Source organism: Enterobacter cloacae complex sp. IR53030 (genome assembly GCF_049238365.1).
Lineage (GTDB): Bacteria > Pseudomonadota > Gammaproteobacteria > Enterobacterales > Enterobacteriaceae > Enterobacter > Enterobacter kobei.
In genome coordinates this window covers 1-51402 of record NZ_JBMKHA010000025.1, presented here as the reverse complement: position 1 = coordinate 51402, position 51402 = coordinate 1, and the positions used below count along the sequence as shown (strand labels likewise).

Here is a 51402-nt window from a genome sequence, read left to right as displayed (position 1 = left end):
CCAGAACAGCTACAGAACCCGCAATAGCAAGGTTAAAGGTATTTAGCAGACCACCCGCCCGCCCCAGTTTTTCCGCAGCCTCACTCGTGTTATTAAGACCTTCAGCAGCATCACTGATATTTGTTGCCGATTCAGCGGTCTCTCTGCTTTCTTCGTTAAAGCCAAATAATGCATCCCTCAGAGCCTGGAGCATTGGACCGAGGCCCCCGAAGGAATCCTTAATCTGCCCACCCTGTTGTAGCAGGATCAGGAATGGGGATTGTCCACCTGCCAGTTGAGTAGCAATATCGGTAAGCTGCGCGGGCAACATACCAATTGCAGCACTGTACTGACCAACTGAAATACCAGCGCGACGCGCAGCCGTCTCCTGTCTGGACAATGCATCAGGAAGAGCATCAGCCACACCGGAAAGGCGCTGCCGTGTCTGGTTAAGGATATTATTGAAGTGCTCGAACTGAGTGCCGGTGATACGGCCTGCTTCAAAATGGGCCACCAGCTGTGCGTGCTGTTCATCCAGTGAGTTGAACGCACGGATTGTCGGGTCGATGGAACCTAGGAGATTCTTTAACGCTGCGGACTGCTTCTCTGCCGCCTGGGTAGCGGCTAATTCGGCCTGAGCACGCGCCGCGGCTTCTCCGGTGTCGGTCAGTTTGAGGCGGGTGTCATCCAGGATTTTGTTGTAAGCCTGAAAGGTATCGGTATCCAGGAAACCTTTAGTCTGGAAGTTACGCAGCGCTGCCTGCTGCTCGTCAAGCCGGTTCAGCGCCTTGTTTACCGGGTCGATATTCTCAAGCAGGCCTTTCAGGGCAGCCTGCTGCTCCTTAATGCCTTCGCTGCCTTGCTTCGCAGATTCAGCGCCAGCGCGAAACACGCTATTCAGATCATCTGCTTTATCTACAGCACCGGCCGCCGCCTGGCCGAGTTTATCCAGTTCGTTGCTGGCTGTTTTCAGGTCAGAAACATCGGCCCGCAAAGTAATCGAGGCGATCTGGTCTGTCATTATTTCGTCTCCTTATGCATTACCTTGAGAGCCTCGCTTTCCATAATTTGAAGGTCAGCCATGCAGGCCGCCGCATCCTCAACCCCGTGTAACTCGAACATCCAGGGGAGAACGTTGTAATCAAGGCCGGTCGCCCCGCTCGCGCCGACTCGCCACTGGGTCGCCAGGGAAGAGAAGATGGTGAAGGACCTCCACACCGAGGGCAGGATCCCCACCTCTTCCTCCACGTCCTCAGGCGTCAAACCAAAAGCGCTCAGCTCCGCGAACGTCGGTCCCGGCGTATACAATGCTGCGGCGACCTGCCTCAGTTTTTTTCGCGGATACCCATCAGCTCTTTGGTGTATGCCAGACCGATGCTGTCGAACGCGCGTGGATAGTTCCGCAGAAGGACAATAACGTTTTCGCGGTTGAACTCATCGGGAAGCGCCCACCCCTCGACAATTTCCATGAGGTAGTCGGCCTGTGGCTCGATGGCATCCTTTTTACCTTCGGCGGCCTTTTGCAGCTTCTCGTCCATGGAGCGCAGCTCTTCCAGCGTCTTATGGCGGAAAGTGAACGTCAGCTTGCCGTCTTCGGCGCCAGCGCGCGGAATGCTCGCGGTCACAGAAAAAGTTGGGTTGGGGATCAGGGAAAATTTGGTCATTTCGATTCCTAAGAAAGACTTTGGTTTCAGTAGCGAAGAAAGCCCGGCGTACCGGGCTCGAGTGGTTAGCTGACCGTGACGGTGCAAGCAGCAGAGGTGATAGTTTTGCCCGCCGCGTCAGTGACTTCGCAGGTGTAAGAGCCAGCATCTCCGGATGCCACAGATGGAATGTTGAACGTCGAGGCGGTTTTGCCCGGAATGGCGGAGCTTTCTTTCTTCCACATGTAGGTGTAAGGAGCGGAGCCGCCTTGCATAACGACGGCTAAATCGAGCGCATTTCCAACACTAACTGATTTGGTTGATGGCAGATCAGTCAGGAACGCCAGCGGCGTAACGGATGAATCGGCGATCGGGTAAATCTGCATATCCGATTCGAAGTTCATACGCGCTTCGTTGCTTTCCACGGCGTTGATTTCGGTCTTAGGGACCTTCTGGAAAGACACTTTGGCAGAGTAATAACGGTCCGCTTTGCCGCGCGGGTTATGGAACCACACAGCAGTGGTGTCGCTGGATTCGTCAAGTTCACTCAGACGCTTGTAAATTGCCAGCAGCGGATCGTGCGCGAAGGTGTAGACCTGCACCACGGCGTTTTTGAAGGTCGGGATGGTACGGGCCTTATCGTCTTCCAGGAACTGCACGCTGATGGTCTGCTGGTCACCACCCTCTGTGGAGAGGGTCATCACCTGCGGCATCGTGATCCACGTGTCGATTTTACGCAGCGTGCCCGCGCCAGTGCCTGCCGGGAATTTGGTGGTGTCAGAGGTATCGAACGAATCCAGCACGATTTTGGTACCGGCTACGGATTTAACGCGCAGCACCATATTATCGAGTTTTAGCCAGCCGGAGCTCACCTGCACTACATCGCCCGCCAGGATGCCAGCGGCAGATGCAACAGTCAGTTCGCATTCAGTAGCGTTAGAGGCAGCGGTAAAGGTGATGGGAGCCTGATAGGCCTTGGCCACGTTCACACGCGAGCCGTTAGGGATTGCGAATGCCATAGCACTCTCCTGAATTTAGGTAATAAAAAACCCGCCGGGCGGCGGGTCAGTAATCAGCGCGGTACTGCATGCTGACAGGGGTGGTGTAGGTGATAGAGCCGGTAGTGCCGTTTGGTGATGATGTGGGGCGATCCTGTATAGGTTGGCGCACCTGCGGCGGGCCATTGATATAAACGGTCAGGTCACCATCCACCAGCGGCAGCCCTTCGGGAAAAGCATCTGCGACAGACTTTATCAGCCCTCTGGCCAGACTCACGCCGCTACCTGCTGGTGCAATGATATTGAGCTGGAGAATGCCCTGGTATGTACGCAGCTGACCTTCCAGGTCCTGCCCCACGGTTTGCGCCGGTAAGACATAAACTCGCCCATAAGGGGCATCATCAGGCGGGGTAAAAGCGATGTTAGGCCAGGCGATCGGCAATCCGAGCGACTCAGCGATAATCGCCACCCGGCTCTCCAGCAATTCAGCAATTCGCATGGACTGGTCACCGGCCATTGCGCACCTCGTTCATTGCCTCGCGGAAGTATTGGGCTGCATCCAATGCGGTCAACCCGACCATACCGCCGGGCGCCTGGTTTGAATGTCCGTTTTCCAGTGCCTGGGCATATGGAAGGTTGTTGGTGAAGTAAATCGTGCTCACTTGCCCTACTCTGAACACCTCAAGCATCGCCAGACCGCGGGAGTTTGAACCCTGTCCCGAAGCGTCCGGGGTATCGTTCGTCTCTGTTGGCTGGCTATCGAACCCGACATACCAGTTGTTCTTGAACCGACCACCGACATAACCCTCAGGCTTTTTGATGTCCATCGAGTCGTTTACACGCAAACCGCGCTTTAGTCGTCCCGATTTGGTCAGGTTGGCAGGATCATCGCGAAGGGCAGCATTATGTTCACGCACTGCAGTATTATAAGCAGAGGCCGTTTGGTTCACTTGCCAGGTCTCCGGCTGCCCGACTGGTGACATCTCCACCAACCTACCCAGGATTTTGATACCCGTCCGGCGCACCGCCTCGTCAATCTCCTGCTTTGAGCCATCAACGAACAGCTGAATAGCAGCCAGGAACGGCTGATTTACGGAACTCGACATATCAGGTCCTTAGCTGGATGTTATAGGAGATCAACACGTCTGCCGGCTTAACCGGATTCGGCTGTACCACGCGCCACTTTTGGCCGTCGATATCAATGATGTCACCGATGCGCACTTCAGTTTCAAACGTGGCCGCCAGCTTCTTATCGCCTGTAGCAATCAGAGAGCCGTCGATTTCACGAGTGGAGTATTCAGTGATAACGCCGGTAACGGTCGCGATAACAGGCTCGGTGGTAATCTCTTTCCCGTACTGATCGCGGGTGGTGGTACCGCCTCGGGTCAGTTGGTAGGATTTGCCGTTATCCTTCAGGAGCCGCGTTGCCGTAGCGCGCATGCGGCGATAGTCGATTGCCATGCTACCCCCTTTCGACCCGGACCTGGTTGCCGCCCACTACAAGCCCGCGCAGTGCGGAATAGAACCATGGGAATGACGGAGAAGCTTTATTCGTTCCCGGCTCATACTGGACTGTTACCGCACCCTCGACGCGCTCCATCGTCACCGCCCCACCGCCAGCGACCGACGGGGTGAGGTCAATCTCCTGCGATTCGATGGCCAGGCGACATTGAGCATCAATCAGGCGCTGTGGAATCGCATCATTCGGCAGGTCAACACCATCGAAGCGCACGCCGGAACGCGGCCAGGATAGAGGCTGTGATGCGCTGGAACGCTGACCGCGCCAGGCCTTCCCTTCCAGAAAGTCCATTGCCTGCATCAGCATCTGGCCGCACTCACCATCATCAGCAGGAATGCTATATCCACGCCCGGCGGCAAATGCCCGCAGGTCTGACACGCTGGCGTAGCTGTTGAAGCCTGGAGAGTTGGGATCGGCAACCAGCATGGTTATTCCTCCAGACGCCAGTCCAGCGCCAGCCAGTTATCCACTTCATCAGGATGAACATCTGCGCGCAGCGGGCCGCCAGGGAATTCTGGGGTGTCACGTACCATGACCACCAGCTCAATACCCTGCTGTTCCTGCTGCTGTTCCTGCTGCTGTTCCTGCTGCTGTTCCTGCTGGGCAGGGTTATTATCAGCGGTCTGCTGAGCTGCAAGCTTTTCCGCTTCACGCTGCGCGCGCTGCTCTTTTGTTAATCCGGCCATCGGGCCTCCTGAATAACAAAGGGGCCGAAGCCCCCTGGGTTAACCCATGATGATGGTGGAATGTTCAGGCTGAACGGAGGCCACACCCCACGCCACACCAACCTCGTAACGCACCTGACGGTACTGGCGGTACAGCGCGATCTGGAAGGTAATACCAGAGACCGGATCGGTTACGTTCATCACGTCATCAGCGGTATCGCCGCCTTTTGGCATGGCCGGGGTACGGCAAGCCAGCAGGAATGCGTTACGGTCAAAGGCAACGTTTGGCACGAACTCGCTCAGCACAGTGACAGTCGCCTGATCTGCCAGATCCTGACGCAGGCCAGGTGCGCCGATGGTGATAGTCGAAGAGGTTGCCGCTACGACCATGTACTGGTTGTCATCGCCATCGAACTTCACTGCGGTCCCGGCAGCAATACCGCCAGTACCAGCAGAGATAGCAATAATGATGTCGCCCTCTTTCTTCTCGCCATTGACCTTATAGCCCGCCGCCGTGCTTTTCGCGGTGCGCTTGATGTTGGCGGATTCGTGCAGGTTAAAGCCCATCACACGACCAATGATGCCTTCACGCAGCAGCTGATCGGTACCGGCTTCGTTCGCTTTGAACAGTACGGACTGTTTACCACGGATTGACGCCATCGCTTCGCCGCCCAGTACCATGCGCAGGTCAGTGGTTGGTGCGCCGTTATCAGTCAGCACCTGACGAGCGTTCGCCGCATCAGACAGGTCGTCTTTGACACTGAACGGTGTATCTTTTGGAGCACCAACAGCGCGGGAAGACTTATAAGCCAGCGATGCCAGGTCAGCATCCATTTCGTTGCTCAGTGCGCGGAACGCCTGAGAAAACTGGTCAGCCAGAACAACGTCATAAGTGCCTGATGGTCCGATGGCAAGCTGCTCTTCACCATTCCATTTGACCGGGGCCATTTTGGATTTGGTGATTTTCACGTCCACGGTACCAATGTTCTGATCACCGTCGTTTGGCGCGGTTGCCGCCGGAGTGATATCAACGGTGGTGGTTTTTGGTGCTACCGGTGCGGTCACGGTTTGGTCTTTGGCCGCGGCATCGGCTTTAGCGTTACGGGCCACCGCCGGGATAAAGCCCACCTGCTCACGGGATACGCGGTTCAGTGCCGTGTAGATGGTCGGGATCAGGCCAGTCAAAGTGTTGGACATTTATTTTTCCTTTCGATTAATCAACGATGCTCGTGCCGCCGCCAATCGCAGCCTGTTGTTCAGCTGGTGGCAGGGCGTCAAAAGCAGCGCGTTTCATGGTTTTCTGCCCAGCCTGATGCTGCGACTGGTGAGAACCACTGCCGCTGTTGCCGGACGCTTTGAGGATGTAATCTTTCTGCGGATGCGACTCGACCAGAGACTCCAGGGCCTCATCAAAGCTGGCTAACTCGCCGGGCTTGGTGCGAGAGAACACCTTATTGCCCTGGCCGTCGTAGGCCACAACCTTCCCTTCTTCGATTTTGAAGTTCTGACCGAAGTAGGAACGCACGAACTCAGTCGGGATCGCCATCTTCTCGGAAATGAATTTGGAGCCACCGAAGCGGCCGCCGATCATCTCGTCGTAGAGTTGAGTTTCCAGCTGCTTGGTCTTGCCGTTCGCCTCGTCCAGCTGCTGTTGGAAAACTTTGGTGATCTCCGCCTTTACCTGGTCAACGGCACCAGCATCGATCAGTTTTTTCTGGTCGATTTTGGTCATCATCTCCAGGGCTTCGAGCGCCTTGGCCGGGTCGGTGATGCCAGAGAATTTCGCGAGACTGGCTTCCGCCGCCTCCTTCGCTTCACGGTGAGTTTTCGCCTCACCATTCAGGGAGGTGATTTTGGTCATCGCTGCGGCTGCGTCGAACGGGATTTCTTTGCCATCATCATGGATGTACACAGGCATACCGTTTTCAACGACCACATTTCCGTTAGCATCAAGTTTCAGTTTCATTGTTTTTGCTCCAGCCTTCCGGCCATTGGTAATAGGTCATCCGACCCGGTCACCGCGTCGCATCCGCTTAGCGGCAGGCGTAAAAAAGGCCACCCGAAGGCAGCCTGATATTGATTGGTTTTTTGTTACTGGAACGCCGACGCATCCACGCGGCGCAGTTCGTCCAGGGTCAGAAACTCCCCGGCATCATTGAACATCTCAGGCACGGTGATTTTGCCGTCACGCAGCATCCGCGCGCGAGTAACGCCCAGCACCTGCTCCTGCCGTGCGTACGGTTGCCTGACGAGCCATTCGGCATAGCTGGTATGCGATGGCACCTGTCCATCCATCGAAGCGCGTGTGGCGCTGCTCAGTTCGCCAGAGGCTATCTGCATCTCTTCCCACGATTTGGTAATCAGGATTTCACCGGAGCGGCAGCAAAAGTGGATTTTGCCGGGTCCGCGCAGATACGGAATTTCATGCCCCAGCGGCTTGCCGTCGAGCGTGTAAAGCTTTCGGTCGCGGATAATGCACCACTGGCTGGTATGAGTGTCCAGCGTTGAGGACCACTGTTTGGCCTTTACGATATCGCTGTTGCCCTGTGCGAACTCCTGACGCGCAGTAGCGGCCATGTGATTTACAGCCGTGCGGGCCACCACCGCCAGGTCGCGACGGGAGGCGTTAATCACCCCATCTTCACGATTGAGTTTCGGCGTTCCGGCAACGCGTTTAACGATCTGATCTACCGTTTCACCCTGAAGGAAACCGGTGCGCACAGCGTTGGTGATTTTATCCAGCCGATCCGTTTCAAGCTTCTGGCCCCACTCCTTCAGCAAGCGCCCCTGGAATGGCTGAGTCACTGCTGAGGCGTAAACCTGCTCAGGCGCGATGCTCTGGAGCGGTACATGCCTGAGGATCTGCTTCGGAATGATGCTGCTAAAAAGGTCAAACTGATAACCGACCTCATATTCAACGTAGCGCGTCAGTTCACGTGCCAGCGCAGCATTCACCGGTTCATAGGCCTGTTGATTCAGGTCGCGCACACCAGCCAGCAGCGAAGCCAGGCGGCGAGCGCTGTAGGTATCGGCACGCTTACCATCCAGCAGCACCAGCAGTTTGGCAGCCAGGTCAGCATCCATCTTGCTGAGCAGCGCCACCATCCGACGAGCGACGCCAGTACCGTAGCGGTTTACATACAGGCCGTGCGCTATCGTTTCGTCCTGCAGGCGGTCGTTAACGGAGCGGGCCATATCACACCTCGTCCGGCGGCGGGTCACTCAGCGATGCGGACTCAGCCAGCAGTTCGCTCAGAACCACATCAGGATCCGCATCGGCATCAATAATGTTCAACTTCTGTAGCGATTTAATCGCATCAGCTCGACGGATATCACCACCCTGGCGCAGTGCCTGGATGGCAAGCGCGGCGGACGGATTGAATACGGTCGATTCGACATCCAGCTCAGTGCGAACATCAACGTTGCCACCATCTTTCTCGCCGATGTACTCGGCCATGATTTGCAGAATGTTGTCGATCGCATCTTCAAGGCTGGTAGCCATGGTGTAGAGCGGTGACTGCTCCTGCATTTTCTCTTCAGAGGTCTGGTCTACCGATTTGGTAGAGGTGTTTTCCGTACGAAGCAGCTTCGCACCAGCCTGGCGCATCTGCTCCACAAGTTCTGCCAGCGACTCTTTACCAGCACCGATGGAGGAGCCTGTATGCTCGACGTACTCCAGACCCTGCTTTTGCCGATCAGTGAACGACGTAGCTGAAGACGAGCCAATTATCAGCTCTTGCCCCTCTTCCAAACCGAACACCGTGAGCAACGGCACCCTGGCGACATGCAGGATGTTGTCCTGCTCGCTTTGACTCTGCCAGTGCTTGATATTCAGCAGAGCCATGTTGAGAAGCGGTGGTGAACCACACATAAACCCGGTGCGTTTGGTGTAGAGCGTGACCAGAGTGATATCCTGGCGGGATGTCTGCCACTCCTCGAATAGCGCCCAGTTCGCGGCACCGTCAGCATCTTTGGCCTTGCGGTAAATTTCCACCTTTCCGGGTGTCAGGTACCGTATTTGCTCGACCTTGGTCTGCCCGAAGTCGTCGCCGTCTTCGACCACAACCTCTTTGATACGCAGCGCAGTCAGCACCACTTTGCCGTCCACCATTTTCGACTTCCAGCCAATTACCTGGCGTGGATTGAGCATGGTGACATAGGGGCGCGCGCCGGTAGCTTTCTCTTCAGCTTTGGTTTTCACCTTTTCGGTGTCCACCCTGGGATAATCCACCAGCGCGTGGGAGAGTCCATACTGCATCGCCAGACCGAAGAATGCCTGCGCCCATACGTCCAGGCGCGTCCCTTCAAGGTCGAAGTTTTTCGCATACTCTCGCAGCTGATCCGGCACATTCTCGGCAAGCTTAATAGGCTCTGCGAATACACGCCCGATGTTTTGCTTAATGGTCTCTTCGTAGGCTGGCAGAAGCGTGGCCACGGCGAGGCGTTTTTTGTAGTCCTCTTTGTCTTCTTTTGGCCAGCGCGGGAGATAAGACTCTCCAAGCTGTCGCATATAGAGCGTGCCGCCCATCAGGGCATCGTTGATATCCCACGCCTGCACCATGTTCCCATAGTCCAGATTGGGTGTAGAAATATCAGGCATGGAGTTACATCCGTAGTTGAGTGACTTTTCCTGTGGGCTTGATGATCGGGAATTGCTTCACGATGAAATAGCCACCAGCGTCGTTTGGGTGATCGTTGTCTGCTGATTTATCCGGCTCGCCGTTTGCCGCCCATACCTGCTGTTCAAGGCTGTCTGTATAGACCGGGCAGCGAGCAACGTTAACTTTGTAGCGCCGCTCACCGTTGCCGTTGCAGAACATGGCATTCATGGAGTTAATGCGATCCTTTACCGGCGGGTTGGCGGCGTTCACCACCACGCTGAATCCGGCCTGCTTGAGCTGCGCAATATCGGTGGCGCTGGCGTTATTGGACTTGCGTGAATCGCCGGAAGCATCCGGATAGATGTAAATCTGCCTGGAGGCAACATAGCGCCCACCCTCGTAGCGCCAGAACTCTTCCTGGATACGCTTTATCATGGCTGGCGTGTCATAAACTTTTATCAATTCGCGTACCGCGCGCGGCTCGCCATTGCGAAGCACGTGGACGATGGCCGCCATTTTGCCAACGTTAAAGTCCATGCCGATATAGAGCGGCTCGCCTGCCTGCTCTTCATCGGTACAGTTATTCAGACGTCTATCGAACTGGTGATAGATAGTGCCGCTGGTCAGGTTTGTAAAACGCCCCCTCAGGTACGCCTTAATTAGCTCCGGCGGGTAGGAGTTCATCAGCGACGGGATGTAATCCGGTGGCAGGTTCTTCGCGTTGTCGAACGTACTGGCCTGAATCAGCCCATACAGAGCAGAAAGCTCAGGCTTTTCACGCACCGCTTTCACGAATTGCTGGTAAACGAACTTGAAGCCCTCCGGCGTAGTCGTGACATCGATACCGTTACGCAGACCATCAACTTTGTAACGCATACGGGCGATGATTTTTCGCCAGGCCTGCTGCGCTTTAGCAGCCGCCATGACGTCCAGCTCATCCACCATCGCGTTACCGATTTTAAAGCCGACTATCGATCCGGGCTTCTCCATCGAGCGGCAAATTGTCGTGCCGCGATACCGACGCCCCTCATAGAAGTGAACCTCTTTGTTCCCCTCATTGATTTTGACACTCAGCCCCCAGTCAAAGGCCACCTCTTCGATCGTGGGGTAGAAGATGTCACGAATCTGCGGGTACGTCGGCGCGAAATAACCCTGGTTGATTTTCGGGTGCTCCCACATCCCCTTACAGATGCCGCCACAACCTACCCACGTCTTGCCGGAACCGAACCCGGCAACATAGGCTTTGAATTTGTGTTGCATCGCGAGGAAGCGCGCCTGTGGGATGTTAAGTGTCGGGCTGATCCCCATCTTCCGCCCTCGCGTCCACTACGTTGATATTGATTGCAACTGGCGTTGGTTCGTCATCATCACCATCACCGGCCAGCTCTTTGCGGAGTTTCTCAACCTCCAGCTGCCGGCGGTCGATTTCGATCTGCTGGAGGCGCTGCGCGAATTCGCTATCTGCCAGGCCAAGCCGCTTCATAACGGCTTCATACATGCGCTCGCGGCTGATTGCCGTTATCTCAACACCATTCTTCCCAAGCTTGACGCCGGAATAAGCCAAAGCAGCATCAGGGGAAAGTTTCCGGGTGTCTGCGAAGTAAGGCTGTCCTACTCCGTCGCCATTGCAGCGCGGGCATTCAGGGTTAGGCTCTCGGTTGTGGTCATAGCCATACCCGCCGGGGTCTTCCGGTTGCTTAGCACCTTCCTTGCCCTCGATTTTCGCGACTGCCTCGTCAAACTCCACAGCATCACGCCACTGATAATGGTGGCCAAAGCCCCAGCAATAGCGACAAGCTCCGCGACGGTACTGTGAAAGCTGATTTGCATCGAAGGTGGCGAGCTGCCACATCTGCGCGAGGACTTCATCGGCACTGCCGAGCGTGCGCGCAATGGAGGCCTTTTGCTGCTGCGCAATAGCCTGGGCAACGTTAGGATTCGTTATGAGCTGGCGACCGTAGTTTGGGTCACTATAACCAGCACGTGCAGCGGCAGCAGTAGCATTATTGTCCTTCAGATATTCTGCAATGAAGCGCTTTACCTTCGCACTTAGCTTTATGCCCACCAGCTCTTCTGCGCACTTTTCTTTCTGCGCAGTGCGCAATTTCTTCTGCGCAGGTTTTTGCGCAATTTGCGCAGCTGGCTTTTTGATATATCGACGGGCGGTAGCGTAGTTCAGTCCCTGCGCTTCACACCATTCCTTTGGTGATACGCCGGTTGCGGCATGTTCGGACAGGAACCGTTGCTGAAGCTCGCCCCAGTCCGGTTTTGCCATATTGTTTATTCCTGTTTGAGGTATGGCAGGAAGTGGCTGAACATGCGATCCAGCATGTAGCAGTACGTTTCGTTGGCGTCTTCCGGCTTGGTTGTCACGCCGACATCAGAGCAAACGTAAAAGCATACGTGAGCGCATTCATGAACGAGCGTGGATATCTGGTTATCGAATACTCCAATCAGGTAGCAACGCTCTCCCGTTTCGGTGTTTTCATAGTTGCTTGCCATTCCAGAGTTAAACGGCCTCTCATCCACGCTGCCGCCAAGGAATTTATCAGCGTGCTGAAACTGTTCTCTGGTTGTTGCGAGGTAGACATGCGCACTTTGAAACAGCGGAATGGTGAATGCCGGAAGTCTGTGCCATTTGGCTTTTGCCATCTGTTGCTCCGTCATTATCCGTTGCAGGGGTTATTTTTGATTTATCCGCTCAGGGGGGATATCCATTATCAAGCCCACCAGCAGGTGAGCTTTTTGTAATGGCTACGATTCCACCGCGTTATGCAGCACTTCCTGACGGGTAATATGCTCGTAACGAGATACCGTCTTCCCGTTCTGGTTCATCACGTAGGCGACCTCGCCGGGTTTAAGGAAAACATTTTTGTCCATTCCAGATACCGCGATGCTCTGCTGTTTGGGATTAAAGCCAACGCTCAGGCCGCAATGAATCTCTTCGCCGCCTCCCGGCGACATCACTTTTACTGTTAACATGCTTCTTCTCCTTCTTCTGGTAATAAAAAGCCCCGCTATTGCGAGGCTTGGTTATTCATGTGGTAACGGATGCATGACCCCGGCATTGCAGTGTGGAATGCGTAGGCGGTCTTTCGCCATACGAATACATGCTCACCTCCGTATTATTTCAGGCACTGAGTCCGAACGTATTCCTGCAGGCCGGTCAGTTGCTTTGTGACGGCGGCGATCCCGTCTCTGAGACGCCAATAATTGAGTTCAGCATCTGCTGTAAGTCGAGGGCTTGAGCCATCAACCAGGCCGGAGGCTCCGGTGGTTTCGTCTCTGGAGCAGGTGGCGGCGATTTGCAGCCGACGCTTACCAGCGACAACATCAGCACGAAGCCTGTCATTCTCAGTTTGCGCATCAGCTAACTCCTTCGTGTATTTGGCATCCAGTGCAGCGACATCACGCTGGCGGGTCTGCATGTCTTTAATGGTGGCGTTAGCCATGCTGAGTTTCTCAGTGGCTTTATCGCGCTGGTCTCTGTAAGTGATGGCGTTGTCGCGGTAGTGGTTCACGAAGAAAGCCAGTGCGCCGATTAACGCCAGCACCAGCAACTGCAGCCAGTAACGCTTAACCAGTGCGCTAATCACGACAGGAACAGAGCCCGCTCTGCCTCCCGCCGACGTGTCAGCCCATTCAGCACCTTCCCACCAGCTTTATTCCAGCGCAGGAACTCATCGGCAGCGCCAGCATAATCACCGGCGTTAAGTTTTCGCAGAAGAGTCGATGTCGACAGCGACCTGGCGCCGAGGTTGTACGTGAACGACACCAGGGCGTCGAATTGCCCCTGAGTCAGACCAACTTTAACCAGGCGGGACACGTCGCTCTCGTAGCTTACCAGTCCGGTCTTCAGCAGGCGCTCTGCCGTTTCCTGCTTAATCGTCATCCCGGCGCGGATTGGTTTGCCGTCGACAGGCTGAGTCCAGCCGTAACCGATCGTCCAGACTCCGACGCTGTCCTGGTAGGCGGTGAGTTTGCAGCCTTCGAACTGCTTGATCAGGGCAATGCCTTTATCACTGGTTTGCATTCTTCATCCCCGTCAGTCGTTCCCAGAAATAAGTCAGCGCCACGGAGCCCATCGCTCCGCTAATGCCAGACGTAACCAGAATCATGTAAAGACTCAGCCCACTTTCTACGCTGATTAGGCCACCAATGAGACCGGTAAAGCCGGACACTGCAATTTGTGCCAGCGCATTAATCCAGCTCCAGGTGGCTTTGTTCTGCTTAACGTCAATAAGGTATCGGACCAGGCCGCCCCAGCATGACAGAGCAAGGACAATCAGCCATGACACTCCGGCAATGCTTTCTTTATCTTGCATACGTTTAGCCATATCACCTCCGAAAGAACGGGGTGCTGTTTGTAGTAAGGGATCAGGCCCTCGGGACGATTTAACAAGTAGGCGTGTCGATGATGGTTCCCGGAGCCTGAAAATAAAAAAGCCAGCGACAGGCTGGCAATGTGAGGGTAAGGCAATGTCGGCTCTCTGGCCGAAGGGTCCCAGGTAGTGGGTTTGGTTTGTGGCGGCCGGGAACTCGCCGACGTCGTTTCGTTGTTACTCCACTTGTGTCCCGGCACATCGGCGCCTGCTTTCACCACAACGGGGATCGCTTTGCCGCGCCAGGGAAATGTGCCTGGTCTTACCGGGATGCCGTCACATACTCAAAGCGATTTCCGTTGTGCAGATACGAAAAAGCCCCGAGCTATTAACCCGGGGCGTTTTCTACTTCGTAATTTGTTTACTGCTGGCTCTTTCGCTGTTACGACCGAGCATACATCAAAATATACACTTCCATTTCGCCAAATCAAGTTATTTGAGAAATATTTTTCATTTAGGCAGCAATTAGAGAAATCTCATTCTCTATTTCTCGCTTCATTGCATAGAAAACTTCTGCCTCAAAGACTTTTTCACACCAGACAACCCGTCGGCGGCAAGCCTGGATATCTACGCCAGTTGCGAGTTGCATCTTCCTGGCGATATCTTGCGTGCAGTTGCGTTCGCAGTATCGTTTAATGGCGTAATCGCGGACTGGGCTTTCCCGATGGAATAATTTAATCATCACCTTTTCAACGAACGCTGCATCATCTGATTCTTTGGCGAGAGCGATGATGTTGCTGGCAGAGGATTGAGGGATTACCAGTTCGCGAGCTTTCTTATAGAGTTCCTCACCTCTCAGCGCCCCACCCTCGTCGCTATAAAGCCAGTTAACCATTCTCTCGATGTGTCCACCCATATCAGGATTCCATTGAGTCCGGATCATCAGACGGCCTATAACGTTAACAGCGCCAGCTGGTGAGTCATCGCCGCGATTAATTCTGCCCCACACTGACATCATGTACTGCACCCAGGCTCGTTGCTTGGTTGTGATGGTCTTCTTAGGATGCTTCCAGACACGCCGGAAATGGGCGTCATCGACAAAGTTAACCATGGTGTAAATTGGTGTGAGCTTTCTCATTACGCGGCTTCCTTATGTGGCTGATTGGTTTTGGTCTGGCTGTGCTTCGCTACTGGCGGCATGCTGGCGCGCTTCACGCTTTCGGCCTGATACCGCAGGAAGTCTGTGTGGTTCATTCGGCCTCCAGTTCGGTGATGGTCAGTTCAAGCCTGCCGCCTTTCACGATTGGCATCCTCTTCACGCTGTAGTAGTCGACCTGCTGGTCATCGAGCCAGAACCCGGATTTCGTCAGGGCATCGAACGCGGCCTTTTGCAGATTGTCCAGGTCGCGGCGGCGGCGATCCGGCATATGGCACTCAATGCGTATTTTCACGGGTGTAGCCAGGCCGATATCCAGCATTGAGTCTTTGATGATTCTGGCGACACTGTCGCGGTACGCCTGCCCTTCTGCGCTGATGTGCGTGCGCCCGCGGTTATGTCGGTAGTAGCGGTTGTTGCTCGGAGGCCATGGGAGGCTAATGCGGTATTCATTCATGCTTTTACGAGCCCCTCTTTAAGCCAGATGACCTGCGTGCGAGCCATGCCTTCCAGCGCGCACTCCTTTGCATATTCCGCATCGACCAGACGGGTTCGGCGATCAATCTCGTCGTGGCAACTGCTGCATGCGATGGTGGCGATCAAGTCAGGCGGCTTGATTCCGGTGCCGCAGAGACCAGCAATACGGATGTGGGCCAGTACCGAGGTTTCAGAGTTGCCGTTGCATATGCCGGGGATCCGAACCTGACATTCGCGGCCGCGTGCCGCTTTGCATAAATTAGCCATGCGCCTTCCTCGCCGCGAGACGCAGCCATTTCTGATCCACCAGGCGGGCGGTGTAGTCTTTCAGTGTCGGGATGTCTGACGGCTTAACCGCTGGCTTACGCTGGCGGCGTGCCGGAACGCGGAAGATGTGATTTGTGATGACGCGTGCGAGAGGATTACCCACGGGAAGTCCTCCATTCTTGCGCCCAGGCGATGCGCTTACTGGATGCTTCGGAGAACTTCACGCCGCGGTCTGTTCCGAACCAGTAAATCGCCTCGATGACGTCGACCATGTAGCGCTTGCTGGATTTGGATGTGCGGACGCCGAAATAAACGCGGCCGCCGTTGATGCCCGGCGCGGATTTCTGTTCCTGGTCCTGGGTCTGATTCACCAGAACGGTGATGAGGTCCTTCCACTCTTCGCGGGTCAACTTCTCGCCGTGCCAGACAACCTGGTCAGACAGGTCTTTCAGCAGCGGCCACATCAAACGATTTTGCTTGTCGGTGCGGGTCTCTTCCCGAGCCTCGACCACCATTGGCGCACGAGGGTTTACCGGTAGGGTGCGAATGTACGCGATGAGGTTGTCTTTAACGGTGTCGTTAACGATGCAGTAGTGCTGCTTCATACGCCACCTCCGAGAGGTAACGCAGAATGCAGAAATTCGCAGGTGCATTTCTGCATCTGTGAAAAGGTGAGGAGTTCAGATTGTGGTCGCATTTAAGTCCCCTTAAATGCGCAGAAGTCGCTAACGGTTGTTCAGGCCGTCAGCACAGATAGTATGGACGGTTGATTCAACAAAATCAACGCGAGAAAAAGGCCTCCGGAGAGGCCCTGGCTGTCGATATGGGGATTCCCATATCGCTTGTATGGCAGTTACACCAAATCGGGCAATTTGAAGCCTGCCATGTCTTCCGCCCGGATTGGAGGCGATAGGCAGTCAGCAAACACCAGGGTGCCATCGAGCAAAATCACGAAACCCCACCCCATAAACAGGTTGGCACTACACCAGTCAGCCTTTAGGGGCACATCTGGCATCTTGTCTGGAAAGACTGGGTAATGCTCAGCCAGCCACTCCATTGCGTCGCAGCGATTGAGAGTATATTTGTCGTACATCATGCCTCCTGCTGCGGTGCTGCTGGCAGCGGCATCCAGTGGGTTGGCTTGCAGTAGCAATCAAAGCCGTGTCCGTGTGCTGACCCGCCAACGTACGTTGCCATCTTGATTAATGGATCATTACTTTCCGGCGCGTCTGGACGGTACGCCAACACTTGTTCCCCTGCGGAAGGCATCCGCTCAACGCAAGCCACCCAACCATCCTGAATCACCGGAGAGTTGAGTTGTTCGGAATTACCGAACGACTGAAGCATGGCTGCGCGATAGGCGTTCCAGCCGACAGCTTTTCCGTGTTCAAACGAGCTGTCAAAGTCATCATCCATTTCCATCGCAGCGGGCACAGATACCGGCGCTGGCGTGGCAGAGCGATACAGAAGAACATCACCCATCTCTGCTCTGGACGCAGGCCATACGTCTGCATCAGAGCCAGATTTGAGATAATCAAGATTGGACTGGTCGATTACGCACACAGCCTCCGCTTCGAGCGATGCCAGCGCGATACGCGCCAGCTCCAGTTCTTCTTCAAGCTCTGCGCGTGAATCAGCGAAAGCAGTCTGTGTGAAGGCAAACTCCAGACTTTTAACCTTTTCGCGCGCACGTTCGTGTAACTGCTCTCTGGTAATAGTGCTCATGGGTTAGTCCTCAATATCCAGAGTACGCGCGGAGTGATGCTATTCTCGCGGTGATATCATTGATGATTTCCTGCACCACCACTGCGTGCTCATGCTCATCACGCAAGACGTCAAGGGCGCAGTCTATTTCACGGAGCATATCCTGCTGCCATTCAATATCTTCTGATTCCGGGATTTCGTATTTCATGCTCACTCCCCTTTACCGGCTGCGGCGGCGCGTTCCGCGTCCCACTTCTGCATGTATTCTTCGATATCACTCCATTCCTCACCAGAACCAGCCAGCGCATCAATTACTGACTGGCGTTCACTGTGCTGTTCTTTACGCTCCAGCTCAGCAATCCGCCTGTCTTTGGCATCCAGCTCATCCAGCAGCGCCAGCACGGTGGTTGGGGTTAGAGCCTCATTGAATTCATCGCGATCATAACCCCAACTATCGGATTCTGCTCTCTCCGCCGCTTCACGCAGCTCCTGTTTGTCGATGTTGCTCATTGGGCGGCTCCTTCAAATTGGTAAGAAATTTTAATTCCCAGCTTTTTAGCCATGGCATGCTCAGCGACGGCACCATCCGACTCTTGCCACCCATGCAGCATGTGAATGGCGTCGGCGCAGCGAAGCATCGCCAGGCAGATGTCCATATACTCACGCTGAGATAAACCATCCGGGAGCGTGGCCGGATTTAATGCCACATGACCACCTGATAACATCTGCTGTGCTACTGCGTTAAACATAGGACGGTTGTAGTTTTCGTAACCCGTCATTGGTCCTGCGATGTAAATTTTCATACCCCTACCCTCCCCCAAACCATCAATACCCTTCTCATCGCCGGACTGTTTCGGCATTCCTGGCAGATCACGTTTGTTTCCGTCCGCTGAATTAACTTCGACTTGCCCTGCTTCATGCCCGGTATCGTGTCAGGGGCGAAGCGCATGCCGTAACTGGTCAGACTGTACAGGCGCTGGCCGTATTTGCCTTCGCAGGAAATCAGGCCGTCGGCCAGCAGAGTGCTAACCGTGCCGGATATCTTTTTGGTATCCATGCCTATAAGCGCTGCCAGCTTGGCGTTGTTCAGCCCTGGGTTGTTGCGCAGGGCTGCCAGAACCTGCTCACGGATTGTTATGGTCATCAGAAGCCCCCTTTCTTTTTCGGCTGCTGCTCACGACCGCGGCGTTCTGCGGCGGCGGCATGCTGGTCTGTGTCGTAAATTGCACCGTTGAGCTGATTGCAATAAACCGTACCGGTACTGCCGTGGCGGTTGAGTCGCAGGATTAACTCGGTTTCTCCAGGTGGCACGCTGTCATCGAAAGCACCTTCCCGGTGGATACCAACCCAGTAGTCGCAGTCCTGCTCAATCTGTCCTGTGTCGCGGGAATCGCTCGGTAACGGGCGTTTATTCACTCGCTTCTCCAGTTCGCGGTTGAGCTGGGTCAGCAGCACGACGACGCAGCCAAGCTCTTTAGCGAGGTTCTTCAACCCTTTGGTGATCATCCCGTAGGCAAGGTCATTACGGTCGGCTTTTTCTGCGGTCATCAGAGTCAGGTAGTCAACCAGAATCATGCCTACGCAGCCCTTCTCGCGTTTGATTCGGCGGCTTTCGCTAACGATGTGCGCCAGTGACAGGCCCGGAGTGTCGTCGATGTACAGCTTGTCGATTTCACTCAGCCGGCCCGCTGTAGCGATCGCCTTCTTAAAGTCGCCGTCGTAGTCTCCCTGGTACTGGTCGTCGGCGTCATCCGTGGCGGGCATGTAAAAAATGCTCGGGTTTACGCCGGACTTCTGCCCAACAAGCTTTTCGAGGATCTGGTCGCTGGGCATTTCCAGGCTAAACATCAGCGCTGGCTTTTTCTCGCGAATCGCGCAGTTGATCGCCATCTGCCCGTACAGGGTGGTGTTGTGGGTCACGATATAGTCATCTGTGACATAGAGGTGCCGGGGGTGAGACACCATAATGCAAAGGCACTCTTCCGGCTCGATCTCGATAACTGATTTAATCCCAACACCACGGTTTCCAAGACGGTTCACACCAAGGTTTGCACGGATCCTCGGTGACTTAATGTGTTCAAGAATTTCATCAGGCAGCTTCATGCTGACCATTTGCGCATCTAAGCCCTGAAGAGTTTCTCCCTTGTAGGTGTATGAAATATCGGTGCGCGTTGTTTCCCTAGCTGTTCCACCGAGAGAATGAACAAGCTTTACCACCCCTTGCGAAAGCTTCTTGCTGGCCGAAGAGAATCTAATGCAGCCGAATTTTTCAACCCAGCCATCAGTCTCGAGCAGCCCAACTAATACGCCGATCCGCGTGGCTTTTCCTGCGCTGAAAATAGACTCTGGGATTTCTTTATCCTGCGCAGTTTTCCCCACCAAGCCGTACTCTCTCAATCTCTCAATGAGAGGGTTTTTACACCCACGATGATTCGTTACCGTGTAATCATTCCCGCCAATATGGCGGAGGTTCAGTGGAAATACGCTGGCCGCCATGCGAGACAGAACGTAGTCTTCTGAGTTAGTGAACTTGACGCTTTTGGTTAAAGAACCATCGCCAAGGAGAGCACCTAACACCCACCCGTCGACGTGATCGGTTGATGAGCCAAAATCACCTGACAGCGATGGAATGCGCAGCCTTCCTTGATACCTAACCCTCTGAAGCATCGCTTCTAACTTTTCAGTATCAACTACACGATCACCTTCAAATTTCGACGAGCTTATCTCCCAAAGGTGAGAGTCGGCCGCCTTAACGGTGCGCCCATCCTCAAAAGTGACTTGATACATTTTGCGGACTCCCTGAGGAAATACCCCAGTAACCATTGAGGCGTGGCCATCAACAGATGTAACTTGTTGACCCACTTTGATTTTCCCATGCGTTGTCCAAGACCCGTCCTGCAAAAGAATTTTTGCGTCCAAGGCCATTGCTTTCCCCATCTTTGGCCTTGCGCCAATCACGAACAAAGAGCCTTTAACCAGACCTTTCGGCGCCAGCAGTCGGTCGAGTGACGGGATGCCGGTGCTCATGCCGCGCTGTTCGCCTGAAGGGTCAAAGCGTTTCTCCAGATCCGCAACCCAGTCATCCATAACCTCGCCGAACGAACGCAAACCACGGCGACTGCCGGTTTTTGAATGGTCTGCGAGCTGGGTGAAAATACCCTGAATGGCCTCGTACTTCTGCGTGGCGCTCATGCCGTTACGGGAATACAGCAGCTCAGTAGCTTCGGTCAGACGGTTGATACCGTAGCGCTCCATTGCGGCTTCCCGGACTGATGCTGCGTAAGCCACGATGTTTGCAGCGCTGGGAGTGTTCTTGGCTATCTCCGCAAGGTAAGCAAAGCCACCTACCTGCTCCGCGAGCCCTTTGCCTTCGAGCGCGTCGAACAATGTCAGACCATCGACTGGCTTGTTGTCGCGGAACATCTGGCGCATCTCGGCAAATATCAGCTGGTGAGGTCGGCTGTAGAACGACTCAGGCTTGAGCATCGCCAGAACCTTCTGGACTCGCTCGCTGTTGTCATCATCCAGCAGCAGGCCACCGATAACGCTCTGCTCTGCTTCGAGGTTTTGCGGTACAGCCATGAATTCAGCGGTCATCACGATCCCCCTCGCGCACTTCGATGTACAGCTTTTCGGTCAGGAACTTATCGAATTTCATGCGGCGCCATGTCTTCCCGGATTTCTGGTCTGGTCGGTCTTCAAGCATCCATCGGCAGTTCTGAGCGATGTAGCGCAGATAACTTCTGAAACCGTCCATATCCATCGGCTTGCCGTCCAGGTTGCGGGCGATCTTGTTAGCCTTACCCCAGAAGGTGCGGATCAGATTGCGTCGCTCATCAGTGAGGCATCTCCATCCCCGTGCTTCAGGCAGTTCGTCTTTCAGGCATTGCCATACTTCATCGCATGACAAACGAGACTTTTTCTCTTCAGCGGGTTTCTGGTCATTTGCGACATACTTACTACCGTTAGGTAGTAAGTTATTTAATATATTGTTATCTGTGGACACTGGCTGGACATCGGCTGGACACTCCACCTCCACAGGCATTGGTACGACTGCGTTTGGGCTGGACACCGGCTGGACATCGGCTGGACAAAAATTTGACTGATATTCGTCATATTTGACCACTTTTAGAACAGTAAAACGGTTGTTTGATTTGGTGGTGATCATGCCCAGATTCTGGAATTTACGGAGCAGTGATTTAACGCGATCAGCGGTCAAACCCGTTTCCATTGCCAGCGTGTTTCGCCCGGTAATGAACTCTCCGCGTTCGCAGATCACATCGCCGACATCAGTCGATACCAGTGTCTGTTCGTGATTAGCGCGCAGGAGCAGGTGAACCCATAAATGAGCCGCCTCAGCGTCCTTATAGAACGGCACATCCATAATTTTACGGTGCAGCAAGGCAAACCCCTTACCGTCATTAGTGCGCGGTTTCTGGAGCCTTCTGGCCTCTCTGGCTTCGGCTAAATTAGATACGTTACCCACGGCCACTCTCCTTACGCTTCAGCTCTTCCAGGATGGCGCGCATCTTCTCTGCCACAATCGGATTAACCGAGCGGATGAAGCGGTCGCGGGTTATGTTTTTATGTACAGCGGTATGGTAATAGCGTGGATTTTTTGCCATTATTCCTCCTGCAACTACTCTCGTTTTTGCATCAGAAAGTCGGTTCTGTTCGCGCAGACCGGCTTTCGCCATTTCTGTAGTTCTCACATGACCCCCAGCATCGATGTAACCATCGTCATCAGTGGGCCCACCTGCTCCGGCATGAGGCGGAACAGCGACGCTATACCTTCGCTTACCTCTTTCAGCTTTTGATGCTCTGGAGCGTCCAGCAGCACGGCCTGTTTAGCCTCTGCGAGTTCTTTCTCGGCTTCAGCCAGACGAGACATTTTGCAATCGGCACCGATCAGGCGAGTGCGATACTCAACCGGCAGCACGGCCATGATTGCCGGTGCCAGCTGGAGAATGTTGTTGGCAGCATATTCGGTGTCGCCGTCGATCCAGCGGAACACCTTCTGCATCTGGCGGTGAGAGTCGGTCGGGATATCCAGACCGGTGCCGCCGGTTGCCCGCCACTCTTCAACAATCAGCGCCGCGACAAATTCACGGCTGCGGCAGTCAGCTGCCCAGGCGCGAACCGCTGCGCGGATCCCATCGATGTTTAACACCGCGGAATCAGGCTCCCGGCGATTCTGGTAAATCATCGCCGTTGGCGAAAATTTGTTACTTTGTTGATACGCAAGTGAATGCATTGCTTTCCCTTTCGTGGTTAGGGCCGCCGTTAAGCGGCATTGTTGTCGGCCGGTGACGGGAACAGCGTCGGCAAGTCAGGGCGAATCTGGTATGCCTGAATCTCACCACCAGTTGCTTTTACGATGCTGTTCACATGCTCCGGAGAAACCTTCGCTTTGTTGTGTAGCCACTTGTAAACCGCCTGCTGCGACACTGCGCACGCTTCACCAAGGGCTTTTTGAGAGCCGACGATGGTGATAGCGGTTTTAATGGTTGGGTTCATAACAACCTCCGTAGTGAATATGAAAGAAGAATAAAACTATGGTTGTATTTAGTCAACAACCATTTTCGTTTGATGAAATAAAACCACGGTTGTACATTTGACCTTATGAAAACGACACTTGCTGGAAGACTTAAAGAGGCGCGCGCGGCACGAGGCCTAACACAAAAGGCACTCGGGGATCTCGTCGGTGTTAGCCAGGCGGCCATTCAGAAAATTGAAACAGGAAAAGCCAGCCATACCACCAAGCTTGTGGAAATTGCTAACGCGCTCGGGGTAATGCCTGATTGGCTCAGCTCTGGAGAAGGGGTGATGCTTAATGACGGGAAGCCAGGGGCAGCTTTATTAACTAATGCAATTTCGGACGTATTCCGCGTAGACGTTCTCGACCTCACTGTCAGTGCGGGGCCAGGTTCATTCATGATTTCTGAGTTTGTAGAAGTTCTGCATGCTATTGAGTTCACAAACGAACACGCCCGCTCCCTCTTCGGCAATCGCGCACAGCACGATGTGAAGGTGATGACTGTAGACGGTGACAGCATGTGCCCTACGATTCAGTCTGGTGACCGCCTCTTCTTTGATGTTTCCGTGAGGAACTTCAAGGTTGACGGGGTATATGCATTTGTCTTTGGGCAACACTTCCATGTCAAGCGCCTGCAAATGCAGGGCCTACAATTAGCCGTACTTTCAGACAACCCAGCATACAAAGACTGGTATGTAACAGAAGAGAATCAGGACCAACTCTACATCATGGGAAAAGCGCTGATCCATGAGTCTATAGCGTACAACAAGCTGTAGAGACGAAACTGCGGCTGGTGCGATCTGATTCCTCCGTCGAGTGACTAAAAGCCGCCATCTATACTTTAGGAATTCATCATGGACAAGAAAGACCAATTTAAAATAATTACTCTCAAGGTTCTCTTGGACTTCATTGTAGAAAATAAGATTGATGTAACATGTCGTCTTTGTGGTCATTCGAATCTCTCGGTGCCACAAATACAGATTGCCAGCGATACGCCAGGTGAGTCAAATTTCTCTCAACGCGTAAATATATTTAAAAACAATAGCTTATACTCAGACTCTGCCGACATGTACTACATATCTCTAATTTGTAATAAATGCGGGAACACTCTACATATTGATGCTGATACAGTTTTTTTGTGGGTAAACAAAATTACGATTCCAAATACTGGTGATGAAAAAAATGGCAAGTAGTGATAATGTTGTACCATTTATAAGTGACATAACTTCCAGCATTCAGCGTCGGGATGGTGGAGGTGGGGGGGATGACATGCTAGAAGCAAGAGTGGCGAAACTTGAAGCTGATGTAGAAAACATCAAAACAAATCTGTCCGAAGCCAGAACAGATATTCGCGAACTGACAAAAAACTCCTCAGACACAAAAACAGATGTGTCTACGATACTTCAAAAACTTGTTGATATTGACGAGAAATTATCTAGCAAGGCTGGAAAAGATTTTGTGGATGTTAAAGTTAGCAGCCTAAAGATTTGGATGTTAGGGATTCTTTTATTGTCAATCGCAATGCCTGTAATTTCATTTTTATTAAATCTTTACCTAAAAAAACCATAAACCCGGACACCGCGCCGGGTTTTTATTTGCCCTTCCGCACCATCTCAGCCGCATCTCGTAGCATCCCCTTGTGGATCACGTTCCCGACGGCTTTACGCTTCCCTTCCAGAAATCCCACAATGTTGTCCTTGTTGATCTCAATCCCGTTGTAAACCAGCTCGAATACTACGCACCCAACCTCTCCAGCCATGAAAGCCATTCTGTCGTCTGCAAATCCATCACGTTCCATAGCCACCTCCTGATGTTTTTTTAAACATACCATCATCGGAGCTAAAAATAAATTACGTTAAAAAACAACCAAATAAAACCAATGCAATCATTAATACAACTATTATTGTTGACGATAAAACAACTATGGTTTTTAATAAGCCCATCGAAACGAAACATCGACAGCTGAGCGAAGTTAGCCAGCGGCGGACAGCAAGTCGCCTGCTTTTTAACAACATGCAGATTTACAGCGTCAATGACCTGTTAAGACCCCTACACGAAAACGTGCTGTATCACCGGGTGCGATCCGGTCGGTGAAAGAGTATCCCCGCGCGAGAGCGAGAACGGCGTGAGAACGGGCAACACTGGCAGGGAGTTGGCGCTGACCAATACAGGGAATGTTTTGGGGTGTGGTCAGTGAGAACGGCCTAATCGTGAAGAGGGCCCGGCTCATGCGGCTGGTTACCGCCCACACCGACCAAAGCATTTCTCCCGCATCAGCGGGTAACGACAGAGGGTAAGGCGATGAAAATCAGTTTATTAACAAGTGATATTGAAAAAGATAAGGCTAATGAGATTAGCGAAATCATCTTCCAGGCATTGCAGGAAATCGATCCAGCAGAGTTTAAAGATGAGGACTCAGGTGGCCCAGAGCGGGCATCAGGCCTTGCCGATCAAATTTCAGAACGCCTTGTACTCAAGGGCGCATCTATCAACTAACCCGCCACGGCGGGTTTTTTCATACCTCAGTCGCTTCACCGAGGCGGCTTAGTTATGACAACCGGCGGCCATCCACCGCCCATTAGCGCAGAAGTCTTGTTTAACGTTCAGCAGCCCAGCTTACGGGCGGAGTGATTATGCAAAAATTTATCGTTATCCAGCAACACGCTTGGTCAAACGACCACGGTTACGGCATTGGTTATTCCTCAGATTTGGAAAGATTTGATAAGCGGGAAGTGGCAATTTCTCACGGATTTGAAGTAGCAGGTTGTGATGATTTCAATATCGGTGTTATCGCCGACGGCCGACTAGTGTCGCTCGACTGGATGGAAAAGCCAGTAGGAAACGGAAAAGGCGTTTCAGTTGAGAAGCTCCAGATTATCTCTGATGCCATTGGCTTGGAGGCATCATGACAGTCACCCACAACGGCAAGCAGTACACCGCCAAAAAGCTTAACGATAACGAGTGGCAGCTCACGTCGGTATCTGCACCGCGCGACAAGCTGACGCTGAACCGCTGGCAGATGCATATCGCTGGCCTCCTGAAACAGGTTGAGGTGAAGGTATGAGCATACCCTCTCATTATCGACAAAAAGACGTGAATAAAAACCGCCGATCAAAGCTTAAAGAAAGATTGAAGAATCTGATAGATAAATCAGATGCAAGCAACGGCAATAAGGTTTTCCTGAAACAAAACATAGCTTCATTAATGCAAGAGTATGCAGAGCTATGGGAATGCAGAAACGGAAATGGAGAGAGCTCATGAACGGAATGCATTACGGCACCACCCCGCTCATTCGCCAGTGCGTCACTCCAGGTATGATGGCAATGCATGAAGGCCGCACCTATCGCGTCTCAGCAGTCATTCAGGAGCGCAAATGGGTGTATCTGCACACCGATGCAGAAATCATCCGCCTCAGTGACTGCGTGATTGACGTTCTTCTGGACGGTCACGGCAACCCTCTTACCCATTAAGGACTTTGTCATGGAAACTAAATTTCTTTCTGACGGCCGTAAGGTCGTTGTCGTTGGTGCGCTGAATAATCAGGAAACAATCGTCCAAGAAGTGTTTGTCACGCAGCAGGGTGATGAAATCCCTGGTGGCGAGCGTTTTGTGGTAAAGAGCCTACATGACCAGCCAGTTGAAACATGGTCTTCTCGTGAAAAAGCAAAACAAGAAAAAGCCCTTGCTGATGCGAAGTTGAAAATTGAGAAGATCAACTCGGAAATTAGCAACCTACAGAACACATTAAGCTTCTGGAGAGAAATGGTTAAGCAGGTCAAAGCGTTCTCAGATCATATCAATGATGCTGACCTGGACCATTTCGCAGATGTAATGACCGGGCAGGTTAAATTTGCCATCCGTCGTGATTACGGTGTGCCATCCATTGAAAAGTTTGAAGATTTTATGTCTTCAATTGACAACTACTATGGACGTAAAAACTTTGAAGGAATCAAGTGCTTATCTCTTTTGGGTAGCACTAATGGAGATATCGCATTACGAGTAAATCGCTACTCAGATGGCAGTGGGGGAAGCGATACGGTTGAGTTCTACAAGACCATCGAAGAAGCCAGGCAATGTGTTAAGCGCATAGCTATGGAAAAACTCAACGGTAACGGCCTGAGCATTGATGATGTCAAAAAGTGCTGCAAGATGGGTATTGTTTTCAGCAGGGATGAGTTACAAAAAATAAAAGAACGCCTCTTCTCTGCATCGGAAAAGAATCTCGCCCACTTCCAAGAGAACTTCGATAAGCAAGTTGCTCAGATAAATGATGGCAAGCTGGCTATAGAGAAAATGCTTAACGAAGCAATCAACTAGCCATATACGCATTTTCAGATCCCTAGGCAAATAACCCTTAACCAATTCAACTGCTGCCTGTCACCAGAGGGCGGCATCTGCACATCCAAATTTCAGGAGAAACCATGAGCGAAGTAACGGACTTAACTGTCATCGAAATCAAGCCGGAACAGGCGCCAGTGCTTTACGTATAGGGCGGCCTTGATGATTATCTCGAGCAAATCCGCCAGGCAGTAAACGAAGTGCCGGACCTGTCCACGAAGAAAGGCCGTGACCGTGTCGCCTCTCTGGCAGCACAGGTGTCCCGCAGCAAGACGGCAATCGAAAAGCCGGGCCGTGAGTACCTGAGGCGCCTTAAAGAGGCTGTGCGTCCGGCTGAGGCCGAAATTAAGCGATTCGTTGATGCCTGCGACGAGCTGCGCGATGCGACCCGCCGACCACTCACCGAATGGGAAGCCGAGCAGGAACGAATCCGGGTGGAAGAAGCCTGGAACGCCATGCACGAAGAAGCGCTGGTGATGAACGAAGAGTTCGACCGCCAGCGTGCCGCGCAGATCGAAGCAGACCATGAAATGGCTCTGCTGATGAATGACGCTTTCGACCGAGACGCAAAAGCAAAAGCAGAAGAAGCAGAACGCCAGCGCATTGCTCGTGAAGAAGAGTTGAAACGTCAGGCGGCAGAACAGGCTAAACGTGAATCAGAAGAGAAAGCCGAGCGCGAACGCGCTGAGGCTGCGCGCCGGGAAGCGGAGTTGAAGCTTAGGGCTGAGCAAGCGGAGCGTGACCGTATAGCTGCAGAGCAGAAGGCGGAACGCGAGAAGAAAGAAGCTGCTGAGCGTGCACGACGCGAAAAAGAAGAAGCCGTTGCCGCCGAGCGCCGCCGCCTGGAAGAGGCAGAAGCCGCCCGTCTGGCCGAAGAGCAGCGCAAAGCTGAAGAAGAAGCCCGCCGCGCCGCAGACAAAGAGCACCGCCGCACCGTCAATCGTCGTGTCTACGCAGATCTGATTGCTCAGGGCATCCCAGAAGAATACGCACAGAAAGCAGTGCTGGCGATCGCTGGCGGCAAAGTGCAGGACGCGCACATCAAATATTGAGGCAACCATGAACGCATACCTCACTTACGACCGAATCGAAGACCGGCGCTGGGCTGAACAGCAGCTCATCGACGAGAAAGAGAAGTGGATCGACGACCGGGCGAAAGAGCTGATCGCCATGTTCCCGAAATATGCTCTGCAAATGAGTAGCCTGTTTCTCCCAAAAGAAGCGCAAATGGCACTAGTCGGTCAAAAGGCAGAGGAAGCCTATAACGACTATGTCACACGCATCTGTTACGACCGCGCCGAAGAAGAGTGGGATCGCCTTCATCCAACCTGCCCGTTTTAATTTTTGAGGGGATTAACGATGGCAAACGAATTAACAATCACGGCGAGTGCGCTGGCGGAAAAAGGTATCGACGTCGCTACCTGGAGCGCGCTGAAGAACAGTATCTACCCTGGCGCCAAAGACGAATCGGTAATGATGGCGCTCGATTACTGCCGTGCCCGCCAGTTGGATCCGTTGCTGAAGCCTGTTCACCTCGTGCCGATGAGCATCAAAGACTCAAGAACGGGTAAAAGCGAATGGCGTGACGTGGTAATGCCGGGCATCGGGCTTTACCGCATTCAGGCGGACCGCTCAGGTGATTATGCCGGTGCCCGCGAACCAGAGTTCGGGCCAGACACGACTCAGATGCTCTCTGGTGTCGAGGTTACCTTCCCTCAGTGGTGCAAATACACCGTTTTCAAGCGCATGCCCAGCGGCGAGATCGTCGAGTTCAGCGCCAAAGAATACTGGATTGAAAACTATGCCACCGGCGGTCGCGACACCACGGCGCCGAATGCAATGTGGAAAAAGCGCCCATACGGCCAGCTGGCGAAATGCGCAGAAGCCCAGGCGTTGCGTAAAGCATGGCCTGAGATTGGACAGCAGCCTACCGCCGAAGAAATGGAAGGTAAATCACTGGACGTAGATATCCGTGACGTCACGCCGCGCAACACCACTGAAGCACTTCCACCAGCAGCAAGCGAAGAAACGCTGCAGGCGATAACCGATCTCTTAACGACCCTGGATAAAGACTGGGAGAAAGACTTCCTCCCTGTGTGCAGCGACATCTTCAAACGGCCAATTCTTGAGGCGTCAGACCTCACTGAAGAAGAGGCACAGAAAGGGTTCAACTTCCTTCAGAAAAAAGCTAAGGCGGCAGCATGACACCCGAAATTATCCTGTCCCGGACTGGCATTGACGTAACCACGATCCAACAGGGCGATGAGGCGTGGCACCGGCTGCGCCTCGGCGTTATAACCGCCTCAGAAGTGCACAACGTCATCGCCAAGCCAAGATCGGGAAAGAAGTGGACTGACATGAAAATGTCCTACTTCCACACGCTGCTCGCCGAGGTATGCACCGGCGTCGCGCCAGAGGTTAACGCCAAGGCGCTGGCCTGGGGCAAGCAGTACGAGGAAGACGCCCGCACCCTCTTCGAGTTCACCACGGACGTGAAAGTCACGGAGTCTCCGATCCTGTTCCGTGACGAGAGCATGCGCACCGCGTGCTCCCCTGACGGCCTGTGCAGTAACGGGTTCGGTCTTGAGCTTAAATGCCCTTTCACCTCTCGCGACTTCATGAAATTCCGCCTTGGCGGTTTCGAAGCAATCAAGTCTGCGTACATGGCCCAGGTGCAGTACAGCATGTGGGTGACTGGAAAAGACGCCTGGTTCTTTGCAAACTACGACCCACGCATGAAGCGCGAAGGCATTCACCACGTCGTCGTTGAACGGGATTCACAGTACATGACCGATTTCAACGAAATGGTGCCTGAGTTCATCGAGAAGATGGACGAGGCGCTGGCAGAGATCGGCTTCACGTTTGGCGAGCAATGGAGGTAACAATGGGAGCAAATCACTGGCAACCATGGGAAAACCTGTTCCTGCATGAAGTTGCCGGACAGATGCCCGTCTCATTGATTGCCGAAAAACTGGAGAGAAGTGAGCGCGCCGTTTACACACAGGCTGCTCGCCTCGATGTGAAATTCCCAGCCAACACCAACCTAAGGAAGTGGACCAAAGCAGAGTTGTTTCTGTTTGGCCGGTTCACTCCCGAGGAAATCGCCACGGCAACCGGCCGCTCTATCCACTCCGTGCGCAGCAAGCGCAACTCACTTGCCCGATCGTCAGGAGGAAAAGTCATGCCTGAATGGGCTACCGAAGAGCTTGCGCTGCTGTGGCGACACTCAAACGCTGAAGTCGCACAGATTACCGGCCGTAGCATTAAAGAGGTCGGAGATAAGCGGCTGCAAACCAATATTGAGCGTAATGGCTGGGATGTTAACGATCCGGAGCGGGAGGATGCATGACCGGAAAATACTCTCTTATCTACGCTGATCCACCCTGGTCTTACGGCAACACCATCAGTAACGGGGCCGCTGCCGATCACTACTCCACCATGAAGTTAATCGACATCAAGCGTCTGCCAGTGTGGGAACTTGCCGCCGAAAACTCGGTGCTGGCGATGTGGTACACCGGAACGCATAACCAGGAGGCTATCGAACTGGCCGAAGCTTGGGGATTTACCGTTCGCACGATGAAGGGCTTTACCTGGGTGAAGCTGAATCAGAACGCCGAATTGCGCATCAACAAGGCGCTGGCCGAGGGTGAAATCAACGACTTTTACGACCTCCTTGATCTGCTTAACGCAGAGACGCGCATGAATGGAGGCAACCACACCCGGGCCAACACTGAGGACCTGTTGATTGCCACCCGCGGCGCCGGGCTGGAACGAAAGCACGCCGGGATTAAGCAGGTGGTCTACAGCCCGCTCGGCGCGCACAGCGAAAAGCCGTGGGAAGTGCGCCACCGTCTGGAACTGCTTTACGGTGATGTGCCACGCATTGAGTTATTCAGCCGCAGCGCGGCGCCGGGCTGGGATCATTGGGGAAATCAGTGCGCCACCGCCGCGGTTGAATTGCTACCCGGCTGCGCCATCGACGTCGTGAAAACGGAGGCCGCATGACGCCAGAAACAGACAACGCCATCCGCGCCGCCTGCCGCCGCTGCACCGAGGAAATCCAGCAGGCCATGCGCAAGAAGCCAAAGCCTAACTGGAACGATACGGTGCCTCCCATCATCAACAAGCATCACAAGAAAATTGAAGCTCTGGGAGTTAGCCTCCTGGAGTTCGTCGTTAAAACTGGCCGCCTTAACGGGCGGTTTGGAGCCGAACAATGAATATGAAAACTGAAAAAATCGTGATGATGGACAGCGATGAAGCGGCCAGCATCCAGACCGTAACTGGTTGGGTAGACCGCCAAGGTCGTTTCTGGGGCGGTGACGAGCACCAGGCGCGTTGGTGCGGCGCTACTCATCGCAAGTGCAAAAACAAACCTGACGAACACCCTATTCATAGCACTCATGGCTATTGCGAAGAATGCCACCGCGAAAGCCGACAGGCGAAGTTCTCTACCTTTGAGCGCGCGGTATGGGCCGGAGAGCCGCTCGTTATCTTTGACAGTGACCAGTACTTTTTCGACGCTGAATCGCTGGCTGATTATTGCTATGAGCACTCCCTGCTGCCGAGCGAGCTGCAGTTAATGATCTGCGAGCCTAACCACCCGCCGGAGTTCGATCTGGAGCAGCACTGCGAAGAGATAATACCTGATGGTGATGACTATTACTGCTTGCCGCAAGCTGTGCGTGATGCTGCTGAGGCGCTGAATAAGGCGCTGAAAGAAAGTGCTCCAGTATCGTGGAGCGCAAGCAATCGCGTGGCGATCGTCTCTGACGACATGCTCAACGATGAGCAGAAGGCCGAAATAATGGCGGAGCGCGCCGCATGAACAGAGCCTCACCAGTTGATTTGAGGAAAAGCCTCGAAATCGCCAACCACCTGGCGCACATCGGGATTCGCTTCGTGCCGATCCCTGTGGCGAACGAGGAAGAATTCCAGACTCTGGCCGCCGAGCTATCTCGACGGCTTGAAAATATGGTGGTCGAAACCGAAAAGAATGAAGGCGGTGCAGCATGAAACTGATTAACCGCGGTAATCAGCAGTCTCCTATCGCGCGACAGGCATGCGACATCGCACTGACTGCCCACCAGCAAAGATACGGCGACTATGGGCGCAGCAAGATGAAAGAGACGTATACGGTGAAGGTTGAAGGCGTGAAGGTCTGGGTGGAGGTGGTGAACCGCAAGGCGAGCTATGTGGCCACGGCAATGACCGGCATGCGCCGCTTGCGTGCCCTTCCCGGCCAGGCGTCCTGATAAAGAATTATCAAACGGCCCCGGTTGGGGCCCTTGGAGAACGAAGATGAGCAAAGCAACCAATAAATTTGAGCTGATGAGCACTAAAGACATCTGCGGGCAGCTGTGTATTTCCTCACGTACGCTCGAACGCTACAGGAAAAGAGCCCCAAACGAGAACCCTTTTCCTGAGCCCGATTGCGCTTACATGGGTGGCCCCAATAAATGGCTAAGAACTAAAGTCACTGCCTGGCAGATTAAAGAGATGTCACGATCAACCCGTAAGCCGATGTCTCACCTGAATCTAACCCGTGATGATAAAGGCCGTCTCACCCGACCTGACGCGGCGTGAACTCCAGAATGTCGGGCTCGACGATGCTCATAAGTCGGGCCCACCACTTACCATATGCCACTCTCATTTCCTCCACATAGGTGTGCTTGTCGTACACCGACCACACACCAGGCAGTTTGTGCCCCAGCATTATCTCGGCGATATGCGGCTCAGTTAGCTCTGAGAAATTCGTTCGCGCAGTTCTGCGTAGGTCATGAATAGTAAAGTGTGGGACCTGCTCGTTATAAGCCTTCAGCATGAACTTAACCAGGTTGCTGCTGATGCTCATGTGAAAGCCTTCGCTCATCGGTTTGTCTTCGTATTTTGAAAAAACAAAGCGTCCTGGCGCCAGCTCAATGGCCCGTTTAATCAGCGGGAGCATTTCCGGGATGATAGGTCGAATTATTGGTTTCTTTGTCTTCCGTCCTGTCTTGTGGTTTTCCCATGGAACAGTCCAGATCCCTTCTTCAAAATCAAAATGTGCGACTTCTGCCTGCCGGAGTTCGCCGACCCTGCACGCCCATATCAGTGACAATTTATAGAGGATCTTGTTTCGCTCAATGAGGCGGGAATCCTCAATGGCTCGCCAGACAATCGCCAGTTCTTTACGGTCTAGGGTTCGCTCGCCCATTTGTTTCTGGATGCCGAAATCACGCCCAGACATTTCTGACAGCGGGTTAACTTCCAGCAGCTGCCGCTTCACAGCCCAGGAATAACACTGTCGGCCGTTGCTGATTACGCGCCGGGTGATCTCGCTGTAACCCTGGGCCAATCGGTCCAGCACAGTGAGCCAGTTATGCAGCGTGAGCTGATGCGCAGGGTATTTACCAAGCTTGGGGAAAACGTGCAATTCGAATGTACGTAAAATCTGCCCTGCGGTTTCTTTCTGAACGCACACCATTGAATGCCATTCACGAAACAGCTCTTCGAAGGTGTACTGGCTGTTAATCTTGGCTTTGTCGAGGCTTTGCCTGATCCGTGGATTTTCGCCACGGGCAAGAATAGCGGCCCACTTAGCGACTTCATCGCGCGCGGCTTTTAATCCGAACTCCGGATAGCTGCCGATCGTCATCTTGTCCTGTTTGCCCAGGAAGCGGAATCGGTAGAAAAAAGTAACGGCCCCCTTTTTGGAGATGCGTACCCACAGACCATCACGGTCTGCCTTTTCTTCAACTTTGTCTCGTTCGCGCCCAAGGCACGACTTTAGATAACTATCTGAAATAGCCATGATTTGTCCCTGCGTGTGTCCATCAGAACGGGAGGTTATGTGTCCATCATAGGATATGGACGCACTGGTGGACACAAAAACCATGACTTATGATGTCGTAGGTTGACTGTACATGCAAACAGTATAATTTTTGGAAAGGCTGATTTGATGGGGATCTTGAGGCGTTTTTGTCGGAGGTTTGCGGAGGCTGACGGAGTATCAATTATCGATGTGAGCAATGATCGAAAAGTTACGTATGTTCTTCATATAGTTAAATAATTATGCCTTACGAATTCCTGGAGGCCGCTGTTCTTAGCCTGACGTTTTTCAGTGCGAAAACGCAGCATTCTACACTACATCCTCGCCACCTGGAAATGCACTTAGAGACAGGTATAGCGTGAAGAAAGGGCGTTTTCTGTATTAGGGCGTAAAAATTGATAAAGCCCGATGGATCATCGGGCCTCAGAAGAGAGCGTCTCGACACGAAGCTGGTCTGGTGCCAACCCAACGCTGAGAATGACAGGCTGCCACTCTTCGCGCGCGGCAAGCTTCGGTGAGAGACCTTTAGCAAGCCAGAATCCCCCGATGCCCCCCAACGCGGCACCGCACATGGCGGCCACATCAGTACCAAACAGCGTCTGGAAAAGGCCGCCCATGATAAATAACCCGACCAACGGAGAGAGATAGACCAGCATAGCGGAACCGAGCAGACTGCCTTCCGCAATCCCCAGTTCAACCTTCTGCCCCGCCACCAGCGGCTGTTCACTTGGCACAGAGATAGTATGCGACGTTTGCGGCCCGAGCTTATTCAGCACGCGGCTGCCGCACCCGGCACGGGATGCGCAGCTATTGCATGAGGCTTTGACATCGCAACTGACGCGCGCAACGCCATTTTGCCACGAGACGACGGTTGCCCACTCTTTAATCATTGCGCGGCCCTGAATTTAATGCTGTCTGAAATGCGCTTCGCCGTCTGCGGAGGTAATTCACCCACAATCGTGATCTCTGCGTTATCACGTACCGTGGTGCTCACCGTGCGACGTCCGGTACGAAGCATTTGCTCAGAGCTGTTTGCCGTTGCGCGGTTGATATTCACCGAGAAACTGAACAAACCGTCGGAATAGAGGCGCGACTCAACGGGCGTGTCAATAGTTGGCAACTGACGACGGCTGCTGGACACTTCGCTAAAGCCTTGCGGGATCCAGGAAGGAACCCAGTTGAAGTTAACGGAATCCCCTGCCGGAACAGAAAGCAGCGGCGGCAGGCTGGCTTTGGCCAGATTCTGCATGCTGTTGCCAACCTGATTGTTCACGCTGAAGGAGATCACGCGGAACTGTTCAAGCGTTTCACCGTCGCGGTCAAGCAGGTCCACACGCATCGGCAGCTTGGTTTCCGCATCAATCCAGACGATATAGCTGTAGCGCGTGCCATCGCGAGCAACCACGCGGATCACTTCACACAGTCTGTCTGCGATGCGCGTACGCCCTACCGAAATAAAATCGTAGTAAGGGGCCAGCCGCTTGAAGTCGGTATAGATGAGTGACGGCAGAGAATCAACGATATAGTCGCCATTGAGCGTGAAAGGCTCCAGGCCGGGCTCGAAATAGCTGATTTCGTTGCCTCGCTGGACAACTTCCCGACGCGGACCATCCATCTGTAAAAGCTGGGCGAGTGGCTGATTATCAAGACGGGCATGACGATAGCGTAACGACTCGACGCCCTGCTTATTGATGCTGATAAATGCCAACTCATAATTGAGTGACTGGCTGGCCAGATTCATTTGCTGCAACAACGCCCCGGATGAAACATCAGCCGAGGCGTTGGCAGAGAAGAACAGGCTACCCGCCATCAAAGACATGGCGAACCAAAGTTGCTTCATTACTGCGATTGCGTTCCTAAAGTTTGGTTTCCGGGCACCTGCACAGCAGCTTGCTGGGTTTGGGCCTGCTCAAACTGAAGCTGTTCAGAGTGCAGACGACGCTGCAACTCGTAATCCTGCAACATCGCATTAATGCGACGGCGCTGCTCCTGCACCTGCTGTTGCTGACCGCCGCTGGCGGAAGCATCAGCCGGTACGCCCAGGCTAACCGGGCTCGCTTTGCCCATCATCGGCAGTGTGTTAAACACTGGCGCTTCTGGCTGCTGATTAGTTTCAGACTGAGTATTATAGTGCTGGACGCCAACGATAACTGCAAGCGATACGCATGCAGCAACCCCCATTTGGGTGAGCTGGCTGGCCCACGGACGCACCTTTTGCCAGAACGGCATTTTCTGCCACTGGTGAGGTGCAGGTTGAGCTTCAGGAATCAGCGGAGTGGTCTGATGAACAGGCTCATTCTCAATGGCCGCCATCACGCGGGCAGAGATATCGAAATGGAGAACCTCGCCGGTATCGCCGCGCAGCGTGTCACGGATGAGATGGTAACTCTCCCAGGTCTCTTGCATTTCGGGAGAATGAGACAGCTCGTTGAGCAGCTCACTATCCAGCGTCTCACCATCCATTAAAGCGGAAAGTTTTTCTTTCTGCATGCCTAATACCTTTTCCAGTATCCCGCTATCGTCAACGCCTGATAAGCGGTTGAACTTTATTATCAATAGCTTCTCGCGCACGGAAGATTCGTGAACGCACCGTGCCGACCGGACAATCCATGATAGCGGCTATCTCTTCATAGCTCAGACCATCAAGCTCCCGTAACGTAATTGCCATGCGTAAATCTTCAGGGAGCGACTCGATCGTGCGAAAAACAATTTGTCTCAGTTCTTCTGACAACATTAAGTTCTCAGGGTTCGAAATTTCTTTCAGCGCACCGCCACTTTCGAAGTTTTCGGCGTCGATAGCGTCTACATCACTGGACGGCGGACGACGACCCTGAGCAACCAGATAATTCTTTGCCGTATTAACAGCAATACGGTACAGCCAGGTATAAAAAGCACTATCTCCCCGGAAAGAATCCAGCGCGCGATAGGCCTTAATAAAAGACTCTTGCACCACATCAGGCACATCACCTGACGGTACATAGCGGGAAACCAGACTCGCCACCTTATGCTGGTAGCGCACCACCAGTAAGTTAAAGGCTTTCTGATCTCCCTTCTGGACCCGTTCAACCAGGACCTGGTCCGTTAACTGCTCGCTCATCCGAGGTAATGTCTCCCCAAACCTAAATTCCACGCGTTATCGAAACGCCACTCTAAAAACACCGCACTTTGAGCAAGCACCGAGTTAGAGTGTCCGATCGTCAATAAGTTCCGTAACGCCTTTGTTTTTGTTCATCGCGCCGCAGACTGTTCATTTTCTCTCATTATAAGTCTGTTCACGATACGCACCACTTTCTGACAAGAAACATCTTTTTTCCCGCGAGAAGAGTAACGCAACCCAGTCTTTATTTCACCACAAAATCTGACGCTAACGATCTGCTTCGCAAAATAATTTCATTCCTTTACCCGCTATTTACTCCGTCTTACGCGTTTAGCCATTGCAACAACCTCTAAAAAAAACGTGCGATAAATCGCACTCAGGTGCTATTCTGACCCAACACTGTTTAGTAAATTAAACAACAATCATGAACACAACATCTGAACTCCATTGTGATGTCCTGATCATCGGTAGCGGCGCTGCCGGTCTCTCTCTGGCGCTGCGCCTTGCCGAACATCAAAACGTTATCGTTCTGAGTAAAGGACCGATAAGTGAAGGTTCCACATTTTATGCCCAGGGCGGCATTGCCGCCGTGTTTGACGAGACCGACAGCATAGCGTCGCATGTAGAAGATACGTTGATTGCCGGCGCCGGGATCGTGGATGCGCACGCCGCAGAGTTCGTTGCCAGCAATGCCCGCCATTGCGTTCAGTGGCTCATCGATCAGGGCGTATTATTTGATACCCAGATTCAGCCTAACGGTGAAGAGAGCTACCACCTCACGCGCGAAGGCGGCCATAGCCACCGCCGCATCCTGCACGCAGCGGATGCCACCGGTAAAGAGGTGGAGACCACGCTGGTGGGTAAAGCGCTTAACCATCCTAATATTCGGGTTCTTGAGCGCAGTAATGCCGTTGACCTGATTATTTCCGACAAGATTGGCCTGCCTGGTCCGCGTCGCGTGGTGGGTGCATGGGTCTGGAACCGTAATAAAGAGAAGGTTGAAACCTGTCAGGCGAAGGCCGTTGTACTGGCGACGGGCGGTGCCTCTAAGGTGTATCAGTACACCACTAACCCGGACATCGCTTCCGGAGACGGTATCGCCATGGCCTGGCGCGCAGGCTGCCGCGTGGCGAATCTCGAATTTAATCAGTTTCACCCAACAGCCCTGTTCCACCCTCAGGCGCGCAACTTCCTGCTGACGGAAGCCCTGCGCGGTGAAGGCGCTTATCTGAAACGCCCTGACGGTACCCGCTTTATGCCGGACTTTGACGCGCGTGGCGAGCTGGCCCCTCGCGATATCGTTGCCCGCGCCATCGACCATGAAATGAAACGTCTGGGCGTGGACTGCATGTATCTCGATATCAGCCATAAGCCAGCCGCATTCATTCGCCAGCATTTCCCGATGATTTACGAAAAGCTGCTGAACCTGGGGATTGATTTGACCCGCGATCCGGTGCCCATTGTGCCTGCGGCCCACTATACCTGCGGGGGCGTGATGGTTGACGATCACGGGCGCACCGACGTAGAAGGTCTGTATGCTATCGGCGAGGTGAGTTATACCGGCCTTCACGGCGCGAACCGTATGGCGTCGAACTCGCTGCTTGAGTGTCTGGTGTACGGCTGGTCAGCGGCGGAAGACATCACGAAACGCATGCCTTACGCCCGCGAGACCGAGCACTTACCTGCCTGGGATGAAAGCCGCGTGGATAACCCGGACGAGCTGGTCGTGATCCAGCACAACTGGCATGAGCTACGGCTGTTTATGTGGGACTACGTGGGGATTGTGCGCACCACAAAACGTCTGGAACGTGCGTTGCGCCGCATTACTATGCTGCAGCAGGAAATTGATGAATATTATGCCAATTTCCGCGTATCAAATAATCTGCTGGAGCTGCGCAATCTGGTGCAGGTTGCCGAGCTGATTGTTCGCTGCGCCATGATGCGTAAAGAGAGCCGCGGCTTGCACTACACCCTGGACTACCCGGATCAGCTTGCTGAATCCGGCCCGTCGATACTGGCTCCGCAGGTTCACATAAACAGATAAAATGCCTGGGTCAGAGCAGTGTAATCTTCGGAATAACGCTGGTCTGGCCCTCGAATCACCATACGGTCATTAAAGCATTCACCTTCTTTTGGCGAGAGCGCCAGCAGCACACGGTGCGGCAGTCGTCCTTCCGTATCAGAAATGTCAGTTCGCAAACGTAATGTCCAGCCAATCTCCTGCGCCAGACTAATAAATGTATTACCCGTGCTTTCTGGCAACACTACGCAAAAAAAGCCCTCTTCAGAGATGAGTTCAGCCGCGCTGGTAAGCAGTGCTTTATGATCGAGTGAACCGGTATAACGCGCCTGTTCACGTTCAGGGGTACCACACTCGACACCGGGCGCGTAGTAAGGAGGGTTGCTGACGATAAGATCGTAACGCGCAGTTTGTTCAGGCGCCCAGACCAGCACATCCGCACATTGAACGCGAATCCGGTCTGCCCAGGGGGATTCGGCCGCATTTTCACTCGCCTGCTCTGCAGCCTGCGCATCGAGCTCAACGGCATCAATCGTGACATGCTCTTCCGTACGCTGGGCCAGCATCAACGCCACCAGCCCGCTGCCGGTACCGATATCAAGAATACGTTTAACACCTGCGACAGGGGCCCATGCTCCCAGTAAAATACCGTCGGTGCCGACTTTCATGGCACAGCGATCGTGGGCGACAAAAAACTGTTTAAACGTAAAACCATCGCGGCGCAACTGCGCTTTGAGTTGAGACATGTCAGGGCAACCTTCTAAGTGAAACTGGAGTAGCATAGGGGAAAGCGAAGGCACCGCAAAGCGATATCCATACAAACAGATGAAGATTACAGCCGTAACGTCTATAATCAGCGCCCCACACAGAGGTAGAACATGACTGTAACGACTTTTTCCGAACTTGAACTCGATGAAAGCCTGCTCAATGCACTTGAGAGCAAAGGCTTTACACGCCCGACCGCCATTCAGGCAGCGGCCATTCCGCCTGCGCTTGAGGGCCGCGATGTGCTCGGTTCTGCGCCAACCGGCACGGGGAAGACAGCAGCCTATTTGCTGCCTGTGTTGCAGCACCTGCTCGACTTTCCACGAAAAAAATCAGGCCCACCGCGTATTTTGATCCTGACGCCTACGCGCGAGTTGGCCATGCAGGTTGCCGATCACGCGCGTGAGCTGGCGGCTAACACCCATCTGGATATCGCCACCATCACCGGCGGCGTGGCGTATATGAACCACGCCGAAGTGTTCAGCGAAAACCAGGATATCGTTGTTGCGACGACGGGCCGTTTGCTGCAGTACATTAAAGAAGAGAACTTCGACTGCCGCGCGGTAGAAACGCTGATTCTGGATGAAGCCGACCGCATGCTGGACATGGGCTTCGCACAGGATATCGAACATATTGCGGGCGAGACGCGCTGGCGTAACCAGACGATGCTGTTCTCTGCCACCCTTGAAGGGGACGCGATTAAAGATTTCGCCGAGCGTCTGCTGGAAGATCCGGTTGAAGTCTCTGCGACGCCCTCTACGCGTGAGCGCAAGAAGATCCATCAGTGGTATTACCGTGCGGACAACCTTGAGCACAAGGTCGAATTACTGAAGCACCTGCTGAAGCAGGAAGATGCTCTGCGTACCATCGTCTTTGTGCGTAAACGCGAGCGCGTGCACGAGCTGGCAGAAATGCTGCGTAATGCGGGCATTAATAACTGCTACCTCGAAGGTGAGATGGCGCAGGTTAAGCGTACCGAAGGCATCAAACGCCTGACCGATGGCCGCGTGAACGTGCTGGTGGCGACAGACGTTGCCGCACGCGGGATCGACATTCCGGACGTGAGCCACGTGATCAACTTCGATATGCCGCGCAGTGGTGATACCTATCTGCACCGCATTGGCCGTACCGGTCGCGCCGGACGTAAAGGTACTGCGATTTCACTGGTTGAAGCGCACGATCACCTGCTACTGCAAAAAATTGGTCGCTATGTTGATGAGCCGCTGAAATCTCGCGTCATTGACGGCCTGCGCCCAACTACCCGCGCGCCGAGTGAAAAAATGACGGGCAAACCGTCCAAGAAAGCACTCGCAAAACGCGCTGAGAGAAAAGAGAAAGAAAAAGAGAAGCCACGCGTTAAGCAACGCCACCGCGATACCAAAAACATTGGTAAGCGTCGTAAGCCAAGCGCTGCCGCGCAGGATACGAAAACTGAAGAGTAAGAAAAAGCCGGGGATTTCCCCGGCTTTTTTATTCCCCCCCGAAACTGGAACCTTACAGGCTTTCAGTAAAGGTACGCGCGATAACGTCGCGCTGCTGCTCTGGGGTCAGTGAGTTAAAACGAACCGCATAGCCAGACACGCGAATAGTCAGCTGTGGGTACTTTTCAGGGTGCTCAACGGCATCCATCAGCGTTTCACGACGCAGAACGTTAACGTTCAGATGCTGACCGCCTTCCACGCGCACTTCCGGTTTCACTTCCATTGGGATTTCACGATATTCGATTTCGCCCAGTTTGCTCACTGGCACGATCTCATCTTCAGTAAAACCGGCTTTTGCCACCACGCAGCGTGCTTCGTTTTTCTCGCTGTCCAGCAGCCAGAAAGAATTGAGCAGATCGTCATTTGCAGCTTTAGTAATCTGGATACCTGTAATCATGTGTTGCCTCCCTTAGGCTACATTAACTGGTGTCGGCCTCACACGGCCAATTGGTAAAACCATTGTTTCTTGTGTGTATATATATCACTCGCACCCCGGCGATTTATTGATTTAAATCAACAAAAACACCAACCACATAAAGAGTGTGGTTTGAATTTATTGTTTTAGATCAATTTAAGCACCTTACCAATTCAACTGGTTGTGTATCTTTTCAAAATAAATTTAGTTACTTAGCGCACGTTTCAGCGCGTCATTTTGCTCACTGGCGTTTAACAGGTAAGCTAGACACAGAATGAGATTCGCAGGAGAGCGAGATGACCACACCGTTGACATGGCACGATGTGCTGGCAGAAGAAAAACAACAACCCTATTTTATCAATACACTCAGCACCGTTGCAGCTGAACGTCAGTCCGGGCAGACGATTTATCCGCCGCAGAAAGATGTGTTCAACGCCTTTCGTTACACTGAGCTGAGCGATGTAAAGGTGGTCATTCTTGGCCAGGATCCGTATCACGGCCCGGGTCAGGCACACGGGCTGGCGTTCTCCGTCCGTCCGGGCGTGGCTATCCCACCTTCTCTGCTCAATATGTATAAAGAGCTTGAGGGAACCGTTCCAGGCTTTACCCGCCCCACCCACGGTTACCTGGAAAGCTGGGCGCATCAGGGTGTGCTGCTGTTAAATACGGTACTCACTGTACGGGCGGGTCAGGCACATTCTCACGCCAGCCTGGGCTGGGAAACCTTTACCGATAAGGTTATTAGCCTGATCAACGAACATCGTGAAGGCGTGGTGTTTTTACTGTGGGGTTCTCACGCGCAGAAGAAAGGGGCGATTATCGACCGTCAGCGCCATCACGTTTTAAAAGCGCCGCACCCGTCTCCGCTGTCGGCACATCGCGGTTTCTTCGGCAGTAATCACTTTGTTCTGGCGAATGAATGGCTGGAAAAACGTGGCGAAACGCCAATTGACTGGATGCCAGTGTTACCGGCAGAGAGCGAGTAGGATTTGAATGTGCCGGGCCAGACCCGGCACATTGAGAGGCTTATGCCTTATTCTGACGCCACCATTCCGCCAGCAGTACGCCGGTCGCAACGGACACGTTCAAACTTTCTACATTACCTGTCCCGTCGATAGAGACGCTCAGATCAGCGCTGGAAAGCGCCGCGTCAGACAGACCGTCACGTTCCTGACCTAATACCAGCACCATTTTACGCGGCAGCGTCGCTTTAAACAGCGGCGTACCAGCATGGCTCGACGTGGTCACGATGGAATAACCCGCTTTACGGAACTGCTCAAGGGCGTCCAGCACGCTGTCGCCGGTGATCGGCTGCACATGCTCCGCTCCGCCTTCTGCAGTGCGGATAGCGGCACCGGATTCCAGCAGTGCGGCATCCTGTAACAGCACACCCTTCACGCCAAAGTGCGCGCAGCTGCGCATCATCGCGCCCAGGTTGTGCGGGTTGCCTACATCTTCCAGCGCCAGCACGCAGTCATCGGCATCCGCCTGGCTGACCCACTGCTGCACGGTGGTGCCGTTACGTTTTTTAATCAGGAAGCAGACGCCGCCGTGGTGCTCGGTACCGGACGCTTTGGTCAGCTCGGCATCATCCACCACGTGGTAGGCTTTACGGTTCGCAGCCATCCAGCGCAGTGCTTCTTTAAAGCGCGGGGTCACGCTCTGGATAAACCAGGCGCGGACGATACACTCAGGGCGGCTCTGGAACAGCGCCTGGCAGGCGTTCTCGCCATACACGCGGGTCTCTTCCGCACGCTGACGGCGCAGCACTTCCGGATCGATAAAGCTTTTGCCGCTGATACCGCCGTGATCGGCTTTCTCTGGCGTCTCATCGCCCGGGGCGCGAGAAACGGTGCGCCACGGGGAGGCGTTGTCACGCGGGAAGTCATCACGCGGACGATCGTCGCGTGGACGGTCACTGCGTGGGCGGTCGGAACGCGGACGGTCATCGCGTTTGCGATCGTCACGTTTGCGGTCATCACCGCGGGTGTTTCTGTCATCGCGGGCGGGGCGACGGCCACCGTCTGCACGAGAAGACGCCGGACGCCCGCCACCTTTTCCGGTACGCGGATTTTGGGTGCGTTTATCAGAGTCATCATCACTGCGGACATACATCACTTTGACCTTGCCGCTTTTGTTTTTCATTTCGTCGTTCATGCTTTTCTCCACCAGCGCTGCGCGAAGCGCGCAGATTACCCGATGTGCCAGCGCATAGCCATAATTTCGTACAAAAGCCTGTGACTATTGTTCTCATTGAATAAAACGCATTGTTGTTTCAAACAGGCTCATTGATAATATGTAACATATTAGAAACATTATCGGCGTTCTGCCGCTGTCCCACGGCTCTATCAGAGGTTAGTTATGAATACCGTATGTGCCAACTGTCAGGCTCTTAATCGCATTCCGGACGATCGGATTGACGATGGTGCGAAATGCGGACGTTGTGGCCACGAACTGTTTGATGGCGATGTCATTAACGCGACGGGTGCTACGCTGGACAAACTCCTCAAGGACGATCTCCCGGTGGTGGTCGATTTCTGGGCACCGTGGTGCGGTCCATGCCGAAGCTTCGCGCCAATCTTTGAAGACGTGGCCGAAGAGCGCAGCGGTAAGATGCGTTTTGTTAAGGTGAATACCGAGGCGGAACGCGAGCTTAGCGCACGTTTCCGCATTCGCAGCATCCCGACCATTATGATCTTTAAAAACGGTGAAGTCGTCGACATGCTCAATGGCGCAGTACCGAAAGCGCCGTTTGACAGCTGGTTAAACGAATCACTGTAACTTTCACGGGGCACATCTTGTGCCCCGCTCCCGCCTCTGCGAAAATGGCGTTTTTCCTTCACTTCGCCCATGACCGATAACGCTGTCCTCCTGTTACGCGCCGAACGCCTTGCACGCGCCACTCGTCCTTTTCTTGCCCGTGGCAATCGCATTCGTCGCTGCCAGCGCTGCCTGCTTCCGCTTAAAGTTTGCCTGTGCGAAACGCTGGCACCCAGTACGGCTAAAAGCCGTTTTTGTCTGGTCATGTTTGATACCGAGCCGATGAAACCCAGTAATACAGGGCGGCTGATTGCCGATATTCTGCCGGATACTGCCGCGTTTCAATGGTCCCGCACCGAGCCGCCACAGGCCCTGCTCGATCTGGTGACAAACCCGGACTATCAGCCGATGGTCGTTTTCCCGGCCTCTTACGCAGGCGACAATCGTCAGGTGCTTTCGGCGCCACCATCCGGTAAGCCACCGCTGTTTATTATGCTGGACGGCACATGGACCGAAGCGCGGAAAATGTTTCGCAAAAGCCCTTACCTTGACGCGCTGCCGGTCATTTCTGTCGATCTTTCCCGCGTCTCGGCTTATCGCCTGCGTGAAGCGCATGCTGACGGACAATATTGCACCGCCGAGGTGGCCATCGCGCTGCTGGATTTAGCCGGGGATACCGCAGCAGCCGGCGCCCTGGGCAACCATTTCTCTTGTTTCCGGGAACGCTATCTGGCGGGAAAAACCATTCATAAGGGCAGCATCACAGCAACAGCGTCAGAAAGCGTTTAAAATCATCAGGTCGCTTGCAATCACGGGAGACTTGCATGAGCCAGCGAGGGTTAGAAGCGCTATTACGTCCTAAATCCATTGCCGTTATCGGCGCATCCATGAAACCGGATCGGGCAGGCTATCTGATGATGCGCAACCTGCTCGCGGGAGGATTTAATGGCCCCGTCATGCCCGTCACGCCGGCTTATAAGGCCGTTCAGGGGGTGCTGGCATGGCCAGATGTGCAGAGCCTGCCTTTTGTGCCGGACCTCGCCGTGCTGTGTACGAATGCGAAACGCAATCTGGAACTGCTGGAAGCACTTGGCAAGAAAGGGTGTAAAACCTGCATTATTCTCTCGTCTCCACCTGAACAGCAACCCGAACTGCTCGCCTACGCCAGCCGCTACCAGATGCGTATCCTTGGCCCGAATAGCCTGGGCCTGCTCGCCCCCTGGCAGGGGTTGAATGCCAGTTTCTCCCCGGTACCGATCCGCAAAGGCAAACTGGCGTTTATCTCGCAGTCGGCTGCAGTATCGAACACAATCCTCGACTGGGCGCAACAGCGCGAAATGGGTTTCTCCTACTTCATTGCCCTGGGCGACAGCCTGGATATCGACGTTGATGAGCTTCTGGATTTCCTGGCTCGTGACAGCAAAACCAGCGCGATACTCCTTTATCTTGAGCATCTGAGCGACGCCCGTCGTTTTGTATCGGCTTCACGAAGTGCTTCGCGCAATAAGCCGATCCTGGTTATCAAAAGCGGTCGCAGTCCTGCTGCCCAGCGTCTCCTGCAGTCTCATTCCGGCATGGATCCCGCCTGGGATGCCGCCATCCAGCGCGCGGGGTTACTGCGGGTGCAGGATACGCACGAGCTTTTTTCCGCCGTTGAGACGCTCAGCCACATGCGCCCACTGCGTGGCGAGAAGTTAATGATTGTCAGCAATGGTGCGGCCCCTGCTGCGCTTGCGCTGGATGAACTGTGGCTGCGCAACGGAAAGCTGGCAACGCTGGGTGAAGAGACGCTTCAACGCCTCAGAGAGGCGCTTCCTACAAGCGTGATGCCCGGCAATCCGCTTGATTTGCGCGATGACGCCAGCAGCGATCGCTATATTCGGGCTATCTCAATTTTGCTGGATAGTCAGGACTTCGATGCATTGATGATTATCCACTCCCCCAGCGCAGTCGCGCCGGGCAGTGAAAGTGCGCGCGCGTTAATTGAAGCTGTACGCAACCATCCGCGCGGCAAATATGTCACTCTGCTGACAAACTGGTGCGGTGAGTTTTCATCTCAGGAGGCACGACGTCTGTTCAGCGAAGCCGGTCTGCCAACCTACCGTACGCCGGAAGGGACCATCACCGCATTTATGCATATGGTGGAATATCGCCGCAATCAGAAGCAGCTGCGCGAAACCCCGGCGCTACCTGGTAACCTGACGGCGAATACCGTCGACGTTCATCGACTCTTGCAGCAGGCTATTGAAGAGGGCGCGACATCGCTTGATACGCATGAAGTGCAGCCCATTCTGGGCAGCTACGGGATGCAAACCCTGCCAACCTGGATCGCCAGCGACAGCGCCGAGGCAGTACATATTGCGGAGCAGATTGGCTATCCTGTCGCTCTTAAGCTGCGCTCTCCCGATATACCGCATAAATCAGATGTTCAGGGTGTCATGCTGTATCTGCGTACGGCAACGGAGGTACAGCAGGCAGCCGATGCCATTTTTGATCGCGTTAAGATGGCCTGGCCGCAGGCCCGGATCCACGGACTGCTGGTACAAAGCATGGCTAACCGCGCAGGCGCTCAGGAACTACGAGTCGTGGTAGAGCACGATCCCGTCTTCGGCCCGCTTATTATGCTGGGAGAAGGTGGCGTGGAGTGGCACCCGGAGGAACAGGCTGTCGTTGCTTTACCGCCGCTGAACATGAACCTCGCGCGCTATCTGATCATTCAGGCGATTAAAAGCAAAAAGATCCGTGGCCGCAGTGCCTTGCGTCCGCTCGATATTGCCGGGTTAAGTCAATTCCTGGTGCAGGTTTCTAATCTGATCGTGGATTGTGCCGAGATCCAGCGGCTGGATATCCATCCGCTACTCGCTTCCGGCAATGAGTTTACGGCGCTGGACGTGACGCTGGATATCGCGCCCTTCGAAAGGGACAGAGAGAGCCGCCTGGCAATCCGTCCATATCCTCTGCATCTGGAGGAGTGGGTAGAGATGAAAAACGGGGAACGCGTCCTGTTCCGCCCAATTCTGCCGGAAGATGAACCCCAGCTGCGGGCCTTTATCTCTCAGGTTACGAAAGAAGATCTCTACTACCGCTATTTTAGCGAAATCAACGAATTTACCCACGATGATTTAGCCAATATGACCCAGATCGACTACGATCGAGAAATGGCGTTTGTTGCCGTGCGTCGTGCAGATCATGATGATGAGATCCTCGGCGTCACGCGAGCCATTTCTGACCCGGATAATGTCGATGCGGAGTTTGCCGTGCTGGTGCGCTCCGATCTTAAAGGCCTGGGGCTGGGTAGACGACTGCTGGAAAAACTCATCAGTTATACGCGAGATCACGGATTGTTGCGCCTGAATGGCATTACTATGCCAAACAATCGCGGTATGGTGACCCTGGCGCGAAAACTCGGATTTGACGTTGATATTCAGCTGGAGGAAGGTATTGTTGCCTTGTCCCTCGTCCTGACATCAGCAGACAAACACGAGTAACCTACTGGAAATGTTACCCACTTTGGACGGGACTGGTGGTATCATTGTCCGCTTATGTTGTTTGCATGGTACAGACAACCCTTCAATGAACAGAGAAGAAACGCACTGTGATGTTGTCAAAATTTAAGCGTAATAAACATCAACAACACCTTGCTCAACTACCGAAGATTTCTCAGTCAGTTGATGATGTAGAGTTCTTTTATGCTCCCGCTCATTTTCGGGAAACGCTTCTGGAAAAGATTGCCAGCGCCACGCGACGCATTTGCATTGTGGCCCTGTATCTTGAACAAGATGAAGGCGGTCGTGCGATCCTCAACGCACTCTATGAAGCTAAACGTCAGCGTCCGGAACTGGATGTTCGCGTACTGGTTGACTGGCATCGCGCTCAGCGTGGCCGTATCGGCGCAGCCGCTTCCAATACTAATGCAGACTGGTATTGCCGCACGGCGCAGGAAAATCCTGGCGTCGATGTCCCTGTTTATGGCGTACCCGTTAATACCCGTGAAGCACTCGGTGTCCTTCATTTTAAAGGGTTCATCATTGATGACAGCGTCCTGTACAGCGGCGCAAGCCTGAATGATGTCTACCTTCATCAGCTCGATAAATATCGCTACGACCGCTACCACCTGATTCGTAATCCACAGATGGCCGATATCATGTTCAACTGGGTTGATAAAAACCTGGTACACGGTCGTGGTGTTAATCGCCTTGACGATCCTGAGCGTCCTAAAAGCCCGGAGATCAAAAATGATGTTCGCGCTTTCCGCCAGGAGTTGCGCGATGCTGTCTACCATTTCCAGGGCGATGCGAACAACGAAGAGTTATCTGTTACCCCGCTGGTAGGGCTCGGCAAATCAAGCCTGCTGAACAAAACGATCTTCCATTTGATGCCATGCGCAGAGCAGAAACTCACCATCTGTACGCCATACTTCAACCTTCCTGCCGTGCTGGTGCGAAATATCATTCAGCTACTGCGCGACGGTAAAAAAGTGGAAATTATCGTCGGCGATAAAACAGCAAACGACTTTTTCATCCCTGAAGACCAGCCGTTCAAAATCATCGGTGCGCTGCCTTATCTTTATGAGATTAACCTGCGTCGTTTCCTGAGCCGTTTACAGTACTACGTCAACACTGACCAGCTGGTTGTGCGTCTGTGGAAAGATGAAGACAACAGTTACCACCTGAAAGGAATGTGGGTCGACGATGAGTGGATGCTGCTGACCGGTAACAACCTTAACCCACGCGCCTGGAGACTGGATCTGGAAAACGCTATTCTCATCCATGACCCGCAGCATGAGTTAGCCGCCCAGCGTGAACGTGAGCTGGAGTTGATTCGCACGCATACTACGGTGGTTAACCATTACCGCGAACTACAGAGCATTGCCGATTATCCGGTGAAAGTCCGTAAGTTGATCCGCCGTTTACGTCGTATCCGTATCGACCGACTTATCAGCCGTATTCTGTAATGTCAGAGCCCTGTCACCCGCAGGGCTTTTTTATGGAGCCCGTTGATGCGTACTTCTCTGCTACTGAGCGTCCTCTTTCTGAGTGGCTGCAGCCAGATGGCCAACGATAGCTGGTCCGGACAGGATAAGGCTCAGCACTTCCTCGCCTCCGCAATGCTGTCTGCAGCCGGTAACGAATATGCACAGCATCAGGGATACAGCCGGGACCGGAGCGCAGCGATAGGATTGATGTTCTCAGTAAGCCTTGGAGCATCAAAAGAACTGTGGGATAGCCGCCCCGCGGGGAGCGGCTGGAGCTGGAAAGATTTCGCCTGGGACGTCGCCGGTGCAACCACCGGTTATGCCGTCTGGCAGATGGCGCATTATTAAAGACGAATGCCCTTCCCTTTGCGATGCAGCATCAGGGAGACAATAAAGGCCAGCGCCCCCATTACCGTCACGTACCAGAAGAATGTCGTTTCACTTCCCCATGATTTAAGCGACAACGCAACGTACTCCGCCGATCCGCCAAACAGCGCATTGGCTACCGCATAAGAGAGCCCTACCCCTAGCGCTCGTACCTGTGCCGGGAACATTTCGGCTTTCAGTATTCCGCTGATCGAGGTGTAGAAACTGACAATCACCATTGCCAGCATCACCAGTGCAAATGCGGCATATGGCGAGGAGACATGCTGAAGGGCTGTCAAAATAGGGACAGTACACAGCGCCGACAGCCCACCAAAGATCAGCATTGAGGTACGGCGACCAATCTTATCGGAAAGCGCACCGATAATCGGTTGTATGAGCATAAAGACAAAAAGTGCCACTGTCATAACAACGCTGGCGACGTTTGCGTGCATTCCGGTGGTGTTCACCAGATACTTTTGCATATAGGTAGTGAAAGTGTAAAAACTGAGAGAGCCGCCCGCAGTGAAGCCCAGCACCATCAGGAAAGCTTTGCGGTTTCGCCATAATCCTTTGAATGTTCCCGCCTCCTTTAGCGTCCTGACCTCTTTCTGCGAGGTTTCATCTAACTGACGGCGTAACCAAAGTGCGACAATCGCCAGTGCTGCGCCCAGTGCGAAAGGAATTCGCCATCCCCATGTGTGAAGTTGTTCGTCTGTCAGGATCTGCTGCAGGATCACCACCACAAGAATCGCCAGCAATTGACCACCAATGAGCGTAACGTACTGGAATGAGGCGTAAAAACCTTTGCGGCCTTCCAGGGCAACTTCACTCATATAGGTCGCACTGGTACCGTATTCACCGCCCACCGATAGTCCCTGGAATAAGCGAGCCAGCAAAAGCAGCGCAGGCGCCCATGTCCCGATCGATTCATACCCTGGTAAGCAGGCGATCACCAGAGATCCAAAGCACATCATACAAACCGAGATCAGCATGGAGGCCTTGCGCCCGCGACGATCCGCAATACGCCCAAACAGCCAGCCCCCAATGGGTCGCATTAAGAATCCGGCGGCAAATACCCCTGCCGTGTGTAGTAGCGGTGTTGTGGTGTTGCCGGACGGGAAGAAGATATGTGCGAAGTAGAGTGAACAGAATGAATAGACGTAGAAGTCAAACCATTCAACCAGATTCCCGGAAGAGGCGCTGACGATTGCCCATACCCTTCTTCGGGTATCACTGTTAGCCAGCGTCCCGTTTGATGTAATACTTTCTGTCATTGTGATTATGCTCCTGCCATAAACAGCGGTGTATTGAGCCAGGAGACTCAATTACCTCGTAAATGAAATGTTATAATTTTGTTATAAATAACATTGAGACAGGGATCACACATTCCATTAGCAGGGTAAGAGATTAAGAGAAAGGCCAGGGGAGAAAAACCAAAAGCAAAAAACCCCGCACCTTACGGTACGGGGTTCTTCTTGATTGATGCCTGGCAGTTCCCTACTCTCAC

Annotated in this window: 73 protein-coding genes and 4 pseudogenes (1 of these 77 only partly in view); 28 read left to right on the top strand and 49 right to left on the bottom strand. The window is 53.6% G+C overall.

Annotation, left to right across the window (positions count from 1 at the left end):
• The 38 genes and pseudogenes from ACOTXR_RS21120 to ACOTXR_RS20935 all read right to left on the bottom strand — a co-directional run.
• On the bottom strand, positions 1-1000 hold the 5' end (the start) of the coding sequence (locus tag ACOTXR_RS21120) for a phage tail tape measure protein (RefSeq protein WP_421767095.1). 2177 nt of this gene lie to the left of the window's left edge; only the first 1000 of its 3177 coding nucleotides appear in the window; its start codon is at positions 998-1000; its stop codon lies off the left edge, out of view.
• Entirely contained in the window at positions 1000-1287 is a 288-nt protein-coding gene (locus ACOTXR_RS21115; protein ID WP_421767094.1) for a DUF1799 domain-containing protein, read from the bottom strand. The genes ACOTXR_RS21120 and ACOTXR_RS21115 overlap by 1 nt, the downstream gene beginning before the upstream one ends.
• A 17-nt stretch (positions 1288-1304) precedes the next feature.
• The gene (locus tag ACOTXR_RS21110; RefSeq protein WP_023622568.1) at positions 1305-1643 is read right to left on the bottom strand and encodes a phage tail assembly chaperone; all 339 of its coding nucleotides are present in this window, start codon (positions 1641-1643) and stop codon (positions 1305-1307) included.
• Between the two features lie 65 nt (positions 1644-1708).
• Positions 1709-2641: a phage tail tube protein gene (locus ACOTXR_RS21105; protein ID WP_421767093.1), complete on the bottom strand. Its 933-nt coding sequence runs from the start codon at positions 2639-2641 to the stop codon at positions 1709-1711.
• 46 nt (positions 2642-2687) lie between these two features.
• Positions 2688-3119: a phage tail terminator-like protein gene (locus tag ACOTXR_RS21100; RefSeq protein ID WP_421767092.1), complete on the bottom strand. Its 432-nt coding sequence runs from the start codon at positions 3117-3119 to the stop codon at positions 2688-2690.
• 7 nt (positions 3120-3126) lie between these two features.
• On the bottom strand, positions 3127-3726 hold the full coding sequence (locus tag ACOTXR_RS21095) for a hypothetical protein (protein WP_421767091.1): 600 nt from the start codon (positions 3724-3726) through the stop codon (positions 3127-3129).
• Position 3727: 1 nt separating this feature from the next.
• Positions 3728-4081 carry a hypothetical protein gene (locus ACOTXR_RS21090; RefSeq protein ID WP_045286695.1) on the bottom strand — a complete coding sequence of 118 codons (354 nt, stop codon included), beginning with the start codon at positions 4079-4081 and terminating at the stop codon, positions 3728-3730.
• Between the two features lies 1 nt (position 4082).
• Entirely contained in the window at positions 4083-4565 is a 483-nt protein-coding gene (locus ACOTXR_RS21085; RefSeq protein ID WP_063616269.1) for a DnaT-like ssDNA-binding protein, read from the bottom strand.
• A 2-nt stretch (positions 4566-4567) separates the two neighbouring features.
• Complete coding sequence (locus tag ACOTXR_RS21080) at positions 4568-4825, bottom strand: hypothetical protein (RefSeq protein WP_421767090.1); 258 nt, start codon at positions 4823-4825, stop codon at positions 4568-4570.
• Between the two features lie 39 nt (positions 4826-4864).
• Positions 4865-6001: a P22 phage major capsid protein family protein gene (locus ACOTXR_RS21075; RefSeq protein WP_032621539.1), complete on the bottom strand. Its 1137-nt coding sequence runs from the start codon at positions 5999-6001 to the stop codon at positions 4865-4867.
• A gap of 16 nt (positions 6002-6017) precedes the next feature.
• On the bottom strand, positions 6018-6770 hold the full coding sequence (locus ACOTXR_RS21070; protein WP_421767089.1) for a DUF6651 domain-containing protein: 753 nt from the start codon (positions 6768-6770) through the stop codon (positions 6018-6020).
• A gap of 125 nt (positions 6771-6895) precedes the next feature.
• The gene (locus ACOTXR_RS21065) at positions 6896-7999 is read right to left on the bottom strand and encodes a phage minor head protein (RefSeq protein ID WP_421767088.1); all 1104 of its coding nucleotides are present in this window, start codon (positions 7997-7999) and stop codon (positions 6896-6898) included.
• 1 nt (position 8000) lies between these two features.
• On the bottom strand, positions 8001-9404 hold the full coding sequence (locus tag ACOTXR_RS21060) for a DUF4055 domain-containing protein (protein WP_421767087.1): 1404 nt from the start codon (positions 9402-9404) through the stop codon (positions 8001-8003).
• Positions 9405-9408: 4 nt separating this feature from the next.
• Positions 9409-10713, bottom strand: coding sequence for a terminase large subunit domain-containing protein (locus ACOTXR_RS21055; protein ID WP_057056293.1), 1305 nt, complete (start codon positions 10711-10713; stop codon positions 9409-9411).
• Positions 10691-11680 (bottom strand): terminase small subunit, encoded by a 990-nt coding sequence (locus ACOTXR_RS21050; RefSeq protein WP_078310028.1) that lies wholly within the window; start codon positions 11678-11680, stop codon positions 10691-10693. Before ACOTXR_RS21050 ends, ACOTXR_RS21055 begins: the two co-directional genes overlap by 23 nt.
• Positions 11681-11685: 5 nt before the next feature.
• On the bottom strand, positions 11686-12057 hold the full coding sequence (locus ACOTXR_RS21045) for a hypothetical protein (protein ID WP_421767086.1): 372 nt from the start codon (positions 12055-12057) through the stop codon (positions 11686-11688).
• 102 nt (positions 12058-12159) lie between these two features.
• A complete protein-coding gene (locus tag ACOTXR_RS21040; protein WP_063161267.1) occupies positions 12160-12387 on the bottom strand; it encodes a hypothetical protein in 228 nt (75 codons plus the stop codon).
• A gap of 143 nt (positions 12388-12530) precedes the next feature.
• Positions 12531-13001, bottom strand: coding sequence for a lysis protein (locus tag ACOTXR_RS21035; RefSeq protein WP_421767085.1), 471 nt, complete (start codon positions 12999-13001; stop codon positions 12531-12533).
• On the bottom strand, positions 12998-13438 hold the full coding sequence (locus ACOTXR_RS21030; protein ID WP_023311422.1) for a lysozyme: 441 nt from the start codon (positions 13436-13438) through the stop codon (positions 12998-13000). Before ACOTXR_RS21030 ends, ACOTXR_RS21035 begins: the two co-directional genes overlap by 4 nt.
• Positions 13425-13730 (bottom strand): phage holin family protein, encoded by a 306-nt coding sequence (locus tag ACOTXR_RS21025; protein WP_122008274.1) that lies wholly within the window; start codon positions 13728-13730, stop codon positions 13425-13427. Before ACOTXR_RS21025 ends, ACOTXR_RS21030 begins: the two co-directional genes overlap by 14 nt.
• A 511-nt stretch (positions 13731-14241) precedes the next feature.
• Positions 14242-14865, bottom strand: a complete 624-nt coding sequence (locus ACOTXR_RS21020) for a hypothetical protein (protein WP_058660801.1) — start codon at positions 14863-14865, stop codon at positions 14242-14244.
• A 112-nt stretch (positions 14866-14977) separates the two neighbouring features.
• The gene (gene rusA / locus ACOTXR_RS21015; protein WP_058683371.1) at positions 14978-15340 is read right to left on the bottom strand and encodes a crossover junction endodeoxyribonuclease RusA; all 363 of its coding nucleotides are present in this window, start codon (positions 15338-15340) and stop codon (positions 14978-14980) included.
• The gene (locus tag ACOTXR_RS21010) at positions 15337-15627 is read right to left on the bottom strand and encodes a DUF1364 domain-containing protein (protein ID WP_193147361.1); all 291 of its coding nucleotides are present in this window, start codon (positions 15625-15627) and stop codon (positions 15337-15339) included. The genes rusA and ACOTXR_RS21010 overlap by 4 nt, the downstream gene beginning before the upstream one ends.
• Positions 15620-15790, bottom strand: coding sequence for a NinE family protein (locus tag ACOTXR_RS21005; protein ID WP_421767084.1), 171 nt, complete (start codon positions 15788-15790; stop codon positions 15620-15622). Before ACOTXR_RS21005 ends, ACOTXR_RS21010 begins: the two co-directional genes overlap by 8 nt.
• Positions 15783-16232, bottom strand: a complete 450-nt coding sequence (locus ACOTXR_RS21000) for a recombination protein NinB (RefSeq protein WP_421767083.1) — start codon at positions 16230-16232, stop codon at positions 15783-15785. The genes ACOTXR_RS21005 and ACOTXR_RS21000 overlap by 8 nt, the downstream gene beginning before the upstream one ends.
• A 248-nt stretch (positions 16233-16480) precedes the next feature.
• Positions 16481-16723, bottom strand: a complete 243-nt coding sequence (locus tag ACOTXR_RS20995; protein ID WP_125387033.1) for a hypothetical protein — start codon at positions 16721-16723, stop codon at positions 16481-16483.
• Positions 16720-17352, bottom strand: coding sequence for a DUF551 domain-containing protein (locus ACOTXR_RS20990; protein ID WP_421767082.1), 633 nt, complete (start codon positions 17350-17352; stop codon positions 16720-16722). The genes ACOTXR_RS20995 and ACOTXR_RS20990 overlap by 4 nt, the downstream gene beginning before the upstream one ends.
• Positions 17353-17362: 10 nt before the next feature.
• Positions 17363-17539 carry a hypothetical protein gene (locus ACOTXR_RS20985; RefSeq protein WP_171863903.1) on the bottom strand — a complete coding sequence of 59 codons (177 nt, stop codon included), beginning with the start codon at positions 17537-17539 and terminating at the stop codon, positions 17363-17365.
• 2 nt (positions 17540-17541) lie between these two features.
• Positions 17542-17841, bottom strand: coding sequence for an ead/Ea22-like family protein (locus ACOTXR_RS20980; RefSeq protein WP_421767081.1), 300 nt, complete (start codon positions 17839-17841; stop codon positions 17542-17544).
• Positions 17838-18134, bottom strand: coding sequence for a DUF4406 domain-containing protein (locus tag ACOTXR_RS20975; RefSeq protein WP_032668708.1), 297 nt, complete (start codon positions 18132-18134; stop codon positions 17838-17840). Before ACOTXR_RS20975 ends, ACOTXR_RS20980 begins: the two co-directional genes overlap by 4 nt.
• The gene (locus ACOTXR_RS20970) at positions 18131-18475 is read right to left on the bottom strand and encodes a winged helix-turn-helix transcriptional regulator (protein WP_045618181.1); all 345 of its coding nucleotides are present in this window, start codon (positions 18473-18475) and stop codon (positions 18131-18133) included. Before ACOTXR_RS20970 ends, ACOTXR_RS20975 begins: the two co-directional genes overlap by 4 nt.
• Positions 18475-19239 (bottom strand): annotated as a pseudogene (locus ACOTXR_RS20965) (DnaB-like helicase C-terminal domain-containing protein); the annotation flags it as partial. The gene ACOTXR_RS20970 and the pseudogene ACOTXR_RS20965, both read right to left, overlap by 1 nt.
• A gap of 270 nt (positions 19240-19509) precedes the next feature.
• Positions 19510-19827, bottom strand: a pseudogene (locus ACOTXR_RS20960) (LAGLIDADG family homing endonuclease); the annotation flags it as partial.
• Positions 19828-20259: 432 nt separating this feature from the next.
• Positions 20260-20928, bottom strand: a pseudogene (locus ACOTXR_RS20955) (DnaB-like helicase N-terminal domain-containing protein); the annotation flags it as partial.
• Complete coding sequence (locus ACOTXR_RS20950; RefSeq protein ID WP_023294192.1) at positions 20918-21817, bottom strand: hypothetical protein; 900 nt, start codon at positions 21815-21817, stop codon at positions 20918-20920. The gene ACOTXR_RS20950 and the pseudogene ACOTXR_RS20955, both read right to left, overlap by 11 nt.
• The gene (locus tag ACOTXR_RS20945; RefSeq protein WP_015571544.1) at positions 21810-21956 is read right to left on the bottom strand and encodes a hypothetical protein; all 147 of its coding nucleotides are present in this window, start codon (positions 21954-21956) and stop codon (positions 21810-21812) included. The genes ACOTXR_RS20950 and ACOTXR_RS20945 overlap by 8 nt, the downstream gene beginning before the upstream one ends.
• An 83-nt stretch (positions 21957-22039) precedes the next feature.
• The gene (locus tag ACOTXR_RS20940; RefSeq protein ID WP_214597115.1) at positions 22040-22585 is read right to left on the bottom strand and encodes a toxin YdaT family protein; all 546 of its coding nucleotides are present in this window, start codon (positions 22583-22585) and stop codon (positions 22040-22042) included.
• Positions 22586-22614: 29 nt separating this feature from the next.
• A complete protein-coding gene (locus ACOTXR_RS20935) occupies positions 22615-22848 on the bottom strand; it encodes a transcriptional regulator (RefSeq protein ID WP_003859811.1) in 234 nt (77 codons plus the stop codon).
• 105 nt (positions 22849-22953) lie between these two features.
• Here ACOTXR_RS20935 and ACOTXR_RS20930 point away from each other — a divergent pair, with 105 nt between their 5' ends.
• From ACOTXR_RS20930 to ACOTXR_RS20920, 3 genes are all read left to right on the top strand, one after another.
• Positions 22954-23643 carry an XRE family transcriptional regulator gene (locus tag ACOTXR_RS20930; protein ID WP_171857720.1) on the top strand — a complete coding sequence of 230 codons (690 nt, stop codon included), beginning with the start codon at positions 22954-22956 and terminating at the stop codon, positions 23641-23643.
• Between the two features lie 78 nt (positions 23644-23721).
• Positions 23722-24060, top strand: coding sequence for a hypothetical protein (locus tag ACOTXR_RS20925; RefSeq protein WP_308889923.1), 339 nt, complete (start codon positions 23722-23724; stop codon positions 24058-24060).
• On the top strand, positions 24050-24436 hold the full coding sequence (locus ACOTXR_RS20920; protein WP_239061466.1) for a hypothetical protein: 387 nt from the start codon (positions 24050-24052) through the stop codon (positions 24434-24436). Before ACOTXR_RS20925 ends, ACOTXR_RS20920 begins: the two co-directional genes overlap by 11 nt.
• Before the next feature lie 22 nt (positions 24437-24458).
• On the opposite strand, the gene ACOTXR_RS20915 is transcribed toward ACOTXR_RS20920, so the two are convergent.
• On the bottom strand, positions 24459-24665 hold the full coding sequence (locus tag ACOTXR_RS20915; protein ID WP_108720704.1) for a hypothetical protein: 207 nt from the start codon (positions 24663-24665) through the stop codon (positions 24459-24461).
• Positions 24666-25168: 503 nt separating this feature from the next.
• Between ACOTXR_RS20915 and ACOTXR_RS20910 the strand changes: the two genes are divergently transcribed.
• The 17 genes and pseudogenes from ACOTXR_RS20910 (at position 25169) to xis (ending at position 32791) form a co-directional block, all read left to right on the top strand.
• Positions 25169-25363, top strand: a complete 195-nt coding sequence (locus tag ACOTXR_RS20910) for a hypothetical protein (protein ID WP_059385081.1) — start codon at positions 25169-25171, stop codon at positions 25361-25363.
• A gap of 137 nt (positions 25364-25500) precedes the next feature.
• Positions 25501-25776 carry an antitoxin gene (locus ACOTXR_RS20905; protein WP_223825982.1) on the top strand — a complete coding sequence of 92 codons (276 nt, stop codon included), beginning with the start codon at positions 25501-25503 and terminating at the stop codon, positions 25774-25776.
• The gene (locus ACOTXR_RS20900) at positions 25773-25931 is read left to right on the top strand and encodes a hypothetical protein (RefSeq protein WP_047727208.1); all 159 of its coding nucleotides are present in this window, start codon (positions 25773-25775) and stop codon (positions 25929-25931) included. Before ACOTXR_RS20905 ends, ACOTXR_RS20900 begins: the two co-directional genes overlap by 4 nt.
• Positions 25928-26128, top strand: coding sequence for a hypothetical protein (locus ACOTXR_RS20895; protein ID WP_200923556.1), 201 nt, complete (start codon positions 25928-25930; stop codon positions 26126-26128). Before ACOTXR_RS20900 ends, ACOTXR_RS20895 begins: the two co-directional genes overlap by 4 nt.
• Positions 26125-26337 carry a cell division protein FtsZ gene (locus tag ACOTXR_RS20890; protein ID WP_222834650.1) on the top strand — a complete coding sequence of 71 codons (213 nt, stop codon included), beginning with the start codon at positions 26125-26127 and terminating at the stop codon, positions 26335-26337. The genes ACOTXR_RS20895 and ACOTXR_RS20890 overlap by 4 nt, the downstream gene beginning before the upstream one ends.
• Before the next feature lie 10 nt (positions 26338-26347).
• Positions 26348-27184: a hypothetical protein gene (locus ACOTXR_RS20885; protein WP_222834651.1), complete on the top strand. Its 837-nt coding sequence runs from the start codon at positions 26348-26350 to the stop codon at positions 27182-27184.
• Positions 27185-27288: 104 nt separating this feature from the next.
• Positions 27289-28257 (top strand): annotated as a pseudogene (locus ACOTXR_RS20880) (hypothetical protein).
• Between the two features lie 7 nt (positions 28258-28264).
• A complete protein-coding gene (gamL, locus tag ACOTXR_RS20875) occupies positions 28265-28546 on the top strand; it encodes a host nuclease inhibitor GamL (protein ID WP_421767080.1) in 282 nt (93 codons plus the stop codon).
• Between the two features lie 18 nt (positions 28547-28564).
• Positions 28565-29410, top strand: a complete 846-nt coding sequence (gene bet, locus ACOTXR_RS20870; protein ID WP_421767079.1) for a phage recombination protein Bet — start codon at positions 28565-28567, stop codon at positions 29408-29410.
• Positions 29407-30087 carry a lambda exonuclease family protein gene (locus ACOTXR_RS20865; protein WP_421767078.1) on the top strand — a complete coding sequence of 227 codons (681 nt, stop codon included), beginning with the start codon at positions 29407-29409 and terminating at the stop codon, positions 30085-30087. The genes bet and ACOTXR_RS20865 overlap by 4 nt, the downstream gene beginning before the upstream one ends.
• A 2-nt stretch (positions 30088-30089) precedes the next feature.
• Positions 30090-30554: a hypothetical protein gene (locus ACOTXR_RS20860; protein ID WP_421767099.1), complete on the top strand. Its 465-nt coding sequence runs from the start codon at positions 30090-30092 to the stop codon at positions 30552-30554.
• Positions 30551-31210 (top strand): MT-A70 family methyltransferase, encoded by a 660-nt coding sequence (locus ACOTXR_RS20855; RefSeq protein ID WP_421767077.1) that lies wholly within the window; start codon positions 30551-30553, stop codon positions 31208-31210. The genes ACOTXR_RS20860 and ACOTXR_RS20855 overlap by 4 nt, the downstream gene beginning before the upstream one ends.
• A complete protein-coding gene (locus ACOTXR_RS20850; RefSeq protein ID WP_150324920.1) occupies positions 31207-31425 on the top strand; it encodes a hypothetical protein in 219 nt (72 codons plus the stop codon). Before ACOTXR_RS20855 ends, ACOTXR_RS20850 begins: the two co-directional genes overlap by 4 nt.
• On the top strand, positions 31422-32033 hold the full coding sequence (locus tag ACOTXR_RS20845; RefSeq protein ID WP_200923683.1) for a hypothetical protein: 612 nt from the start codon (positions 31422-31424) through the stop codon (positions 32031-32033). Before ACOTXR_RS20850 ends, ACOTXR_RS20845 begins: the two co-directional genes overlap by 4 nt.
• Positions 32030-32221: a DUF1382 family protein gene (locus ACOTXR_RS20840; RefSeq protein ID WP_200923684.1), complete on the top strand. Its 192-nt coding sequence runs from the start codon at positions 32030-32032 to the stop codon at positions 32219-32221. Before ACOTXR_RS20845 ends, ACOTXR_RS20840 begins: the two co-directional genes overlap by 4 nt.
• Complete coding sequence (locus tag ACOTXR_RS20835; protein ID WP_057057841.1) at positions 32218-32460, top strand: DUF4060 family protein; 243 nt, start codon at positions 32218-32220, stop codon at positions 32458-32460. Before ACOTXR_RS20840 ends, ACOTXR_RS20835 begins: the two co-directional genes overlap by 4 nt.
• A 46-nt stretch (positions 32461-32506) precedes the next feature.
• On the top strand, positions 32507-32791 hold the full coding sequence (gene xis, locus ACOTXR_RS20830) for an excisionase Xis (RefSeq protein WP_022651668.1): 285 nt from the start codon (positions 32507-32509) through the stop codon (positions 32789-32791).
• Here the strand turns inward: xis and ACOTXR_RS20825 are convergent.
• From ACOTXR_RS20825 to rseD, 6 genes are all read right to left on the bottom strand, one after another.
• Positions 32769-33998 carry a tyrosine-type recombinase/integrase gene (locus ACOTXR_RS20825; RefSeq protein WP_048981735.1) on the bottom strand — a complete coding sequence of 410 codons (1230 nt, stop codon included), beginning with the start codon at positions 33996-33998 and terminating at the stop codon, positions 32769-32771. The genes xis and ACOTXR_RS20825 overlap by 23 nt on opposite strands.
• 431 nt (positions 33999-34429) lie before the next feature.
• Positions 34430-34906 carry a SoxR-reducing system protein RseC gene (gene rseC / locus ACOTXR_RS20820; RefSeq protein ID WP_014884848.1) on the bottom strand — a complete coding sequence of 159 codons (477 nt, stop codon included), beginning with the start codon at positions 34904-34906 and terminating at the stop codon, positions 34430-34432.
• A complete protein-coding gene (rseB, locus tag ACOTXR_RS20815) occupies positions 34903-35856 on the bottom strand; it encodes a sigma-E factor regulatory protein RseB (protein ID WP_023331097.1) in 954 nt (317 codons plus the stop codon). The genes rseC and rseB overlap by 4 nt, the downstream gene beginning before the upstream one ends.
• Entirely contained in the window at positions 35856-36506 is a 651-nt protein-coding gene (rseA, locus tag ACOTXR_RS20810; protein WP_014832926.1) for an anti-sigma-E factor RseA, read from the bottom strand. Before rseA ends, rseB begins: the two co-directional genes overlap by 1 nt.
• A 31-nt stretch (positions 36507-36537) precedes the next feature.
• Positions 36538-37113 (bottom strand): RNA polymerase sigma factor RpoE, encoded by a 576-nt coding sequence (rpoE, locus tag ACOTXR_RS20805; protein ID WP_006176728.1) that lies wholly within the window; start codon positions 37111-37113, stop codon positions 36538-36540.
• Positions 37110-37193: a rpoE leader peptide RseD gene (gene rseD, locus ACOTXR_RS20800; protein WP_223605340.1), complete on the bottom strand. Its 84-nt coding sequence runs from the start codon at positions 37191-37193 to the stop codon at positions 37110-37112. The genes rpoE and rseD overlap by 4 nt, the downstream gene beginning before the upstream one ends.
• 344 nt (positions 37194-37537) lie before the next feature.
• Between rseD and nadB the strand changes: the two genes are divergently transcribed.
• Positions 37538-39157, top strand: coding sequence for an L-aspartate oxidase (nadB, locus tag ACOTXR_RS20795; RefSeq protein WP_023331098.1), 1620 nt, complete (start codon positions 37538-37540; stop codon positions 39155-39157).
• Here the strand turns inward: nadB and trmN are convergent.
• Positions 39142-39879: a tRNA(1)(Val) (adenine(37)-N(6))-methyltransferase TrmN gene (trmN, locus tag ACOTXR_RS20790; RefSeq protein WP_058691194.1), complete on the bottom strand. Its 738-nt coding sequence runs from the start codon at positions 39877-39879 to the stop codon at positions 39142-39144. The genes nadB and trmN overlap by 16 nt on opposite strands.
• A gap of 132 nt (positions 39880-40011) precedes the next feature.
• On the opposite strand from trmN, the gene srmB reads away from it, so the two are divergent.
• The gene (gene srmB, locus ACOTXR_RS20785) at positions 40012-41340 is read left to right on the top strand and encodes an ATP-dependent RNA helicase SrmB (protein ID WP_014884852.1); all 1329 of its coding nucleotides are present in this window, start codon (positions 40012-40014) and stop codon (positions 41338-41340) included.
• Positions 41341-41392: 52 nt separating this feature from the next.
• Here the strand turns inward: srmB and grcA are convergent, their stop codons facing one another.
• Positions 41393-41776, bottom strand: coding sequence for an autonomous glycyl radical cofactor GrcA (grcA, locus tag ACOTXR_RS20780; RefSeq protein ID WP_014884853.1), 384 nt, complete (start codon positions 41774-41776; stop codon positions 41393-41395).
• A gap of 314 nt (positions 41777-42090) precedes the next feature.
• On the opposite strand from grcA, the gene ung reads away from it, so the two are divergent.
• Entirely contained in the window at positions 42091-42780 is a 690-nt protein-coding gene (ung, locus tag ACOTXR_RS20775) for a uracil-DNA glycosylase (RefSeq protein WP_014884854.1), read from the top strand.
• Between the two features lie 40 nt (positions 42781-42820).
• Here ung and ACOTXR_RS20770 read toward each other — a convergent pair whose 3' ends face one another.
• Entirely contained in the window at positions 42821-43951 is a 1131-nt protein-coding gene (locus ACOTXR_RS20770) for a tRNA/rRNA methyltransferase (protein WP_058691193.1), read from the bottom strand.
• Positions 43952-44155: 204 nt separating this feature from the next.
• On the opposite strand from ACOTXR_RS20770, the gene trxC reads away from it, so the two are divergent.
• The 5 genes from trxC to ACOTXR_RS20745 all read left to right on the top strand — a co-directional run bounded on the left by trxC (position 44156) and on the right by ACOTXR_RS20745 (position 49877).
• Positions 44156-44575, top strand: a complete 420-nt coding sequence (gene trxC, locus ACOTXR_RS20765; protein WP_014884856.1) for a thioredoxin TrxC — start codon at positions 44156-44158, stop codon at positions 44573-44575.
• A 69-nt stretch (positions 44576-44644) separates the two neighbouring features.
• A complete protein-coding gene (gene tapT, locus ACOTXR_RS20760; RefSeq protein WP_014884857.1) occupies positions 44645-45343 on the top strand; it encodes a tRNA-uridine aminocarboxypropyltransferase in 699 nt (232 codons plus the stop codon).
• Between the two features lie 35 nt (positions 45344-45378).
• On the top strand, positions 45379-48042 hold the full coding sequence (locus ACOTXR_RS20755) for a bifunctional acetate--CoA ligase family protein/GNAT family N-acetyltransferase (protein WP_222834657.1): 2664 nt from the start codon (positions 45379-45381) through the stop codon (positions 48040-48042).
• 110 nt (positions 48043-48152) lie between these two features.
• Entirely contained in the window at positions 48153-49508 is a 1356-nt protein-coding gene (pssA, locus tag ACOTXR_RS20750; protein WP_023331103.1) for a CDP-diacylglycerol--serine O-phosphatidyltransferase, read from the top strand.
• Positions 49509-49553: 45 nt separating this feature from the next.
• Positions 49554-49877 carry a YfiM family lipoprotein gene (locus tag ACOTXR_RS20745; RefSeq protein ID WP_421767076.1) on the top strand — a complete coding sequence of 108 codons (324 nt, stop codon included), beginning with the start codon at positions 49554-49556 and terminating at the stop codon, positions 49875-49877.
• Here the strand turns inward: ACOTXR_RS20745 and ACOTXR_RS20740 are convergent.
• Complete coding sequence (locus tag ACOTXR_RS20740) at positions 49874-51169, bottom strand: MFS transporter (protein ID WP_421767075.1); 1296 nt, start codon at positions 51167-51169, stop codon at positions 49874-49876. The two genes, ACOTXR_RS20745 and ACOTXR_RS20740, sit on opposite strands and share 4 nt — an antisense overlap.
• Positions 51170-51402: the final 233 nt, after the last annotated feature.

What these genes read in the sequence shown, in the direction of transcription:
- ACOTXR_RS21110 (WP_023622568.1), bottom strand. Translation starts at nt 1,643, where the DNA reads ATGACCAAATTTTCCCTGATCCCCAACCCAACTTTTTCTGTGACCGCG.
- ACOTXR_RS21105 (WP_421767093.1), bottom strand. Translation starts at nt 2,641, where the DNA reads ATGGCATTCGCAATCCCTAACGGCTCGCGTGTGAACGTGGCCAAGGCC.
- ACOTXR_RS21100 (WP_421767092.1), bottom strand. Translation starts at nt 3,119, where the DNA reads ATGCGAATTGCTGAATTGCTGGAGAGCCGGGTGGCGATTATCGCTGAG.
- ACOTXR_RS21095 (WP_421767091.1), bottom strand. Translation starts at nt 3,726, where the DNA reads ATGTCGAGTTCCGTAAATCAGCCGTTCCTGGCTGCTATTCAGCTGTTC.
- ACOTXR_RS21090 (WP_045286695.1), bottom strand. Translation starts at nt 4,081, where the DNA reads ATGGCAATCGACTATCGCCGCATGCGCGCTACGGCAACGCGGCTCCTG.
- ACOTXR_RS21085 (WP_063616269.1), bottom strand. Translation starts at nt 4,565, where the DNA reads ATGCTGGTTGCCGATCCCAACTCTCCAGGCTTCAACAGCTACGCCAGC.
- ACOTXR_RS21080 (WP_421767090.1), bottom strand. Translation starts at nt 4,825, where the DNA reads ATGGCCGGATTAACAAAAGAGCAGCGCGCGCAGCGTGAAGCGGAAAAG.
- ACOTXR_RS21075 (WP_032621539.1), bottom strand. Translation starts at nt 6,001, where the DNA reads ATGTCCAACACTTTGACTGGCCTGATCCCGACCATCTACACGGCACTG.
- ACOTXR_RS21070 (WP_421767089.1), bottom strand. Translation starts at nt 6,770, where the DNA reads ATGAAACTGAAACTTGATGCTAACGGAAATGTGGTCGTTGAAAACGGT.
- ACOTXR_RS21065 (WP_421767088.1), bottom strand. Translation starts at nt 7,999, where the DNA reads ATGGCCCGCTCCGTTAACGACCGCCTGCAGGACGAAACGATAGCGCAC.
- ACOTXR_RS21060 (WP_421767087.1), bottom strand. Translation starts at nt 9,404, where the DNA reads ATGCCTGATATTTCTACACCCAATCTGGACTATGGGAACATGGTGCAG.
- ACOTXR_RS21055 (WP_057056293.1), bottom strand. Translation starts at nt 10,713, where the DNA reads ATGGGGATCAGCCCGACACTTAACATCCCACAGGCGCGCTTCCTCGCG.
- ACOTXR_RS21050 (WP_078310028.1), bottom strand. Translation starts at nt 11,680, where the DNA reads ATGGCAAAACCGGACTGGGGCGAGCTTCAGCAACGGTTCCTGTCCGAA.
- ACOTXR_RS21045 (WP_421767086.1), bottom strand. Translation starts at nt 12,057, where the DNA reads ATGGCAAAAGCCAAATGGCACAGACTTCCGGCATTCACCATTCCGCTG.
- ACOTXR_RS21040 (WP_063161267.1), bottom strand. Translation starts at nt 12,387, where the DNA reads ATGTTAACAGTAAAAGTGATGTCGCCGGGAGGCGGCGAAGAGATTCAT.
- ACOTXR_RS21030 (WP_023311422.1), bottom strand. Translation starts at nt 13,438, where the DNA reads ATGCAAACCAGTGATAAAGGCATTGCCCTGATCAAGCAGTTCGAAGGC.
- ACOTXR_RS21025 (WP_122008274.1), bottom strand. Translation starts at nt 13,730, where the DNA reads ATGCAAGATAAAGAAAGCATTGCCGGAGTGTCATGGCTGATTGTCCTT.
- ACOTXR_RS21020 (WP_058660801.1), bottom strand. Translation starts at nt 14,865, where the DNA reads ATGAGAAAGCTCACACCAATTTACACCATGGTTAACTTTGTCGATGAC.
- rusA (WP_058683371.1), bottom strand. Translation starts at nt 15,340, where the DNA reads ATGAATGAATACCGCATTAGCCTCCCATGGCCTCCGAGCAACAACCGC.
- ACOTXR_RS21010 (WP_193147361.1), bottom strand. Translation starts at nt 15,627, where the DNA reads ATGGCTAATTTATGCAAAGCGGCACGCGGCCGCGAATGTCAGGTTCGG.
- ACOTXR_RS21000 (WP_421767083.1), bottom strand. Translation starts at nt 16,232, where the DNA reads ATGAAGCAGCACTACTGCATCGTTAACGACACCGTTAAAGACAACCTC.
- ACOTXR_RS20995 (WP_125387033.1), bottom strand. Translation starts at nt 16,723, where the DNA reads ATGATGTACGACAAATATACTCTCAATCGCTGCGACGCAATGGAGTGG.
- ACOTXR_RS20990 (WP_421767082.1), bottom strand. Translation starts at nt 17,352, where the DNA reads ATGAGCACTATTACCAGAGAGCAGTTACACGAACGTGCGCGCGAAAAG.
- ACOTXR_RS20985 (WP_171863903.1), bottom strand. Translation starts at nt 17,539, where the DNA reads ATGAAATACGAAATCCCGGAATCAGAAGATATTGAATGGCAGCAGGAT.
- ACOTXR_RS20980 (WP_421767081.1), bottom strand. Translation starts at nt 17,841, where the DNA reads ATGAGCAACATCGACAAACAGGAGCTGCGTGAAGCGGCGGAGAGAGCA.
- ACOTXR_RS20975 (WP_032668708.1), bottom strand. Translation starts at nt 18,134, where the DNA reads ATGAAAATTTACATCGCAGGACCAATGACGGGTTACGAAAACTACAAC.
- ACOTXR_RS20970 (WP_045618181.1), bottom strand. Translation starts at nt 18,475, where the DNA reads ATGACCATAACAATCCGTGAGCAGGTTCTGGCAGCCCTGCGCAACAAC.
- ACOTXR_RS20945 (WP_015571544.1), bottom strand. Translation starts at nt 21,956, where the DNA reads ATGGCAAAAAATCCACGCTATTACCATACCGCTGTACATAAAAACATA.
- ACOTXR_RS20940 (WP_214597115.1), bottom strand. Translation starts at nt 22,585, where the DNA reads ATGCATTCACTTGCGTATCAACAAAGTAACAAATTTTCGCCAACGGCG.
- ACOTXR_RS20935 (WP_003859811.1), bottom strand. Translation starts at nt 22,848, where the DNA reads ATGAACCCAACCATTAAAACCGCTATCACCATCGTCGGCTCTCAAAAA.
- ACOTXR_RS20930 (WP_171857720.1), top strand. Translation starts at nt 22,954, where the DNA reads ATGAAAACGACACTTGCTGGAAGACTTAAAGAGGCGCGCGCGGCACGA.
- ACOTXR_RS20925 (WP_308889923.1), top strand. Translation starts at nt 23,722, where the DNA reads ATGGACAAGAAAGACCAATTTAAAATAATTACTCTCAAGGTTCTCTTG.
- ACOTXR_RS20920 (WP_239061466.1), top strand. Translation starts at nt 24,050, where the DNA reads ATGGCAAGTAGTGATAATGTTGTACCATTTATAAGTGACATAACTTCC.
- ACOTXR_RS20915 (WP_108720704.1), bottom strand. Translation starts at nt 24,665, where the DNA reads ATGGAACGTGATGGATTTGCAGACGACAGAATGGCTTTCATGGCTGGA.
- ACOTXR_RS20910 (WP_059385081.1), top strand. Translation starts at nt 25,169, where the DNA reads ATGAAAATCAGTTTATTAACAAGTGATATTGAAAAAGATAAGGCTAAT.
- ACOTXR_RS20905 (WP_223825982.1), top strand. Translation starts at nt 25,501, where the DNA reads ATGCAAAAATTTATCGTTATCCAGCAACACGCTTGGTCAAACGACCAC.
- ACOTXR_RS20900 (WP_047727208.1), top strand. Translation starts at nt 25,773, where the DNA reads ATGACAGTCACCCACAACGGCAAGCAGTACACCGCCAAAAAGCTTAAC.
- ACOTXR_RS20895 (WP_200923556.1), top strand. Translation starts at nt 25,928, where the DNA reads ATGAGCATACCCTCTCATTATCGACAAAAAGACGTGAATAAAAACCGC.
- ACOTXR_RS20890 (WP_222834650.1), top strand. Translation starts at nt 26,125, where the DNA reads ATGAACGGAATGCATTACGGCACCACCCCGCTCATTCGCCAGTGCGTC.
- ACOTXR_RS20885 (WP_222834651.1), top strand. Translation starts at nt 26,348, where the DNA reads ATGGAAACTAAATTTCTTTCTGACGGCCGTAAGGTCGTTGTCGTTGGT.
- gamL (WP_421767080.1), top strand. Translation starts at nt 28,265, where the DNA reads ATGAACGCATACCTCACTTACGACCGAATCGAAGACCGGCGCTGGGCT.
- bet (WP_421767079.1), top strand. Translation starts at nt 28,565, where the DNA reads ATGGCAAACGAATTAACAATCACGGCGAGTGCGCTGGCGGAAAAAGGT.
- ACOTXR_RS20865 (WP_421767078.1), top strand. Translation starts at nt 29,407, where the DNA reads ATGACACCCGAAATTATCCTGTCCCGGACTGGCATTGACGTAACCACG.
- ACOTXR_RS20860 (WP_421767099.1), top strand. Translation starts at nt 30,090, where the DNA reads ATGGGAGCAAATCACTGGCAACCATGGGAAAACCTGTTCCTGCATGAA.
- ACOTXR_RS20855 (WP_421767077.1), top strand. Translation starts at nt 30,551, where the DNA reads ATGACCGGAAAATACTCTCTTATCTACGCTGATCCACCCTGGTCTTAC.
- ACOTXR_RS20850 (WP_150324920.1), top strand. Translation starts at nt 31,207, where the DNA reads ATGACGCCAGAAACAGACAACGCCATCCGCGCCGCCTGCCGCCGCTGC.
- ACOTXR_RS20845 (WP_200923683.1), top strand. Translation starts at nt 31,422, where the DNA reads ATGAATATGAAAACTGAAAAAATCGTGATGATGGACAGCGATGAAGCG.
- ACOTXR_RS20840 (WP_200923684.1), top strand. Translation starts at nt 32,030, where the DNA reads ATGAACAGAGCCTCACCAGTTGATTTGAGGAAAAGCCTCGAAATCGCC.
- ACOTXR_RS20835 (WP_057057841.1), top strand. Translation starts at nt 32,218, where the DNA reads ATGAAACTGATTAACCGCGGTAATCAGCAGTCTCCTATCGCGCGACAG.
- xis (WP_022651668.1), top strand. Translation starts at nt 32,507, where the DNA reads ATGAGCAAAGCAACCAATAAATTTGAGCTGATGAGCACTAAAGACATC.
- ACOTXR_RS20825 (WP_048981735.1), bottom strand. Translation starts at nt 33,998, where the DNA reads ATGGCTATTTCAGATAGTTATCTAAAGTCGTGCCTTGGGCGCGAACGA.
- rseC (WP_014884848.1), bottom strand. Translation starts at nt 34,906, where the DNA reads ATGATTAAAGAGTGGGCAACCGTCGTCTCGTGGCAAAATGGCGTTGCG.
- rseB (WP_023331097.1), bottom strand. Translation starts at nt 35,856, where the DNA reads ATGAAGCAACTTTGGTTCGCCATGTCTTTGATGGCGGGTAGCCTGTTC.
- rseA (WP_014832926.1), bottom strand. Translation starts at nt 36,506, where the DNA reads ATGCAGAAAGAAAAACTTTCCGCTTTAATGGATGGTGAGACGCTGGAT.
- rpoE (WP_006176728.1), bottom strand. Translation starts at nt 37,113, where the DNA reads ATGAGCGAGCAGTTAACGGACCAGGTCCTGGTTGAACGGGTCCAGAAG.
- nadB (WP_023331098.1), top strand. Translation starts at nt 37,538, where the DNA reads ATGAACACAACATCTGAACTCCATTGTGATGTCCTGATCATCGGTAGC.
- trmN (WP_058691194.1), bottom strand. Translation starts at nt 39,879, where the DNA reads ATGTCTCAACTCAAAGCGCAGTTGCGCCGCGATGGTTTTACGTTTAAA.
- srmB (WP_014884852.1), top strand. Translation starts at nt 40,012, where the DNA reads ATGACTGTAACGACTTTTTCCGAACTTGAACTCGATGAAAGCCTGCTC.
- grcA (WP_014884853.1), bottom strand. Translation starts at nt 41,776, where the DNA reads ATGATTACAGGTATCCAGATTACTAAAGCTGCAAATGACGATCTGCTC.
- ung (WP_014884854.1), top strand. Translation starts at nt 42,091, where the DNA reads ATGACCACACCGTTGACATGGCACGATGTGCTGGCAGAAGAAAAACAA.
- ACOTXR_RS20770 (WP_058691193.1), bottom strand. Translation starts at nt 43,951, where the DNA reads ATGAACGACGAAATGAAAAACAAAAGCGGCAAGGTCAAAGTGATGTAT.
- trxC (WP_014884856.1), top strand. Translation starts at nt 44,156, where the DNA reads ATGAATACCGTATGTGCCAACTGTCAGGCTCTTAATCGCATTCCGGAC.
- tapT (WP_014884857.1), top strand. Translation starts at nt 44,645, where the DNA reads ATGACCGATAACGCTGTCCTCCTGTTACGCGCCGAACGCCTTGCACGC.
- ACOTXR_RS20755 (WP_222834657.1), top strand. Translation starts at nt 45,379, where the DNA reads ATGAGCCAGCGAGGGTTAGAAGCGCTATTACGTCCTAAATCCATTGCC.
- pssA (WP_023331103.1), top strand. Translation starts at nt 48,153, where the DNA reads ATGTTGTCAAAATTTAAGCGTAATAAACATCAACAACACCTTGCTCAA.
- ACOTXR_RS20745 (WP_421767076.1), top strand. Translation starts at nt 49,554, where the DNA reads ATGCGTACTTCTCTGCTACTGAGCGTCCTCTTTCTGAGTGGCTGCAGC.
- ACOTXR_RS20740 (WP_421767075.1), bottom strand. Translation starts at nt 51,169, where the DNA reads ATGACAGAAAGTATTACATCAAACGGGACGCTGGCTAACAGTGATACC.